43 protein-coding genes are annotated in these 49,505 nt (G+C 69.6%); 22 read left to right on the top strand and 21 right to left on the bottom strand.

Features of this window, described 5'->3' with window-relative positions; all coding sequences use genetic code 11:
* From MFF54_RS03580 to MFF54_RS03515, 14 genes are all read right to left on the bottom strand, one after another.
* On the bottom strand, positions 1–352 hold a 352-nt coding region (locus MFF54_RS03580; protein ID WP_238301268.1), incomplete at its 3' end, for a YHS domain-containing protein.
* Between the two features lie 66 nt (positions 353–418).
* Positions 419–901: a DUF305 domain-containing protein gene (locus MFF54_RS03575; protein WP_238301267.1), complete on the bottom strand. Its 483-nt coding sequence runs from the start codon at positions 899–901 to the stop codon at positions 419–421.
* A 55-nt stretch (positions 902–956) separates the two neighbouring features.
* The gene (locus MFF54_RS03570) at positions 957–1,289 is read right to left on the bottom strand and encodes a four-helix bundle copper-binding protein (protein WP_238301266.1); all 333 of its coding nucleotides are present in this window, start codon (positions 1,287–1,289) and stop codon (positions 957–959) included.
* Between the two features lie 180 nt (positions 1,290–1,469).
* A complete protein-coding gene (gene copM / locus MFF54_RS03565; RefSeq protein WP_238301265.1) occupies positions 1,470–1,868 on the bottom strand; it encodes a CopM family metallochaperone in 399 nt (132 codons plus the stop codon).
* A gap of 26 nt (positions 1,869–1,894) precedes the next feature.
* A complete protein-coding gene (locus MFF54_RS03560) occupies positions 1,895–2,260 on the bottom strand; it encodes a hypothetical protein (protein ID WP_238301264.1) in 366 nt (121 codons plus the stop codon).
* A gap of 21 nt (positions 2,261–2,281) precedes the next feature.
* Entirely contained in the window at positions 2,282–5,431 is a 3,150-nt protein-coding gene (locus tag MFF54_RS03555) for an efflux RND transporter permease subunit (protein ID WP_238301263.1), read from the bottom strand.
* A 13-nt stretch (positions 5,432–5,444) separates the two neighbouring features.
* Positions 5,445–7,184 carry an efflux RND transporter periplasmic adaptor subunit gene (locus tag MFF54_RS03550; protein WP_238301262.1) on the bottom strand — a complete coding sequence of 580 codons (1,740 nt, stop codon included), beginning with the start codon at positions 7,182–7,184 and terminating at the stop codon, positions 5,445–5,447.
* Between the two features lie 85 nt (positions 7,185–7,269).
* Positions 7,270–7,737 carry a hypothetical protein gene (locus MFF54_RS03545; RefSeq protein ID WP_238301261.1) on the bottom strand — a complete coding sequence of 156 codons (468 nt, stop codon included), beginning with the start codon at positions 7,735–7,737 and terminating at the stop codon, positions 7,270–7,272.
* Between the two features lie 92 nt (positions 7,738–7,829).
* Positions 7,830–8,042 (bottom strand): heavy-metal-associated domain-containing protein, encoded by a 213-nt coding sequence (locus MFF54_RS03540; RefSeq protein ID WP_238301260.1) that lies wholly within the window; start codon positions 8,040–8,042, stop codon positions 7,830–7,832.
* Positions 8,043–8,125: 83 nt separating this feature from the next.
* Complete coding sequence (locus MFF54_RS03535) at positions 8,126–8,602, bottom strand: DUF411 domain-containing protein (RefSeq protein WP_024830755.1); 477 nt, start codon at positions 8,600–8,602, stop codon at positions 8,126–8,128.
* Positions 8,603–8,621: 19 nt separating this feature from the next.
* Positions 8,622–11,795, bottom strand: a complete 3,174-nt coding sequence (locus tag MFF54_RS03530; protein ID WP_238301259.1) for an efflux RND transporter permease subunit — start codon at positions 11,793–11,795, stop codon at positions 8,622–8,624.
* Positions 11,792–13,273, bottom strand: coding sequence for an efflux RND transporter periplasmic adaptor subunit (locus MFF54_RS03525; RefSeq protein ID WP_238301258.1), 1,482 nt, complete (start codon positions 13,271–13,273; stop codon positions 11,792–11,794). The genes MFF54_RS03530 and MFF54_RS03525 overlap by 4 nt, the downstream gene beginning before the upstream one ends.
* On the bottom strand, positions 13,270–13,680 hold the full coding sequence (locus tag MFF54_RS03520; protein WP_238301257.1) for a FixH family protein: 411 nt from the start codon (positions 13,678–13,680) through the stop codon (positions 13,270–13,272). The genes MFF54_RS03525 and MFF54_RS03520 overlap by 4 nt, the downstream gene beginning before the upstream one ends.
* Positions 13,681–13,761: 81 nt before the next feature.
* Positions 13,762–14,172, bottom strand: a complete 411-nt coding sequence (locus MFF54_RS03515; protein ID WP_238301269.1) for a hypothetical protein — start codon at positions 14,170–14,172, stop codon at positions 13,762–13,764.
* A 40-nt stretch (positions 14,173–14,212) separates the two neighbouring features.
* Between MFF54_RS03515 and MFF54_RS03510 the strand changes: the two genes are divergently transcribed.
* The 17 genes from MFF54_RS03510 (at position 14,213) to MFF54_RS03430 (ending at position 32,129) form a co-directional block, all read left to right on the top strand.
* Complete coding sequence (locus tag MFF54_RS03510) at positions 14,213–14,587, top strand: hypothetical protein (RefSeq protein ID WP_238301256.1); 375 nt, start codon at positions 14,213–14,215, stop codon at positions 14,585–14,587.
* Between the two features lie 442 nt (positions 14,588–15,029).
* Entirely contained in the window at positions 15,030–15,815 is a 786-nt protein-coding gene (locus tag MFF54_RS03505; RefSeq protein ID WP_238301255.1) for a hypothetical protein, read from the top strand.
* A gap of 11 nt (positions 15,816–15,826) precedes the next feature.
* Complete coding sequence (locus MFF54_RS03500) at positions 15,827–16,138, top strand: hypothetical protein (protein WP_238301254.1); 312 nt, start codon at positions 15,827–15,829, stop codon at positions 16,136–16,138.
* 343 nt (positions 16,139–16,481) lie between these two features.
* A complete protein-coding gene (locus tag MFF54_RS03495) occupies positions 16,482–17,432 on the top strand; it encodes a DUF6634 family protein (RefSeq protein WP_238301253.1) in 951 nt (316 codons plus the stop codon).
* An 85-nt stretch (positions 17,433–17,517) separates the two neighbouring features.
* A complete protein-coding gene (locus MFF54_RS03490; RefSeq protein ID WP_238301252.1) occupies positions 17,518–17,970 on the top strand; it encodes a hypothetical protein in 453 nt (150 codons plus the stop codon).
* 36 nt (positions 17,971–18,006) lie between these two features.
* Positions 18,007–18,801 (top strand): metallophosphoesterase, encoded by a 795-nt coding sequence (locus MFF54_RS03485; RefSeq protein ID WP_238301251.1) that lies wholly within the window; start codon positions 18,007–18,009, stop codon positions 18,799–18,801.
* 68 nt (positions 18,802–18,869) lie between these two features.
* Positions 18,870–20,816 (top strand): AAA family ATPase, encoded by a 1,947-nt coding sequence (locus MFF54_RS03480; protein WP_238301250.1) that lies wholly within the window; start codon positions 18,870–18,872, stop codon positions 20,814–20,816.
* On the top strand, positions 20,813–21,766 hold the full coding sequence (locus MFF54_RS03475) for a metallophosphoesterase family protein (RefSeq protein WP_238301249.1): 954 nt from the start codon (positions 20,813–20,815) through the stop codon (positions 21,764–21,766). Before MFF54_RS03480 ends, MFF54_RS03475 begins: the two co-directional genes overlap by 4 nt.
* Position 21,767: 1 nt before the next feature.
* Positions 21,768–22,724, top strand: coding sequence for a 3'-5' exonuclease (locus MFF54_RS03470; RefSeq protein WP_238301248.1), 957 nt, complete (start codon positions 21,768–21,770; stop codon positions 22,722–22,724).
* Between the two features lie 218 nt (positions 22,725–22,942).
* Positions 22,943–23,461: a hypothetical protein gene (locus MFF54_RS03465; RefSeq protein WP_238301247.1), complete on the top strand. Its 519-nt coding sequence runs from the start codon at positions 22,943–22,945 to the stop codon at positions 23,459–23,461.
* Between the two features lie 474 nt (positions 23,462–23,935).
* Positions 23,936–24,130: a hypothetical protein gene (locus MFF54_RS03460; RefSeq protein WP_238301246.1), complete on the top strand. Its 195-nt coding sequence runs from the start codon at positions 23,936–23,938 to the stop codon at positions 24,128–24,130.
* 320 nt (positions 24,131–24,450) lie between these two features.
* Positions 24,451–24,798: a hypothetical protein gene (locus MFF54_RS03455; protein ID WP_238301245.1), complete on the top strand. Its 348-nt coding sequence runs from the start codon at positions 24,451–24,453 to the stop codon at positions 24,796–24,798.
* Between the two features lie 14 nt (positions 24,799–24,812).
* On the top strand, positions 24,813–25,628 hold the full coding sequence (locus MFF54_RS03450) for a hypothetical protein (RefSeq protein WP_238301244.1): 816 nt from the start codon (positions 24,813–24,815) through the stop codon (positions 25,626–25,628).
* Entirely contained in the window at positions 25,625–26,377 is a 753-nt protein-coding gene (locus MFF54_RS03445) for a hypothetical protein (RefSeq protein WP_238301243.1), read from the top strand. The genes MFF54_RS03450 and MFF54_RS03445 overlap by 4 nt, the downstream gene beginning before the upstream one ends.
* The gene (locus MFF54_RS03440; protein ID WP_238301242.1) at positions 26,374–28,782 is read left to right on the top strand and encodes a TnsB C-terminal domain-containing protein; all 2,409 of its coding nucleotides are present in this window, start codon (positions 26,374–26,376) and stop codon (positions 28,780–28,782) included. The genes MFF54_RS03445 and MFF54_RS03440 overlap by 4 nt, the downstream gene beginning before the upstream one ends.
* A complete protein-coding gene (locus tag MFF54_RS03435) occupies positions 28,775–29,791 on the top strand; it encodes a TniB family NTP-binding protein (protein WP_238301241.1) in 1,017 nt (338 codons plus the stop codon). The genes MFF54_RS03440 and MFF54_RS03435 overlap by 8 nt, the downstream gene beginning before the upstream one ends.
* Before the next feature lie 10 nt (positions 29,792–29,801).
* Positions 29,802–32,129: a TniQ family protein gene (locus MFF54_RS03430; protein WP_238301240.1), complete on the top strand. Its 2,328-nt coding sequence runs from the start codon at positions 29,802–29,804 to the stop codon at positions 32,127–32,129.
* Between the two features lie 48 nt (positions 32,130–32,177).
* Here the strand turns inward: MFF54_RS03430 and MFF54_RS03425 are convergent, their stop codons facing one another.
* The 4 genes from MFF54_RS03425 to MFF54_RS03410 all read right to left on the bottom strand — a co-directional run bounded on the left by MFF54_RS03425 (position 32,178) and on the right by MFF54_RS03410 (position 36,643).
* Entirely contained in the window at positions 32,178–33,779 is a 1,602-nt protein-coding gene (locus tag MFF54_RS03425) for a T6SS phospholipase effector Tle1-like catalytic domain-containing protein (protein WP_238301239.1), read from the bottom strand.
* Positions 33,780–33,891: 112 nt separating this feature from the next.
* Positions 33,892–34,920 carry a CBASS cGAMP-activated phospholipase gene (locus MFF54_RS03420; RefSeq protein ID WP_238301238.1) on the bottom strand — a complete coding sequence of 343 codons (1,029 nt, stop codon included), beginning with the start codon at positions 34,918–34,920 and terminating at the stop codon, positions 33,892–33,894.
* Complete coding sequence (locus MFF54_RS03415; protein WP_238301237.1) at positions 34,917–35,387, bottom strand: type II CBASS E2 protein; 471 nt, start codon at positions 35,385–35,387, stop codon at positions 34,917–34,919. The genes MFF54_RS03420 and MFF54_RS03415 overlap by 4 nt, the downstream gene beginning before the upstream one ends.
* Complete coding sequence (locus tag MFF54_RS03410) at positions 35,384–36,643, bottom strand: nucleotidyltransferase domain-containing protein (RefSeq protein WP_238301236.1); 1,260 nt, start codon at positions 36,641–36,643, stop codon at positions 35,384–35,386. Before MFF54_RS03410 ends, MFF54_RS03415 begins: the two co-directional genes overlap by 4 nt.
* Before the next feature lie 198 nt (positions 36,644–36,841).
* On the opposite strand from MFF54_RS03410, the gene MFF54_RS03405 reads away from it, so the two are divergent.
* From MFF54_RS03405 to MFF54_RS03395, 3 genes are read left to right on the top strand one after another with little or no spacing between them, the layout of a single operon-like run.
* Complete coding sequence (locus MFF54_RS03405) at positions 36,842–37,405, top strand: hypothetical protein (protein WP_238301235.1); 564 nt, start codon at positions 36,842–36,844, stop codon at positions 37,403–37,405.
* 8 nt (positions 37,406–37,413) lie between these two features.
* On the top strand, positions 37,414–37,971 hold the full coding sequence (locus MFF54_RS03400; protein WP_238301234.1) for a hypothetical protein: 558 nt from the start codon (positions 37,414–37,416) through the stop codon (positions 37,969–37,971).
* Positions 37,972–37,986: 15 nt separating this feature from the next.
* Entirely contained in the window at positions 37,987–41,409 is a 3,423-nt protein-coding gene (locus tag MFF54_RS03395) for an ATP-dependent helicase (RefSeq protein WP_238301233.1), read from the top strand.
* A gap of 254 nt (positions 41,410–41,663) precedes the next feature.
* On the opposite strand, the gene MFF54_RS03390 is transcribed toward MFF54_RS03395, so the two are convergent.
* Both MFF54_RS03390 and MFF54_RS03385 read right to left on the bottom strand, forming a co-directional pair.
* Positions 41,664–43,091, bottom strand: a complete 1,428-nt coding sequence (locus MFF54_RS03390) for a hypothetical protein (protein WP_238301232.1) — start codon at positions 43,089–43,091, stop codon at positions 41,664–41,666.
* Positions 43,057–44,091 (bottom strand): nucleoid-associated protein, encoded by a 1,035-nt coding sequence (locus tag MFF54_RS03385; protein ID WP_238301231.1) that lies wholly within the window; start codon positions 44,089–44,091, stop codon positions 43,057–43,059. Before MFF54_RS03385 ends, MFF54_RS03390 begins: the two co-directional genes overlap by 35 nt.
* A 1,111-nt stretch (positions 44,092–45,202) precedes the next feature.
* Between MFF54_RS03385 and MFF54_RS03380 the strand changes: the two genes are divergently transcribed.
* A complete protein-coding gene (locus MFF54_RS03380) occupies positions 45,203–46,195 on the top strand; it encodes a site-specific integrase (protein ID WP_238301230.1) in 993 nt (330 codons plus the stop codon).
* 1,148 nt (positions 46,196–47,343) lie between these two features.
* On the opposite strand, the gene MFF54_RS03375 is transcribed toward MFF54_RS03380, so the two are convergent.
* On the bottom strand, positions 47,344–47,580 hold the full coding sequence (locus MFF54_RS03375) for a hypothetical protein (protein ID WP_238301229.1): 237 nt from the start codon (positions 47,578–47,580) through the stop codon (positions 47,344–47,346).
* Positions 47,581–49,024: 1,444 nt separating this feature from the next.
* Here MFF54_RS03375 and MFF54_RS03370 point away from each other — a divergent pair.
* Positions 49,025–49,505 (top strand): sigma factor (locus MFF54_RS03370; protein WP_283206247.1); only part of this gene is annotated, 481 nt, incomplete at its 3' end.

The following is a 49,505-nucleotide window of genomic DNA, read 5'->3' as shown; positions in this document are numbered from 1 at the left end:
TCGGGCAGGTGTAGATCGTGCCTTCGGGCACCGGGTCGGCCTTCGTCGCGGCTTGGCCGGGGTCGACGTAGCGGACCGGGTCGGCCTCGAACTTGGTCCGGCAGCCGTTCGAGCAGAAGTAGTAGGGGTGGCCGCCGTGCTCGGCCCGGTGCTTCGTCGTATGCGGGTCGACCAGCATCCCGCAGACCGGGTCCTTCACACGGCCGGCACCCGCGTCGTTCGCCGCGATGCCGGCCTGGTCGCCGCGCGCATGGCCATGTGCATGCCCGTGCCCGTGACCGGCATGGCCGTGGCCGCCCGCGCAGGCATGGCCTCCCGGGGCGGGGTGATGTCCCTGTGGCGCGTCGCTCATGACCGCTCCTTCCGCATGGCCGAGGAGGCGCCGCCGGGCCACGAGCGACCCGACGGCGCCGGCGGCTTACTGGCGGCCTTCCTTCCGGGCGTTCTTGTCGAGCCAGGACTTGAGCTCGGCGATGCTCTTCTCCTGCTCCTGGATGGTCTTCTCGGCGATCTTCTTCGCCTCGGGATTGTCGCCGTTCCTGAGCCCGACCTGGGCCATCGCGATGGCGCCCTGGTGGTGCGGGATCATCGCGCAGATCCAGGCGACGTCGGCGTCCTTGGCCATCATCCCCTGCATCATGGGGCCGTTCATCGACATCATGGCCTGCTGCAGGCCCTTCTGGGCCTCGGTCATCTGGCCGCCCATGCCCTGCATGGCCTGGGACATGTGACCCTGCATGTCCTTCATCGAGTCCTCCTTGGCGGCCGACGCCGCCTTGCAGGCCGCGGGCAGCTCGAACGAGGGCCCCTGCATGGAGCCGTGGTCGTGGTCGGCGGCGAAGGCCGCCCCGGTGCCGGCGAGCGCCAGGGTCGCGGCGAGGGTCAGGGTGCGAACGAACAAGATTGCCTCCTCAGGTTGGTTGGCGGGGGCGGCCGGTCGAGCCGCCGCGTCGGGTTCAGGCGGCCATCTTCCGGCAGCTCTCGGCGCAGGCCCGGCACTGCGCGACGCAGTCCTGCATGTCGCCGACCTGCTCGCAGCTCCTGGCGCAAGCCTCGCAGACCTCGGCGCAGGCCCGGCAGGTGTGCTTGTGCTCGGGGGTGCCGATCAGCATGAAGTGCGCCGAGGTCCGGCACATCTCGGCACAGGCGAGCATCAGCCGGAAATGCCCCGGCTCGACGTGCTTGCCGCCGGCCGGCAGGCAGTGGTTCGAGGCCATGCCCAGGCAGGTCTGGTAGCAGCGCAGGCACTCGTCGATGCAGGATTGCATCTCGCTCGACACGTGGCTCATTCTGGTCTCCATCGCGGCTTTATCGGAAGATATGGGCACAACTAGAGATCTGATAAAGTATTAACTCGACCAGCTAGCTATAAACTTGATATCAAACTCCCCAATCCGCGAAGCGTTCAGAAATAAATACTCTGGACGATCACGGGTTTGGGAGCGCCGCCTACCTGCGCAAGGGCGACCTCACTGGGTGCCCTTCTTCTTGAGGAAGGCCTCCATCTGGGCGATCTCGACGTCCTGGGCCTTGATGATCTCCTCGGCCAGCTTCCGGATCTCGGGGTCCTTGGAGTGCTGGAGGGCGACCTTGGCCATGGCGACGGCGCCCTTGTGGTGGGGGATCATGCCGCGCACGAAGTCGACGTCGACGTCGTTCGTGTAGCGGATGTCCATGTCTCGGTGCATCTCGGCGCCGACGTCCCGGAACGCCTTGGTCGCCGGCGTGTCCGCCTTGTCCGTCGCCGTCATCGCGGCGTGGTCGTGCCCGGCATGCCCGGCATGGTCGTGGGCCTCGTGCGCCAGGGCGATGCCCGAGAGACCGAGGGCCAGGGCCGCGGCGGCGAGGGTCGAGGTCAGCGTCTTCATCGAAGGATTCTTCCTGGTGCGTGGTGTCAGTTGAACTTGCCGCTGGCGGTGGCGCCGTCGGGACCGGTGAGCTGCACGGCCCCCTTCGGGCTGTCGCCGAGGGCCGCCGCGGCCTTGCCTGTCAGGCGGTTGCCGTCGGCGGGCTCCAGGGGCACGCGGGTCGGCTTGCCGCCGACGACGAGGATGGCCGTGCCCTTGAAGCCCGCGGCCGGGACCGGCTTCTGGCCCTCGTCGGACACGAACACGTCGACGGTCTCGCCCTTGGCGACGAGCTCGACGTGGAACTTGCCCGCGTCCGCCACCCGGCCGCCGTGATGGCCGGCGGTCTCGTGGGCGTAGGCGGCGGTCGCGGCCAGGAGGGCGCCGGCCAGGGTCAGTCTCGGAAGCATCATGCTCAGGTCTCCTCTCGGGGTTCAGTAGGCCTCGGCCGGGCGCGGGCGCGCTCCGTCCGGGGATGGGTGGGCCGGCGCCTCGGCGTGGAGGGCGCGCAGACGCTCCAGGGGCTTGCGGCCGAAGCGCAGGAACAGGACGGGGGTCAGGAAGGTGTCGAGCAGCGTCGCACTGATCAGGCCGCCGAAGATCGTCACCGCCACCGGGTGCAGGATCTCCTTGCCAGGGCTCGCGGCGTCGTAGAGCAGCGGCACTAGGGCCACGCCGGCCGACAGGGCCGTCATCAGCACCGGGGTCAGCCGCTCCAGGCTGCCGCGCACCACGAGGTCGGGTCCGAACGGCACTCCCTCGCCGATGGCGAGGTTGAGGTAATGGCTGATCTTGAGGATGCCGTTACGCGCGGCGATGCCGGTCAGCGTGATGAACCCGATCATCGACGCCACCGACAGCGGCTGCCCGACCAGCCACAGCGCGGCCACCGAACCGATCAGGGCGAGCGGCACGTTGCCCATGATGATGAGGGCGAGCGCGGCCGAGCGGTAGCGGCTGTAGAGGATGGCGAAGACCAGCGCCAAGGACAGCGCCGAGAGCGCCCCGATGGTCCGGCTCGCCTCCTCCTGCGCCTGGAAGGTGCCCTCCAGGCTGGTGAAGAAGCCGGGCGGCAGCGGCTCCTTCGCCACGGCCTCGCGGATGGCCGCCACGATGGTGGCCATGTCGCTCTCGCCGTTGGTGTTGGCCTGGACGACGATGCGGCGCCGGGCGTTCTCGCGCAGGATCTGGTTCGGCCCGTCGGTCTCGCGGATGTCGGCCACCTGGCGCGCCGGAACCCAGCCCGAGGGCGTCTCCAGCAGCAGGTCGCCGAGGCCCGCGGTGGTCCGGCGGTTCTCGGACAGGCGCAGCACCACGTCGAAGCGGCGCACGCCGTCGACCACGGTCGAGACCACCCGCCCGTTCGAGAGGCGGCTGATCTGCTCGACGACGGCGGCCGGCTGCACGCCGTAGAGGGCCGCCCGGGTGTAATCGACCCGCACCTCAAGCTGCGGGATGCGGACCTGCCGCTCGACCTGCAGGTCGACGAGCCCCGGGATCGCGGCCATCCGGTCGCGCAGGGAGTTGGCGACCCGGCGCAGGGCGTCGAGGTCCTCCCCGAACACCTTGAGCGCAATCTCGGCCCGCACGCCCGAGAGCATGTGGTCGAGCCGGTGCGAGATCGGCTGGCCGACGTTGACGGCCACCGGCAGGGCCGCGAGGCGCCCGCGGATGTCGGCGACGAGGGCCTCCTTCGGACGCTTGGCGCCTTCGTCGAGCGCCACCTCGATCTCGGACGAGTGGACGCCCTCGGCGTGCTCGTCGAGCTCGGCCCGGCCGGTGCGGCGGCCGACCGCCTTCACGCCCGGGATGTCCAAGAGCAGCTTCTCGGCGATCAGCCCGACCCGGTTGCTCTCGGCCAGCGAGATCCCCGGGTTGAAGGTCATGTTGACCGTGAACGAGCCCTCGTTGAACGGCGGCAGGAAAGCCCGCGGCAGGTTCCAGGCGGCTACGCCCGCGGCCACCACCGCCGCCGCGACGGTGCCGACCAGCAGGCCCTTGTGGCGGAAGGCGACCCGCAGCAGGGCGGCGTTGCCGCGCTTGAGCAGTTTCAGGAAGCGGCTGTCGTGCTCCTCCAGGTTCTTCAAGCCCGGCAGCAGCAGGGAGGCCAGCACCGGCGTCAGGGTGATGGAGGTGAGTAGGCTCGCCAGGATCGAGATGATGTAGGCCTGCCCGAGCGGGGCGAAGAGCCGGCCCTCGATGCCCGACAGCGCGAAGAGCGGCACGAACACCAGGATGATGATGAGCGTCGCGTAGACGATGCCGGAGCGCACCTCGTTGGAGGCCTCGACCACCACCTGGAACACGCTTTTCGGGTTGCCCGCCCGCCGGTTCTCGCCGAGCCGCCGGTAGATGTTCTCGACGTCGACCACCGCGTCGTCGACGAGCTCGCCGATGGCGATGGCCAAGCCCCCGAGCGTCATGGTGTTGATGGACAGCCCGAACAGGTGGAACACCACCGCGGTCGTCAGCACCGAGACAGGGATGGCGAGCAGCGAGATGGCCGTGGTGCGCACGTTCAGCAGGAAGGCGAACAGCACCACCGCGACCACCAGCACGGCCTCGACGAGGACGCGCTCGACGTTGCGGATCGAGGTCTCGATGAAGTCGGCCTGGCGGAACAGGACCTGGTTGGCCTTGATGCCGGCCGGCAGGGTCGACGACATCTCCTTCAGGGCCGTCTCGATGCTGCGGGTCAGCCGCACGGTGTCGACGTCGGGCTGCTTCTCGACCGAGACGATGACCGAGGGCTTGGCCATGTAGCCGGCGTCGCCCCGCTTCGTCCGTGCGGCGAAGGAGACCTCAGCCACCTGGCGCAAGTGGACCGGGGTGTCGGCGACCGTCACGACCACGAGGTTGCGGAGGTCGTCGAGGCTCATGGTCCGGCCGATGTTCCGGATGAGGTACTCGCGGGAATGCTGGTCGGTGAAGCCGCCGCCGGCGTTGGTGCCGAACTGCGCCAGCGCCGTCTCAAGCTGAGCGTTTGTCACCCCGAGCGAGCGCATGGCGGCCGGGTTCGGGCTGACCCGGAACTGGCGCACCTCGCCCCCGATGGGGATGACCTGCGCCACGCCCGGAATGGTCAGGAGCCGCGGCCGGATGGTGAAGTCGGCAACCTCGCGCACCTGCATCGGGCTCGCGGTCTCGCTGGTGACCGCCACCAGCAGGATCTGGCCCATGATCGAGGAGATCGGCCCCATGACCGGGGTCACACCCCGGGGCAGCTGGTCCTGCACCAGGGCCAGCCGCTCCGCGACCTGCTGGCGGTTGCGGTAGATGTCCGTGCCCCAGTCGAACTCGACGTAGGTGATGGACAGACCCACGCCCGAGACCGAGCGCACCCGGGTCACGCCGGGCAGCCCGTTCATCCGGGTCTCGATGGGGTAGGTGACGAGCTGCTCGACCTCCTGCGGAGCGTAGCCCTCGGCCTCCGTCATGATGGTGACGGTGGGCTTGTTCAGGTCGGGGAAGACGTCGACCGGCAGCTTGGTCGCGGTGAAGGCGCCGAAGAGCACCAGCACCGTGGCCATGGCGAGGACGAGCAGGCGGTTGCGGACCGACTGGCTGACGAGGAAGGTGAACATCGGGCCGGCCTCCTCAGCGCACCTGGTCGAGGAGCTCGGCGCCCTGGGTCACGACCCGCTTGCCGGGTCCGATCCCCTCGGCGACCAGCACGCGGCCGCCGTCGAGCGGCTCGACCCGCACGGGCCGGGCCTCAAAGCGCTCGGCGGTGGTGTGCTCGTAGACGACGTCCTGCCCGTTGCCGGTGCGCACGACCGCCGCGCGCGGCAGCGCCAAGCCGGACTGCTCCGTATCGGTCCCGGCCAGCACGGTGACGAACTGGCCGACGCGCAGGCCGGAGGCGTCGCCCTGCACCGCGAACTGCACCGGGATGGCCTGGTTGCGATCCGCGAGGCCCGTGCCCTGGTAGGCGAGCTTCAGGGTGCGTCCGTCGGCGAGCCGCGCCGTGGCGTTCTGGGCCGCCGTCAGGGCGTCGAAGCTCAGCGCCTCGACCCAGAGGCGGTTCGGGTCGACGATCTGGAACACCATGGCCCCGGGGGCCGCCATCTGGCCGGCCACCGCGGTCGCCTGCGCCACCACGCCGTCGACGGGTGCTACCAGGGTCTCGGGCTGTTGCCTGATCTTGTCGAGGGCGGCGCGGCGGTCGTGCAGCCCGTTGAGCTCGGCGACCGCGTCGTCGAGCTGGGTCTGGGCGACGGCGCCGCTCGTGGCGAGCTTCCTGAAACGCTCGACCCGGCGCTCGACGATGGCGATCTGCTGGTCGAGCTCGCCCTGGCGCTGCCGCATGTCGGAGACGTCGACGGCCTGGACCGGCGGCGTCACGGTGGCCAGCACGTCGCCCTTACGCACCTTGGTGCCGAGGCGTGGGAACAGGCCGGACGGCGGGGGCGAGAGACGGCCGCCGACCGAGGACTGCACGACGCCGCTGGCGTTCGGGTCCGGGATGATGCGGCCGGGCAGCTCGACCGAGCGGTGGAAGCTGCCCTGCTCGGTCATGGTGGTGCGCAGGACCAGCAGCCGTTGCGTCGGCTTCGGCACGAAGACGGAGCCGTCGGGCAGGCGCTGCGCGAGGTCCGACGAGGCCGGCGTGGTCTGGCGCGGCTCGATCAGCGCCGCTCCCTGCACCGGTGCGCCGTGGTCCTCGTCGCCATGCGCGAAGGCGGCGGTGCCGAGCACGAGGGTGATGCCGATGGCGACCAGCGCCACCGCCGGCGCGCCACGGCGCCCGCGTGCGAGCGCCGTCACCAGCACGCCGAGCAGGAAGGCGACCGCGACAGCGGCCACCAGGGCCGGGTCCTTGGCCGTAAGCCGCTCCCGGACGTCGAGGGCGACCTCGGAGACGCGCGCCAGGGCAGCCTGAGCCGGGGCCGGCTTGGCAGGCGCCGCGGCCGCGGCGACCTTCGGATCGGGCACCGTGACCGCGAGGGTGAGCACGTCGACAGCATCGCCGGCCGTGACGGTCGCCACGAGATCGTGCCGGCCGGGCTTCGACAGCCACGGGGCCGGCAGCGCGTAGCCGCCGCCGGTCGTGGCGGTCGCGACCTTGGGACCGTCCGGCGTCTCCACCTCGATGGTCGCGCCGGGCACCGGCTCGTTCGTCCGGAAGCGGTCGAGGAACAGCGTCAGGGTCCCGTCGCGCGGGATGGCGACGAGCTCGAAGGCGTCCGAGAGCGCCTCGCCGCGCGGGGCGATGGTCTTCGAGACAGGGGGCTGGGCGGCGCCGTGGTCGTGGCCCTCGTGGGCGAGCGCCGGCCCCGCCAGGACGGCGGCAAGCAGCGCCACCGCGCGCAGGGCGGCGGCAAAACGGGTCGACATGAACAGGAATCCTCGCGTCGGGAAGTCCGGACGGCGCCGTTCGCGGGCGCACTCCGGGCGTTGCGCGCCTCAGGCGCGCCCTACTTCACGCGAGGGTTCGTGGGGGCTTGGGCAGGGCCTCGGGGCCGGGGCCCGAACGGCCGGCGACGTCGCGCGGGATCAGCGTGACGGTCCGGAACGGGACCGGCGACAGGGCGAAGGGGCCGGACAGGATGCCGGTGGCGCAGCAGGCCATCGGTCCGCAGCAGCGGGTCTTGCAGGGCCCGGGGCAGCAGCCGCCGTCCCGGGCCGCCTCGATGCGCGCCGGCTCGACGGCTGCGGCCGGGAGCGCGACCTTGAGCGAGGCGGACGCCTCGGAGCGGACCGCCGGCTTGGCGGGCGTGGTCACGACGGCCGAAGCCGGCGCAGGGGCTGCCTTCGGCTGCGCCGCGGCCATGTGATGGCCGTGGTGGGCGTGCCCCTCGTGGGCCTGGACGGCGGACGGCGCGACGTAGGCGATGATCGCGAGGATCATCGCCGCCATCAGGCGCACGATTTGCCGGTCGAGGCTCATGAGTTCTGGCTTACACCGATTCCGAAGGCGGGACTATGTCCGCCGTTGAGACGTGAATGCCTGCAGGCAGGTTTGGTTGCCATCGCGGCGTTTCAAGCCGCCGCGAGCAGGGGCTCGGCCGGGAAGCCCGCAGCGGCGATGGCCTGGGCGATCCGGTCCGCCGGGCCGGCGGCATCCGACACGGTCACGAGATTGGCTCCGAGCTCGACCTCGACCCGGGCGTTCGGCTCGATGCCTTGGACCGCGCGGGTCACCGACTTGGCGCAGCCGCCGCAACCCATCTTCTCGACCTTGAACCGATGCATGACGCACTCCCTTGGATGGCGTCACACCCAGATGGGGCTTCCCATCATGGGAAGGTCAAGGGTGATCCCTCCGGACAATTCGCTCAGGCCAACTCGCCGCCGCGGTAGCGCGCGAAGGCGCTCCGCCTCTCGGGTCCGAAAAGTGTGACCTCGTATGTGTCCGGTTCCATGCCATCGACCTCCATGCCGGGCGAGCCAACCGGCATGCCCGGCACCGCCAGCCCGGTCCCCTGCGGCTTCTCCGCCAGCAGGCGCTTGATGGCGCCGGCCGGGACATGGCCCTCGACGACGTAGCCACCAACCTGCGCCGTGTGGCAGGAGGCGAGGTCTCGCGGCACGCCGAGGCGGGCCTTCACCGGGTTCACCGGGCCCTCGGTCACCGTCACCGTGAAGCCGGCATCGCGCAGGTGGGTCACCCACTTCTCGCAGCAGCCGCAGTTCGGGTCCTTGGTCACCGCGACCGTGGGCAGCCCCTCCGCCAGGGCGCCCCGTCCGAGCGCCAGCCCCGCCGCCAGACCCGCGAGCAGGGCACGTCGAGACGGCATCGTATCGCTCTTCATCGTCATCTCCCGTTCGCTCTCACTCGGCCGCCTGCGGCAGCCTTACGTTCCCACCCGCCGTCTCGTGGGGGACCTGGTCCCACGGCGGCAACCCGCGTCCCTTCACCAGGGCGTAGACCGCCGGGATCACGACCAGGGTCAGCAAGGTCGAGGAGACCATCCCGCCGATCATCGGCACGGCGATGCGCTGCATGACCTCGGAGCCCGAGCCGGTGCTCCAGAGGATGGGCAGCAGGCCCGCCATGATGGCGACGACCGTCATCATCTTGGGCCGGACCCGCTCGACCGCGCCGACCATGATGGCCCGGCGCAGGTCCGGGCGCGCGAGCGGGCGTCCCTCGCGCTCGCACTGGGCGCGGACCTCGTCGAGGGCGTGGTCGAGGTAGACCAGCATGATCACGCCGGTCTCGGCAGCGACGCCGGCCAGGGCGATGAAGCCGACCGCCACAGCGACCGACAGGTTGAAGCCCATCCACCAGAGCAGCCACACCCCGCCGACCAGGGCAAAAGGCAGCGACAGCATCACGATGAGCGTCTCCGTCAGGCGCCGGAAGTTCAGGTAGAGCAGCAGGAACACGATCAGCAGCGTCAGCGGCACCACGACCGCGAGGCGCGCCTCCGCTCGCTCAAGGTACTCGTACTGCCCGCTCCACTGCAGGGTCGTGCCCTGGGGCAGCCGCACCGCGTCTGCCACCGCCTTGCGCGCCTCGGCGACGTAGCCGCCGAGGTCGCGCCCGGCGATGTCGACGAACAGGTAGACCGCGAGCTGCCCGTTCTCGGTGCGGATCGAGGTCGGGCCACGGCTCAGCTCGACCTTGGCCACCTCGCCGAGCGGCACCGTGCCGCCGGCGGGCAGCGGCACCTGGACCTCGGTCGCGATGGCCTTCGGGTCCGACCGGAAGGCGCGCTTGTAGCGCACGTTGACCGTGTAGCGCTCGCGGCCCTCGACGGTGTTCGTCACGGTCTGCCCACCGAGGGCCGTCGCGACAACGTCCTGCACGTCCCCGACCATCAGGCCGTAGCGCCCGAGCGCTTCGCGGTCCGGCGTGACGTCGAGGAAGTAGCCCCCGATGACCCGCTCGGCATAGGCGCTCGACGTGCCCGGCACGGCCCGCACCACCGTCTCCACCTGGCGGGCGACCCCCTCCATCGCTTTGAGGTCTGTGCCGAGCACCTTCACGCCCACGGGCGTGCGGATGCCGGTCGAGAGCATGTCGATGCGGGCGCGGATCGGCTGCGTCCAGGCATTCGACACGCCCGGGAACTGCAGGGCGGCGTCCATCTCCGCTTTGAGGCTCGCGAGCGTCACGCCCGGGCGCCACTCCGCCTTCGGCTTCAGGGTGATGACCGTCTCGAACATCTCCATCGGCGCGGGGTCGGTCGCCGTGTTGGCGCGCCCGGCCTTGCCGTAGACCGAGGCCACCTCGGGGAAGCTCTTGATGATGCGGTCCTGAGTGGCGAGGAGCTCGCCGGCCTTGGTCACCGAGATACCCGGCAGTGTGGTTGGCATGTAAAGCAGCGTGCCCTCGTCGAGCTCCGGCATAAACTCGGAGCCGAGCTGCCGTGCCGGCCAGGCGGTCGCGGCCAGCACGCCCACCGCGAGCAGGATGGTGGGAATCCGGGCCCGCAGCACGCCGGCGATGAGTGGTCGGTACAGCCAGATCAGAAGCCGGTTCAGAGGGTTGCGGTGCTCGGGCACGATGCGCCCGCGCACGAACAGCACCATCAGGGCCGGCACCAGGGTCACCGACAGCAGCGCCGCCGCCGCCATGGCGAAGGTCTTGGTGAAGGCGAGCGGCCCGAACAGCCGTCCCTCCTGGCTCTCCAGGGTGAAGATCGGCAGGAAGCTCACCGTGATCACGAGGAGCGAGAAGAATAGCGACGGCCCGACCTCCGCGGCGGCCTCGACGAGGACCTCGACCCGCGGCTTGTCCGGGGGGGCCCGCTCCAGGTGCTTGTGGGCGTTCTCGATCATGACGATGGCGGCGTCGACCATGGCGCCGACCGCGATGGCGATGCCGCCGAGCGACATGATGTTGGCGCCGATTCCGAGCGCCTTCATGCCGGCGAAGGCCATCAGGATGCCGACCGGCAGCATCAGGATGGCCACGAGCGCGCTGCGCACGTGCAGCAGAAACACGATGCAGACGAGGGAGACGACGACGCTCTCCTCGACCAGCGTGTGGCGCAGGGTGTCGATGGCCGCGTCGATGAGTTGCGAGCGGTCGTAGACCGGCAGGATCTCGGTGCCGGCCGGCAAGCCCTTCGCGACCTCGGCGAGCTTCGCCTTGACGCCCTCGATGACGTTCAGGGCGTTGGCGCCGAAGCGCTGCAGGACGATGCCGCCCGCGACCTCGCCCTCGCCGTTCATCTCGGTGATGCCGCGGCGCTCGTCCGGCCCAAGCTCGACCCGGGCGACGTCCCGGAGCCGCAGGGGCGTGCCGCCCACGGTCTTGAGCACGATGTTCTCGATATCGGCGACGCTCTTCAGGTAACCGCGCCCGCGCACCATGAACTCGAACTCGGACAGCTCAACCGTGCGCCCGCCGACGTCGGCGTTGCTCGACCGGATGGCGTCCCGGAGCTTGTTGAGGCTGATGCCCTGCGCGCGCAGCCGGTTCGGGTCCACGACGACGTTGTACTGCTTCACGAACCCGCCGACGCCCGCGACCTCGGCCACGCCCTCGGCCCGAGAGGCACCGAAGCGGATGACCCAGTCCTGCAGGGAGCGGAGCTCGGCTAGCGTCCGTTCACGCGCCACCACCACGTACTGGTAGACCCAGCCGACACCGGTCGCGTCGGGACCCAGCGTCGGCGTCACGCCGGCCGGCAGGCGGCTCGCCGCGCCGTTGAGGTACTCCAGCACGCGCGAGCGACCCCAGTACGGGTCGGTGCCGTCCTCGAAGATCACGTAGACGAAGGATACGCCGAAGAACGAGAAGCCGCGCACCACCTTCGCCTTCGGCACCGTCAGCATGGCGGTGGTCAGCGGGTAGGTGACCTGATCCTCGACGACCTGGGGCGCCTGGCCCGGGTACTCGGTGTAGACGATGGCCTGAACGTCCGAGAGGTCGGGGATGGCGTCGAGCGGCAGGGTCCGCAGCGCCAGGACGCCGGTCGCCACCGCGAACACGGTCCCGATCAGCACCAGGACGAGGTTGCGGGCCGACCAGCCGATCAGGCGGGCGATCACGGCGTGCCTCCCGCGCTCGCCGCCTGCCGGTCATCCTTGGGCGCCGTCATGCCCTGCAGCGCGGCCTTCAGGTTGCTCTCGGCGTCGATCAGGAAGTTCGCCGCCGTGACCACCCGGTCGCCGGCCGAGACGCCCTCGCGGATCTCGACGTAGCCCCGGCCGCGCAGGCCGACCTTCACCGCCTTCGGCTCGAAGCGCCCCGCGCCGCGGTCGAGCAGCACGACCTGGCGCTCGCCGGTGTCGATGACGGCGTCGTCGGGCACCGCCACCACCGGCTTGGCGTCGCCGGTCGCGATCTCGACGTCGGCGTACATGGAGGGGCGCAGCGCGCCGTCGGGGTTGGCCAGCTCGATGCGCAGCCGGGCGGTTCGGGTCTCCGCCATCAGGTGCGGGTAGATCCGCGTCACGGTCCCCGCGAAGGTCCGGTCGGGAAAGGCCCGGACCCGCACCGTCGCCCTCTGCCCCTCCGCCACCCCCGCGAGGTCGCGCTCCGGCACGTCGGCGAGCACCCAGACGCGGGTGTGGTCGACGATGCGGAACAGGACGTCGCCGGACTTGGCCTTCATCCCGTCCGAGACGTTGCGCTCGACCACGACGCCGTCCCGGGGCGCGGACCATGTGATGGAGGGTGGCACCTTATGGGTCCGCTCGATCTCGTCGATGACCTCCGGCGGGATGGCGAGGTTCTCCAGACGCCGACGGCCGCCCTCGTAGCCGATGGAGGTCAGGTACTGGGCCGCGACCGCGTTGATCTCGGGCGCGAACAGGCGCAGCAACGGCTGGCCCTTGCGGACGTGGTCGCCCGTTGTGACCGGCTCGACCTTCTCGATGAAGGCGTCCGTGCGCATGGCGATGACGGAGACGCGGCGCTCGTCCTCCCCGACGCTGCCCGGCGCCCGCACCGGCACCGACAGGACCCGGCGCTCCGCGAGCTCGGTCCGCACGCCGGTGCGCTGGACCTTGCCCGGCGAGACCTTCACGACGCCGGCCTCGTCCTCGCCCGCGTAGACGGGAATGTAGTCCATCCCCATCGAGTCCTTCTTCGGCACCGACGAGGTGTCGGCCAAGCCCATCGGGTTCCGGTAGTAGAGGACGCGCCGGGCGTCACCGCCGGGCTTGGCCGCCTCGCCCGGCTCCGCGTGGTGCCCGGCCATGTCCGCGGGCATGGCCTCGCCGTCCCCGTCGTCGAAGCGCACGTCCTCGCTGGCGCGGACGGCCCGGAACTCCCGGCCGTCCGCCGTCACCATCGGCGACGCCGAGTAGACGGGCTTCCCGTCCGGGTCCCGGTAGTAGACCACCGGTCCGGACGCGGGCTTGGACGGGGCCGGCGCCTGCGCGGCGGGCAGCAAGCGGGCGACGCCGTGCCGGGCCCGCTCGACGAACGCCGGAACGGGACCGTCCTGCTGTCCGGCCCAGTAGCCGAGGCCCCCCGCCGCGAGCGCGGCGAGGGTGCCGGCGAACCATGCCGAGCGGGTCATTTCGCGGCCTGAAGGACCAGCTTGTCCTCGACCGTGCCGGTCTCGCCCTGGACCTTGGCGGCCAGCGACAGGCGCCAGCGGCCCTGCATCGAGAGCTTGGCCTTGAAACGGTAGATGCCGGGCTCGGTCGAGGGGACCTGCTCGACCTTGGTGGCCATCTCCTCCATGGCATCGGGGGCCATGTCGAGGCGCTTGGCGAAGACCACGGCGTCGGTCACCGGCTTGCCGCTCCGCTGGTCGACGAGCCGGACGGCGATGACGGCCTCGCCGACCTTCGCCTCCTGCTGCACGAGTTCGAAGCGGTAGTCCTTGATGTCCGCCAGGGCGGGCGGGGCGAACGTCGATGCCGACAGGGCGGCGCCGAGCAGCGCGGCCGGCACGGCGCGCGCGAAGGTGTTCTTGGTCACGGGTCTCATCTCCTGAACACGATGGATGGCGAGGCGCGGACGCGCGTCACCGTGCCGGCGCGAGCGCCGGCGGCATCGGGTTCAGGCTCGGGGGGGCTCGGGTAGCGGTGGCCCGTGCAGGCTGGCGAAGGACGCCGTGTCGGGCCAAGCCGGTGCCGCACGCGTCGCGCTTGGCGCCGCGATGGCGATCGCGCTCGGCAGCAGAGAGGCGACGCTGGCGAGGCAGAGCGCCATCAACGGGCAGCCCGACTTGGCGCAGTCCGACTTGTCCGCCTTCTCCGGCGGGCAGCAGGGCATGTCGTCCATGTTCATGCCGCCCATGTCCATGCCGGCATGGTCCATGGCAGGCATCGGCTCGTGCGAGCCGCGAGCCTGAACCGTCGCGGACGCGTGCATGCCCGTGGCGGCCGCGGAGGCGGTCACCGGCGTCAAGGCGAGGCTGAGAACCGCCAGGAGCGGGAGCAGCCGCCGGAGGGCGAGCCAGAACGTCACGAATCGACGATGCCAGTTTTCCGGGACACGCGGAAGGTCGATGGCCGCCATGGTGCCCCTTCCAACGGTGGGAAGGTCAAGGGGCGGCGCGACGGCCGGGACCGGTACGGTCGATCCCGGCGATCTTCCGAGGTTGTCAGTACCCGTGATGGTGATGGTGGTGGCCCCGATCGAAGTGAACGGGACGGTCGTAACCGTGGTGATGGTGCCGCTCGTGACCATGGCGGTGACCGTAGCCATGGTGCTGGTGGTGCTCCCAGTGATGGTGGTGGTGCCGAGGACCATGGCCATACCACTGCGCCGAGGCGGCGCCGGGAACCAGGATAACCGCCGCGACGGCAAGAGCTGCGAGACGTGCTTTCATGGTGATGACCTTCCGGTTCTTGAGTGCCCCAATCTGGGCGCGGCGCCTTGAACCGGTAATGAAACCAGCGCGCGGCCTACGTTCAGCGAAACGGAAGGTGCCTGAGCGGGTCATGCCCAAGGCGATGTAGCGCGGCGACCTCGACAACCCGGACGTGCGCTTCGGCGCCGTGGCCACCCTCGCTCCGGCAAGGTTTTCCGCCGTTCGGGGCTCCTCACCATAGCCAATGCGCAGCTGTGCGGCGACGGCCCGTAAGACGTCATGGCGGCATGCGGCCCGCCGGCCATCCGCGAGCATCGCGCCATGGTCGGCGGCGTGCCGGAAAGTTTCAGGGGCGGCCTGCCGAAGAGGGAGACGGGAGGCGCGGCAACCCCGCCTTTACCAAGGGCAGTTGAAATCTCTAGTGACTATAGATTTCAGTAGCGCTCAGGTCGGCGCCTCGTCTACACTTCTACGGTGCCAAAAGGCTCGGACTACCTCACGGAGGCTTCCCGTGATTGCAGCTTTCTTCGCCGACGACCTGTCGGCCAGCCATGCCGCCCTCCTCGCAAGCACCGCCTACAACCGCCGCTCCATCGCCGACGACCCCACACCCAGTCTCGTCATTGGCGGCGAGCGGATCGTCGCGGCGGTTCCCACGATCCTCGACGCCGCGCGTAGCCAGGGGCGCGACCTCATGGTCGCGCTACCGCTCGCCCATCTCGGCGACCGGGCCATCAGATGCCGTGTCGATGCCGTCGTCGTCTCGTTCGGGGCGAAACCGTGGGCGGCCCGCGCCGCGCGCGAAGCGGTGGCCGCGGACGCGGGGCGCGACCTCGCCCCACCCTGGCTACTTCCCTGTTGCGCCAGCGCGCGTCCGGCCGGCCTGCGGGCGCTTCCTGTCTCGCTGGGCACCCTCCGTCGCTCAGAGGCCGCAACGCTGTTGGCCGGCGAGCCCTCGGCCGACCTGAGGCTCCGCGCCGTCGGCCTCGCCGCCGCGCTGCACCTCGCCGCCGAGGACCCGTACGCGGCCCGGCTCGATCCCGGCCACCTCCGCGCGCTGCTCGCGGGAGCGGAAACGGCCGCCGAGTTGAGGCTCCGGGCAAGCCTTCTTGAGCTGGCCGCCGATCTCGACGACGAACTCCCCGACCCCGTCGGGCTGCCGACGCCCCGAATCCGGGTGGAGCGACCTGTCCCGGGGCGCCGGTCGAGGCTGCTGGGCCGGCGCAGGCCCAAGACGGTCAAGCCTCAGGTTGCGCCCCGCCAGGCGGCGGGCTGCGCGTGTGCCGTTCCTGCCTGATGGGGGCCATCATGATCATCCGCACCAAGCCCACCGTTCAAGACGCGCCCACCGTTCGCGGGGCACCGGATGCCGGCCGGGGCCGGCGTGCGCGGAAGCGCTCCTCCGTCCGTGAGGCACGCGACCGGACGATGGGGAGCCTGGAGGGTCCCACGTCCGGCCGCGCGGCCCATGCCGGCGACGCTTACTCGGACTGGGACGAGGCCCCGCTTCCCCTGCTGCTCGACCCCGACTTCGACCACGCCGACGATGATGCAGCGCTCGCGGGTGCCTGGCGCCAGCGCCAAGCCATCCGGGACGAGGAGGACTGGGCCTTCTGGTGAGCGGCCTTGACGCTAGGCCTCGGGGGCGACCCGTGGCTTGGCAGTCGTCCGAAGTATCCACAGGCTCCTGTGGATATTAACCGCACTACTGGGACAGGTGTTGATTACTTGAAAACTGCATTGCATATTTGGCGGTTTTCATTGTATTATATGCTTCTTCAATCATGCATGTCTGGCGCGTCCGGCACGGCGAGCTCCTCGCCGCGCTGGCCGGGTCCGTGCCTTTTCGTGGAGGCCTCCACTGATCAGCGCCATTCTCGGATGCTCGGGGCGGACGGACGCAACGCAGGCCGCCCTGATCCTCGCCGACGCCCATGCCGTCCTCGGCCAGGCGGTGACCCTCGTGCGCGTCACCCTGCCGGGGGAGGCGCGCCTCCCCGAGCTTCGTATCCGCCAGGAAGAGGTCACTCTCGTGGAGCGGGAGGCCGAGACGCCGGCCGAGGTCGATGCGCTTGTCGCCCTGGACATCGCGGGCGCGGTCGCCGCGGATCGCCACGTGGTCTTGGACCTGCCTGCGCGGTGCCTCGGCGATGCCACCCTGCGGTCCCGCGTCGACGTGTCGGTCGTCGTCGTTGGCCCGACGCCACTCGACGAGCACATCGCGGCTCGCGCCCTGGCGGAAACCGGCCTGGACGCGGGCGCGGGCACGGCCGAGCCCCCAGGGGCGGGACCAGGCGGACCGGTTCCGCCGTGGCTGCTGGGCTGCGGGCGGAGCGGAGGCGCCCCTGCGGCGGCGGCGCTCGCGCTCGCGATGTCGCGGTTCGCGACCGCAGGTGAAGGCGGGCGCCCGCGCGTCTTGCCGGCGGTCCTGCCGTCGCTGAGCCGCCAGGAGGCGACCCGCGTCGTGGAGGGCGACCGGACCGCGAGGACCCTCGCGGCCGGCATCGCGGTCCTGGCCGCCATGCGCGTCGCCGGCCGGACGCCCCGGGCGGAAGCGGTCGATCCGCGTGCGTACGCCGCCGAACTCGGGACGGAATGCGCGGCCGCGCGTCAAGCCGACCAACGGGAGGCCGGTGACCGCCTGCACGACCTCGCTGACGAGCTCCAGGGCATCCGGGACGGCTCCAAGCCGGACGCCTGCGACCTTGTCGACGCGCCGCGCCTGGAGGAGTGGCAGCACGCGACGCGCGAGGTCCGCATCCTCGTCGGCCGGGTTTACGGGCACCCCGACATCCCGGACGGCAAGAGGATCAGGACGTCCGACCTTTACGCCTGCGGGGAAGGCTGGGCCCGGACGCTGTCGCGGTACTACCGCCTGGGCACGCCCGCGCGCGGCGGCTTCGCGTCGTTCTAAGTCCCCTCACGTCACCCCGATGCCGCCCCTGGCTGCCCGGCCCTGCGCCGGTCGGCGGAGCCATGTCCGATCAGGAGGATCGTGGATGCGAGTGACCGAGGAAGGGCCCGCGAGGCGGCCCAGGGTCGCCGAGGGCGCGGACCTGGAGAACCGGACGTTGGCCGTCTGGCGGCTATGCGATCCCGGGGAGATCGAGCCGGCGACCCTTGCCGAGGTCGAGCGGGCGGTCGTCGGCTCGGCCTTGCTCCTGCACCACAGGCGCTGGCCCGAGGCCCTGCGCGGCGATCCGACGGCGATCGTCGCCGCGGGGGTGGACGTCCTCCAGGACCACCCGACCGGCACGCCGGCGTTCGACCTCGCGATGAGCGGCCTGCTCGTCCACGCCGCCCGCGGCGACGCGACCGCCGCGCTCGTGCTCGCCCACGGCCTCGCGGCGCTCGCGCACATGCATCCCCGGGCGGAGGAGCTGCTCGACCGCGCCGACCGCTGGTCCCGCCGGTGGCCGCGCCGGCGGCCGGCGCCGCCGACGAGGGGCTGAGCCCCGCCCCGATTCCCGCCCTGCTGAACCACGGGAGTGCAAGAATTGCGGATCTGGATCTTTTCGGACCTTCATCGCGACGCTGCCGCATCCCCCTGGACGCCGGCGGCTATCCCCGATGCGGATGTCGCCGTGGTAGCGGGCGACGTCGGCGAGGGCCTCGCTGACACGGTCTCGTGGCTCGCCGCCACGATCCGTCCCGCCATGCCCGTCGTGCTCACCCCGGGCAACCACGAGTTCTACGGCGGGGCCATGGACAAGGAGCTCGCCCTCGGCCGGCGGGCGGCGGCGCGCCTGGGCATCGAGCTCCTCGACAACGATGCCGTGACGCTCGGCGGCTGCACCTTCTCGGGCTGCTCGCTGTGGACCGATTACGCCCTGGCCGGCATCGCGACGCGCGCCGCCGCGATGGACGCCGCTAGGATCGGCTTGAACGACCACCGCCGGATCGCCTGGTCGCACGATCCGCGCTGGAGGCCCTTCCGTCCCGAAGAGGCCCTCGCGCTGCACATGGCGTCGCGGCGCTTCCTTGAGCGCGCCCTGCTGGAGACGGACCCGCCCCTGACGCGGCGCGGCCCGCACGTGGTGGTCACGCATCACGCGCCGAGCCCGGGCTCGGTCGCGCCCGCCTACGCGGGCCATCGCCTCAACCCGGCCTTCGCCTCGGACCTCGGCCCGCTCATCCGCGCGGGGCGGCCGGACCTGTGGGTCCACGGACACGTCCACACGCCGTTCGATTATCGCCTCGGGTCCACGCGGGTCGTCTGCAATCCCTGCGGCTACCCAGGCGAGAACCCCCGCTTCGATCCCGGGCTCGTCATCGAGGTCTGAGCTGCCGCCCGCTGCCCGCACGACGACCCGCCGGCGATGCCCGCCGGCCTGCACGACGGGGGATTTCGATGGCTGACGATCTTCTCTACTTCCGCGACGATGCCGAGGACGACGCGTCCGTTCTCGACCGACGGGGACGGCGGGCGCCCGCCACCGAAACCCTGGCCGCCTTCACCCTGGAGGCGGCCATCCCCGCCGCGGAGCGCCGCCGCATCGCCCGCGCGGGCTCCTACGCACTCGTGCTGGAAGTACCCTCCGCCGAGTGGGTCGAGCCGATCCGGTCGGCCTGCTCGGTCCTGGGGGATTGGTCTGTCGTCTATGCCCGCACCGGCTCGTCCCGTTCCGAGGACCGACCGGATCGCGGAAGCGACGCCGTCGCCCGTCGCCTCGCGGAGGGCGGGCGGGTGCTTGGGATTTCCCAGGCCTGCGAGCGGTATCTGCCCTCGGCGCTCCTCACCGCCGCCGACGCGCGCCACCGCGTCCCAGCGCCGTCGAACGACGTGCTCGCGCGCGTGATCCGTGCCGCCACGGGCCAGCGTCCGCCCGACATGCCGCCGGCCGTCGCTGCCGGGCTGGGCATCTGGGATCTCTGCGCCGCCATCCGCGCGGGGTCGGCGCGCGCCTGCGTGGCGCGCCTTTCCGCCGCCGTCGCGGCACGTTCTGCCGTCGACCGGCAGGTAGCCGACGCGGTCCCGTTCCCCGCCCTGCGCGGCTACGGCGAGGCCCATGCCTGGGGGATGCGCCTGATTGGTGACCTGGAAGCTTGGCGGGAGGGGCGCATCGCCTCGTTCGCCGCGCTGGACCGGAACGTGGTCCTTGCATCGAATCCCGGACTAGGAAAAAGCACCTATGCTCGCTCGCTGGCCAAGTCGGCCCAACTACCTCTTATCGTCAGTTCAGTGTCTTCGTGGTTCTCGCAGTCTAACGGCTACTTGGATGGCGTAATAAAGCACATTGATACTGTGTTCGAGGAGGCTTATTCAAAGGCGCCATCAATCCTATGCTTGGAGGAGTGCGATAGTATCCCTTCCAGGTCCTCGCTGGATGGCAGGAATTCTTCATGGTGGACCCCAGTTGTGACGCACATGCTTCTCAAAATCGACGAGTGCTGCGCTCGCGAGGAGGCCGGCGTGTGCATCATCGGCGCGACGAACCATGCTGACCGGTTGGACCCGGCCTTAGTCCGCCCGGGGCGGCTGGGACGGATCATCCGCATCGCGCCGCCCTCCGCGCCGGAGCTCGCCGCCATCGTCCGGCAGCACCTGGGCGCCGACCTGCCCGACCTCGACCTGGGCGTCGTCGCCGAACTGGGGCTCGGCGCCAGCGGCGCGCAGGTCGTCGGCTGGCTTCAGGAGGCGCGCGCGCGGGCGCGGGCGGCCGGCCGGCCCCTGCAGGCCGAGGACCTGTTGGAGGTCGTCGCCCCGCCGGACACCCGTTCGTCCGGGGAAAGAATGCGAAGCGCGATACATGAATCGGGGCATGCTGTCGGCGCGGAAGTTCTGCGGATCGCACATGTCGAGCAGGTCGACCTGATCCTGCGCGCGGACGCGGCGGGCAGCACCGTCATGCGCGCGCGCCTCGGCCCCCTGCCGACCCGCGAAGACCTTGAGCGCATGGTGATCGGACTGCTGTGCGGGCGCGCCGCCGAGGTGGTGTTCCTCGGGGAGGCGAGCGCCGGGGCCGGCGGCGGCACGACCTCGGACCTCGCGCGCGCCACCGCTTTCGTCGCGGGCATTCACGCCTCGTTCGGCCTGGGGGTAGGCATCGCCTACCGCGGCCCGATGGAGGACGTCGCCGGCACCCTGGCCGACCCGACGCTGCGCGCCGCCGTCGAGGCCGATCTCGCCCGCCTCCATGCGGAGGCGGAGCGCCTCGTCTCCGAATACCAGGATGTCGTGCAGGCTGTCGCCGAGGCCCTGCTGGACCGGCGGGTGCTGGGCGGTGACGCGCTGCGAAGGCACCTCGCCGACGCCCGAGCCCGCCGGCCGAGGCAGGCGTGGGAGGGCGGCCGATGACGCGCCACGCCGATCCGCGGGCCCTGGGACGGGACGCCGTCCCGGCGCCGGGGTCCGCGGGCGGGGGGACCCCGGCGCCGCGATACCGCCTCTGGGTGATGTCGGACCTGGGCGTCGACCGTCACCCTTACGCGATGCCCGCCTGCCTCCCGGACTTCGACGTGCTCGTCGTGGCCGGCAACGTCTCCGACGATCTGGAGGCGTCCGTCGCCTGGCTGGCGCGAGGCCTGGACGGACGGCAGGGCTCGCGCCCCGTCGTGCTGGTCCCGGGCAACCGCGAGTTCTGGGGCGGCCGCGACGTCGAGGAGACCCTCGGACGGGGGCGCGAGCTCGCGGCCCGCTTCGGCATCGCGCTGCTATCGGACGATGCCCTGCGCGTCGACGACGGGCGCGGCACGGGCCTGTACCTCCTCGGCGCCACCTTGTGGACCGACTGGGCCCTTCATGGCCCGCGGAGGGCGACCTTCGCCCGCGGCCACGCACGCCACCACCTGCGCGACTGCCATCTCATCCGCCGCGCCGGTTCGCTTCCCTACCTCCCGCACGACGCCACCGGCGCGCACGCGCGTTCGCGGGCATTCTTGGAGGACGCGCTCGGCTCCATCGTCGCCCAGGCGACAGGCTTCCGGGCGTCGCCGGTCGCCCTCGTCCGTGACGCGCGCCGCGGAGACCGCGCGGTCGTCGTCACCCATCACGCCCCGTCGGTGCGCTGCCTGCCGCCGGAGGCCCTGCCCGACCTCTGCGACGAGTGGATCGCGGCCTCGCTCGCCTCCGACCTAGAGGGGGTCATGGCCGCCTGGGGAGCGCCGGCCCTCTGGATACACGGCCATGTGCCCGAGCCGGTGGACGTCGTGGTGGGGCGGACCCGGATCGTCGCCAACCCCCGGGCGTCCGGCCATCGGGCGTTCAGCCGCGCCGCCTTCGACCCAGCATTCATCGTGGAGGCCTGACATGACGACCGTCCCCCGCCAGGGCGTGCTCCCCCTCGGCGTCCCGCCGCGCCAGCTTCCCCCGGTTCGCCAGGCCCGGCGGGCGCCACCGCACGCCGGCCGCACGGCCGCGCCCGCGCGGGCCCGACCCGCGCGCATCCTCTGCCTGGACATTGAGACGACCCCTGACGCGGAGTTGGTTCCGCAGGATTGGCCCAAGGAACGGTTCCTCAAACCCGCGTGGCACTCCGTGTCCGCCATCTCGTTCGCCGAGGCCAGGATCGAGGCCGGCAACGACGGTTCCGAGCACTACGTCATCGAGTGCTGCCGCAGCGGCGGCCAGCCGGGCTGGAGCGAAGAGCGGTTGCTGCGGGGCTTCTGGGAGATGTTCTCGGAGGGGGACTTCCGGCTGGTGAGTTGGAATGGCAGGGCCTTCGACATGCCCGTGCTGATCCTTCGCGCGTTCCTGTACGGCATCCCGGCGAGCGCCTACTTCCTGCGCGGCGACCGCTGGGCGGGCTACACCCGGCGCTACGCGCCCGAGTACCACAGCGACCTCGCCGAGCTGCTCTCGTCCTACGGCAGCGCCACGCGCATGGGCCTCGACGAGATGGCGAGGGCGATGGGGTTGCCCGGCAAGGGCGAGGAGCACGGCTCCATGGTGGAGGCGCTCGCGGCGGCCGGGGAGATCGAGAGGATCCGGTCGTACTGCGAGACCGACGTTTTGAACACCGTCTCCTTGTTTTTCCGGTGGGCTCACATGTCCGGCGCCAGCACCGCCGCAGACCACGACGCCTCGATGGCGAGCCTGGTCGATTACCTCACCCGCGAACGGGATGCCCGGCCGCACCTCGGCTCCTTCCTCGACCGCTGGGCCGCCTCGCGTCGTCCCGTCCCGATGATGCTGAAGGGGGCGGGAGGCAGACCCACCCGGAAGGTCGACGACGTGCGAGGAGGCGGGACCGAAGAGCCAAGCTAGGGCGATCCGTCCGGGTGCCTCCCGGTTCGACCCGTCGCGGTCCGAGCGCCGGAGAAGCCGTGAGTTGCCGGCGCGAGCGAAAATGGCACGGAGCCCGGCCCATATCCAGGCCTACACCCTACCAGGTCCAGGCCACCACCATGCCATCACCGGAGGTTTCGCTTGACTCTCCCTGGTCGGTCGCTACAACCGCCCAATGGAGACGTCCAGGAGGAGCCATGGCGACGGCGGCCGACTCGCTGACCGAGAAGATCAAGGCTTGCGACCGTGCCGACGCGGCGCTGCAGACCGCGCTGGCCGCGATCCTGAAGTCGCGGGCTGAACTTGCGGCACTGCGCGAGGACTTAGCCGCCCTGCGTGCCAATGCTGGCGCCGGCCTGGTGCCTGATGGGACACCCGAGCGGGCGCCTTCGGAGGCGGGCGCCGTCGAGGCGGCCCAAGCCCCGCGCCTGCGGAGCCCGGTCGCTCAGATCATCGTCGATGCGCTGGCGGACGCGGGGGATGCGGGTCTTTCCGGGATGGCCCTCAACCAGATCGTCGCCGAGCGAGGCTTCACGAAGGACAGCAGCGAAAAAGCCAAGGTGTCCCTGAAGCGGGCGGGCCTTGTCCGGCACGACCGGATCGCGACGCACTGGTACGCTCTCGGGCGAGGGCCGAAACACATCCCTGGGGAAGAGCAGACCGCGAACGGTAGTTCGCCCAAGACTTCGAATGGGGCCAAGCGAGGGAGGGTTTGAGATGCCAGCGCGCAGCACCCGACGCTCGGCGCGTGAGCCGCCATGAGAAAAGGCCCGCGTTGCAAGCAACGCGAGCCCTTTAGGCCTCACCAGCCTCACCAGCCCCCGCCTCACGAAAGGTGTGGGAGCCAATCCAGGACCCGATCCGCACCGCTTACCAGGCGGTGTGAACCACAAAGAACCCGGGCCACCCCAAGTCCTTCTAGTCCTGCGACGGAGCCGGGTCGCACCGGTCCGCCAAGCAGCCAAGGTCACCCCTAGCCTATCGAGCAATCCAGGGTCGCCCCCGACTTGCCGCCGGATCGCACGGAGTACCAGTCCGCGCGCCGGAATCTGCCTGATAGCACTCCGCGGCCTAGGTCGCAAGCGGTGCGGCAGGCGGTTTCTCATCCGTCTCGGCAGGCCACGGGTCTATCCACAGCCGCGAGTGCCACCACGATGAGAATGCCACTCTCCCCTCGGCCGCACGCACGCATGGCGCGCGCCGGCCATCCCGACCAGCTGAACTTCGATTTCGGCGATCCCAGCCCTCAGGCGGTCCCGGCCGGCCGGCCCTCAGTCGACGATGTTGCCGCCGCCGCGCCTCCTCGTCGGGCGGTGCGCTGCCAAGCCCTGTGCCAAACGCGCGAGCCAGAACTCGCCGACGACCGCCAGCTGTCGCTGTTCTGAGGTGATCCGCCGCGGGTCGATCCCCCGTCGAGCCTCACTGACGGGGTGAGAGGCAAGGCGGTGCGGGCCGGCCCCGGGGGCGCGGCTCCACGCGCTCCCGTAGCGACCTCTGTCTGGGCCCCCCCCATTCCAGTCCCCGCTCATGGGACTGCATCCGGGGACCACCTGCATCGGCTGCGGTGGGGTGCGGTGTGTCGGTCGTAAGGTCTGGCACACCGCTCCCGACCGCGTCGCGTGACCTTCGACTCCGAAACGAGCCCGACAGGGCAGCACCACAAGCCGACCGGGACCCCGTCCCGGCGGGACGGGAGACTTTTGTCATGGACCGGCCAACGACATCCTGGACCCACGACGTGGATGGCGACCTCGACGGCGCCAACCATCGGCCGGGCGGCCCCGCCGCCCCCGCGCACGGCAACGAGGTCGGCCCCGCGCCGAACCCGCCGCGGCGGCGGAGCCTTCCGCGGCGCCCCGAACCGGCGCCGACGTCGTGCATCGACTGCACCGGCGCGGACGCCATCGCCGAGCAGTTCGAGACGGTTCTCAGCCTTGAGCCGCTCGACCTCCCGATCGTCGGTGACGGCACCCTCCACCGCCTCTGGATCGGCGTGACCATCGACTGCGCCACCGGCGCCGTTCTGGACGCCCACCTCGACCTCCACAGCTGAAGGGGACCGCGTCGATGCTGCTCCAGAACACCGCCACGGTTTCTGCCGTTCCGCCCGTCCACGTCAAGCCGGCCCTCCTCCGGCTCGAAAGCGTCGCCCCGTCCCCGGCCGTCCACGGCACCTCGTTCGCGGTGCCCGCCGATCTCGGGCTCGGCCCCTCGCCCCGGTCGCTCCAGCCGCACCGGTCGCCCCGCGGCTGGGTTCCCGACATCGTGCGCAGCGAGAAACTGCCCGGGGGCATGGCCGTGACCACGTCCGCCCTGGAGACCGCCGGGCTGACGATGCTCCTGTGCGACCCCGCCACGACGCTGGTCGTGCCGTACGGGCACGTCCTCAGCTACCGTGAGGTCATCCCCGGTGGGGACATGCTGGAGGGACGTCACCGCCCCGAGGCGGTCGCGCGCCGGCGCGACGGCTCCGTCGTAGCCGTCACCTTCATCCATAGCTGGGAGCGGGACGCGGCCGCGCCGGAATGGTCGCGGACGGAGGCCGCCGTACGGGCAGCCTACCGCCGCCTCGGCGTGACCTGCCGCGTCCTAACCGAGCACACGCTGTTCGCGCGCACCCAGCGTGAGAATCGGGTCCGCATGCTGCGCGAGCGGGCCGGGTGCCAGGACCCTGACGTGCCGCGCGTGCGGGAGGCCTTGGTCCGGCACGGGCTGCCGACCACCGTCGCGCGCTTCCATCGGCGGGCGCGGCCCTACCCGACGCGCCGGCTCGACCGGACTCTCGCCTGCCTCGTCGAGCTCGCGCTGGCGGGGGACGTCACGCTCGACCTCCGGAACCCGCTAGGTCCCGAGACCCGGGTCACGCAGGGAGGCCGTGCGTGATCGCCGCGGCCGCCCCTTCCGCGGACGTCCTGCGCCGCAGATCGTCCGCGCAACCCGCGAACCTCGGGCTCTTTCCCGGCGCTCCCGTCGTCCGGAAGGTGAAGAAGCGCAACTACCTGTGCGCGGTCGACGGGGACGGGGGCGATCACAAGGCCCTCGGTGACGCCCCCTTCCGCTCGCTCCTGGAGCGCGATCTGCGCACGTTGCTCGGCGCCAACCCGGACATCGCGCATTACGCGGTCGAGCCGCACGAACTCACCTACTTCATCCCGGACGGCAGGGGCGGCCAGGAGGCTCACGTCTACGTCCCCGACGTGGTGTGTCGCTACCGCGCCGGTTCGGTCGTCGTGATCGATGCCAAGGCGCGCTTCATCACGGAGCTGCCGGCCTGGACGAGACGGCAGCCTCACATCGAGGAAGCCTACCGCCTCGACCACGGCGTCGTCTTCCTGACCCTGGACGAGGTGGAGATCCGGGCCGAGCCCAGGCTCTCGAACTGTCAGATCATGGAGCGCCACCGCTACATCGTCCCGGACGCGGTTGCCCTGCTGCGCGTCCGGGATGCCCTCGTCGAGCTCGGCCTGCCGACCATCGTCGCGGCCGTGGTGCGGGCCGCCCGGCTCAACGACCGGCCGGGGGAGTGCCGCGCCTACACAGCGGTGATGAACCTCGCGCTGGCCGGGGAGATCGCGCTCGACCTTGCCCGGCCCTTCTCGTTCCAGACCGAGATCCGCGAGGTGAGCGCGTGAACGCACCCTTCCCCGTTCCCTCCGCGCATCCCAGCCCGTGGTCGGGGCCGCCCGCCGCGCAGGTCGCGCACTCGCAGGCGGTCACTCCGCGCTTCGACCTGCGCAACAAGGACGTCTTCAGCATCGCCGGGCGCGTCCACGAGTTCGAGCGTCGCCTCGACGGTCGGCTCCAGTTCCTGTGCGTCGAGGACAAGGAGCCGCTCTTCATCACCGACGAGCAGCTCGCCTTCCTGTCGGCGCGCGGCGAAGCGCGGCTCGTGGCCGGCAATTTCCAAGACGGCAAGCCGCGGGGCCCACTGCCGAGCCGCCTTAAGCTCACGAAGGAGCAGGTGGCCCAGGTTGACCGGAAGCTCGACTACGTGAACGCCTGCGCCCGGGGCTTTGTCGAGGGCGAGGCACGGCCCCGGGCGCCCTACGAGTTCCGGCGTTCGAAGCCGGCGCTCGACCCCATCATCCTGCATGTGGCGCTGATCAAGGGTGAGAAGGCGCCGCACTTCACCACGGTGCTAGGGTGGTTCGACCTCTGGATGTCGCTCGGCGACATCCATGGCAAGGCATGCCTCGTCGACCGGCACAACCACAAGGGCAACCGCCGCAAGCCCTTTGGGCACGTGGGCGAGGTGGCGCTAGAACGCGGTGTCTGGCGCTGGCTCAGCCCGGGCATGACCACGGAGATGGCCTACGCCAAGGTTGTCACCTCGGTTCAGGCCTACAAGCGCAAGCTCGCGCGGCATCTCGCGCCGGAGGAGCTCGACCTGATCGAGGTCCCCTCGCTGCGGACCTTCCAGCGTCGCTGCAAGGATGTCGACAAGTATGTTCGGGATTACTACCGCAAGGGTCCCGAATACGCGGCCAAGATGCACCGCACCTACGAGGTGCAGGCCCTGCCGGCGCGGCCCTACCAGGACGTCGAGGTCGACCACTGTACTCTCGACATCCTGCTCGTCGATGACGACAGCGACCTCGTCCTCGGCCGGCCGGACCTGATCATCTTCCGCTGTCGGAAGACTGGCATGATCGTTGGCGCCTCGCTCGGGTTTGAGGCCCCAAGCTTCGCAAGCTTCATCGCGGGGCTCCGGCACGCGATCTATCCGAAGGACATGTCGGCCTTCCCGGCGGTGAGGATGCCCTGGCCCTGCTACGGCCGGATCGAGAACCTATGGGTCGACAACGCGCTCCACTTCATCGGCAAGGACATCGAAGCCGCCGCGCGCGAGCTAAAAATGAACAAGCCGCGGTTCAAGCCGAAGTGCCCCTGGCTGAAGGGGGCTTTGGAACGCTTCTTTGGCTATCTCAACACCGGCCTCGTCCACGTACTTCCGGGCACGACGTTGTCCAACACCGTCGAGCGACGCGAGCACGATAGCGAGACTCTTGATCGCGCCAAGATCCGGCAGTCCGAGTTCCTGTCGCTCCTGATGTTCTTCATCTGCGACGTCCACAACGTCCATAAGTCCAAGGGGCTGGGCCTGCTGCGGGGCATCGGCGACATCCCGCTCCGGGTCTGGAACGAGGAGGCTGCTCGCCATCCCAGCGGCCCGCTCCCTCCCGCCGAGCTGTTCGTCGCCCTCTGCGGCGAGTGGGAGGACCGCACGATCCAGAACGACGGGATCGTCTGGGGCCACATCAAGTACGAGTGCCCGGAGCTGCTCTCGCTCATCACCAATCCGGGACACCGGAGCGCGCGGGAGGACGGTGCGGGCACGCGCTACAGGTGCGCGCGGGACCCGGCCGATCTCGGCCGGATCTACGTCGTGGACCCCTACGACCGGGACGGGCGCATCATCACTGTGCCGGCGACGAGAGCCCACCGCGCCTACGCCGAAGGGCGTCACCGGCACGTCCACGACCTGGCCGTGGCCAACGCCCGCCGCATGGTGCAGGGCGCGTTCGACTTCGACGCCCTGATGCGGGCGCTCGACCTCCTTGGCGACGCGGCGGCGGCCGCCCGGGCGAAGCCCGAGCGCAAGGCGGTCCACCGGGGCCTTGCCCGGTTCCTCGACGCCCAACGCAAGGCGCGGTTCCGGAGCGAGGTCCGGACGGGCACGCCGGCGCATCCCGCCACAACCGCGGGGCACCTCGACCCCCTGGCCATCGCGCGCCGTCCGAAGCCCGCGGCATCGGCCTTGCCGGCGCCGCCCCCCTCGCCGCGGTCGGAGCCCCCCGCGGCCGGGCACGAGCGCCCGCTGCCCCTGGTGCCCCCGCAGGATGGCGTGCCGTCGGACGCCCGCCCCGCGTCACCCCCGCCCCAGGCCCTGGAGGAACCCGGACCGGGCATGCCGCCCGCCGTCCCGGCCGCGGAGGCGCCCATCGCCGCTGCGCCGGCCAGCGAGCCGGCGGACGACCTCGATGACGAACTCGCGGCTCTCAAGGCAGCCAAGAATTGGAGAACGGACGATGAGTGAGACCAGCCAGGACAATGGGCCCCTCAGTCGCGCCGAACGCGCGGCCAAGCCGGCGGCCGAGCGGCAGCTCATCATGAAGAACCTTTTCGTGGGGCACGACCGCTTCCAGACGGCGACGGCGGCGGTGGCGCGCTTCCACATGCCTGTGAAGGACGGCCTGCCCGACTTCGGGTCCCTTTTCGTGCTCGCCGGCGATCCACGAACGGGCAAGAGCTATGCGCTGAAGCGGTACGCGCGCGGGTTTCCGGCCGACCTGACCGGAACCGAGGGGATCGTGAGGCCCGTGGTTTATGTCGACCTGCCGGTCGGCTGCAACAAGGCGGGGTTCGTGACGGCCGTTGCAGGGGCCCTGAACGCCGGTGACGTCACCCGGATGACGATCGACCCGCTCTTCGGGAACGTGCTGAACGCCTTGGTCAAGCAGAAGGTCCAGCTGCTCATCCTCGACGAGGTCCAGGAAGCCCTCACCACCGCGCGAAAGGGCGCGCTCCGGGACTGCCAGGGTCTGATCCGCAAAATCCTCAACCTCGGTACGCTCAACGTCGTCGCCGCGGGCCTCGTCGAAACCTACGAGATCATGGCTGCGGACAAGCAACTGGAGGGACGGGGCGGCTTGCCCCACCACATCATGCTGCCCTACACCTGGGACAGCAGGGAGGAGCGTGACCTCTTCCGCCTGCTCTGCGCCGAGATTGACGGCCGACTGCCCTTCAATACGAAGTCCGGCCTCGGATCGCAGTGGTTCGCCTCGCGGCTTTACTGGGTGACCGACGGCATCATCGGCCGGCTGAAGGATTTCACCTTCTCGGCCGGGTGCCGGGCGCTCAACGACGGCGCCGAGCGGGTCGAGGTCGAGCATTTCGCCGATGCCTGGGACATGATCCGGCCGGTCGGGATGACCTTCAACCCCTTCCGCGACGACATTGACCAAGCCCCGGCTCGCGTGACGCAGGCCGCCAAGCCGACGCTGCAGCCGAAGGACCCGGCGCAGGGCGCCTTCGTCAAGTGAGGGGACCGGCATGACGACCTTCACCGACCTGCGCGGTCGTTTCGAGCCGCCGCTCCCCGACTGGCGAGCCGCATACCCGGGCGAGCCCGCTCACGGGTATGTCGTGCGCCTCGGGGCCATCAACGAGGTCGGCAGCATCGCCGTCCTGTTGAACTCGCACGGGCTGAACGGACGGGACATCCAGCCCGCCGAGTGCCTGGAGTTCGCGCTCTCCTTCCCGATTGCGGGAAAGGACCACCTGATCCATGCCACCCCCGTGGTCACCCCGACGTCGGTCGTGATCATGGGCCAGGAAGTCCGGCGGCAGCATTGGCAGATCGGCCGGCGCCGCTTCTGTCCCGCATGCCTTTCCGAGAATCCCCACCATCGGGTGTGGTGGGATATGCCGGCCTATGCGCGGTGTCCGTACCATGACCTCGACGTCCTCGACCGCGACGCCTCGGGCCGTCCCGTACCGTGGTGGTCGGCCTCGTTCACCCACACCCCGTCGGGGGCGGACCTCCTCCGGTATGGCGTGCCCCGGCGCGCGGAACCGCGGCCGTCCCTGGAAGCCTACATCCTGGCGCGGATGGGCATCGCTAGCCCCCTCCCGGTCCCGCCGCTCGACGGCCTCCGCACCCTCGGCGAGGCGCTCGACCTCGTGGAGCTCGTCGGGCGCGTGTCGCTGGGGGTGACATTGCGGACACGCCCGGTCGTCGGCGTGACGAAGGGCTTCGACCTGCCGGCGGTGATGCGGGCCGGCTACGGCGTGCTGGCGAGGGGGGAGGCTGCCCTCGACGCCCTGCTCAACGACCTCGCGAACGCGCGCGCGGCCTCCGCGGCGGGCGGAAGGTCGGCTCGCTTCGGGTGGCTCGGTTCGGTCCTCCGTGAGGAGCAGGGCTCGCACGTGGAGCTTCTGGCCAGCTCCATGCGCAGGGTCGCGGTCTCGCGAGGCGACTTCTCGCCGGCGACCTGCGATGCCTGGTACGCCGGCGAGGCCGGCTGGCTGCCGGTCCCGACCCTGGCGAAGGAACTCGGCCTCACGGAGGAACGGCTTCGCCGCATCTCCGAGGCGCTCGGTATCCATGAACGGCAGTTCGGCGCGGCGCGCGAGCGCTATCGGGCCTTCAGTCCCGAGCAGGCGGACCTGGTCAGGGGGACCTTGGCGTCCTCGCTCGACCGGGACGGAGCCGCCGATGCGCTGGGCGTTTCGCGCGAGACCCTCGACGCGCTCATGGCCGCCGGCATCATCACCCACTTCATGCGCATCGGCTCGGGAAGCGACCGCGACCGGTTCCGGCCAGAGGACCTGGCCGCGTTTGCCGCGCGCCTTTTGCGGGGGTCCGAGACCGTAGCCGAGGTGCCGGACGGCCACTTGCGGCTCGCCGACCTCAAGCGGACCAGCAAGACCAACCCGGCGCGCTCGGTCGAGGCGATCCTGAAGGGATATGCGGTGGCCCGGGGGAAGACGGGGCCGACCCTGGGCGACCTCCTCGTCCCCGACCCGCGGCGGAGCCGCCGGGACGACATGCAGGCGGCACGGGCCGCCCTGCGGGCGCTTCCCGGCCTCGGCCGCTACCAGGCATCGACCATCCTCGGTTGCAGGGTCGAGACCGTCGACGGCCTCATCGACGAAGGGCACCTGCGGATGTGCGCGGGGAAGCGCGGCTGGCGTAGGATCGACGAGGCCTCGCTGGAGGCGTTTCACCGCAAGTGGGCGCCTGCGCACGTCTACGCCGACGCCGTTGGGGCGGCGCGGTCGGGCCACGAGGCCGGTACGATGCTGGAGAGGCTCGGCGTTGAAACGTTGCGGGTTGCCCAGAAGGACGGAACCGTCACGCACATGGTCGACCGCGCCAGCGCCTGGTCGGCGTTGGCGCTGTCCTGCGACCCCGACGACCCGGCGGGCGGCGGCGTGCTCGCGTTCCAGGCCGCGCTGCTCCGCGCGCTCGGGCGGCGGGGAACGTTCAAGCTCGTCGGGCGAAGCCGCGGCCTGACCCTGTCCAGCGCGTCCGGCGACCTCACGATCCGGATCGAGGTTCAACCCGAGCGGGAGGCAGTGGAGGTCGTCCTGACCCGCGGAGGGCGCCCGCCTCGGGAGGTGTCGATACAGGCCGCGGTAGGCGGCCGCTTGCATTGGCGCGAGGTGGCCGGGCGGCTGGAGGTTGCCGACATCGTCTCGGCGTCCGAGCTCTCCGCGCCGCGCGCCTGGCCAGACTTGGTGGCCCGTACGGTCGCCAGCACCGAGATGCTGCGCGCGACCTTCCCGCAAATCCGGGGAGGCACCGCGTTCGGTACCGTCAAGGCGGCGCGGCCAGCCTCCCCGGTAACGGACCGATCCGAACGGCCCACGACGTGAACCGGCCGTTCGGTCGTCCGGTGTGTCGCAGTCTAAGCAATCAGGTACCTACTCCTCAGTTGGGCGCCCCAGCCCGACGACTTCCGAAGGTTCCGGGAAGGCCGCCACCGGACCTGCGTAGAACAGCTTGAACTGGACATGGCGGGCCAGAGATGCGGGACGGTAGGGCGCGGCCCCATCGCACTGGACCACTGACGCGAGCCGGAAGCGTTCGTCAACGCTCGGGTGCACCGTGGCGTCGGGCCTGATCTCCCGGTCCTTAGCCTCCCAGGTCTTGCCCTGCGCCCAGCGCCGCACCCAGGCCGGAACCCACGAGACCGAGACGCGCGCCTCGATGGCGTCCCGCATGCCGGCCACCTCGCAGTGCTGCACCCCGGCGGCCGAGGGGTGCAGGCGCAACCGCGGGATCCGCATCACCTCGACCGGGTGGCGCGGATCGGCGACGGGCGGCATTCCATCCACCTTGAGGCCGTCGGGGACGCCGACGGCCTGTTCCAGCATCCAACGGAGCGCGATGTCGGACAGCCGGGATTCGGTCTCGTCATAGCTGCCGCCGATGTCCGAGTGATTGCCGGCGAACCAGAGCTGCCGGAACTGATCCGGCGCGCCGGGCGCCCGCGGCGGAGTGACCTCGGTCGCGCCCCACTTCACGCGGTCGAAATCCTTTCGCCGTTCGTCGATGGCGATGGCTGCGCGTGCGTAGCCGACCTGGGCGCTGAGGAGACGGTCGAAGTTCTCGCCCTTCCACTCAGCCACGTGGCTCTTCGACTTGCCTGGTACGGGCCAGTTCTCGATAGTCTTGGTTTTCGCTGCGACAACGCGCCGCCGCACCGCCCAGGTAGCCGCAACGGAAGCGGCGACGAGGATGCCCGCGGTGATCAGGTCCACCTTCCAGAAGGGGCCGTCGAACAGGTAGGAGATGCCCCCGGCCAAGGCGGAGGTCACGGTGATGGCGATGCCGATGGGAATGACGATCGCGGCCGCCAGGCCCGCCTTGATCAGGGTGCGCTTTGCGCCGGCGACACCGAGCGCGGCGACCGTGTCGAAGGTCCCAATGAAGTAGGGCTCGACGTTGGACTTGCCGCCGTCGGGATGGTCGGAGCCGTACCGCGCCCGGAACCGCCGCGAGAGCTCGTGCCGCTCCGCGTCGAAGTCTGCGCGCGGGTGGCCGGCACCGTGCTCCAGCACCGTTCCGACCGCTTCGCGCGCGATGTCCCGCGTCATCTTGCGGAAGCGCAGAAGCGGGCCGGCGGCGCCCCGCGTGGGCACCCCGCAGTACATCAGGAGGTTGGCCACGCACCGGACCGTGTAGGCCCCGCGGCTGAAGCCGATCAGGTAGATGCGGTCGCCCGGCTCGTAGTGGTCGATGAGGAAGCGGTAGCAGTCGGCGATGTTCGTGGTGATGCCGCGCCCCGAGAGGGAGGCGGCCATCTTCTGCACGAACCGCACCGGCGCCGTCAGGGCCGTGGCGCCGATGTCGGTGCCAAGCCCCGGGTCGTAGAAGGCGACCTGCTCCGCCGGGTCGATGCCGCTCTCGGGCCCGACCTTGCAGACCCGGTACATCTTGTAGACGTTGCTGACGCGCTGCTCGGGGCGGACGCCGCCGTCCTGCCCGGTGCCGTCGGAGAAGACCACGATATTCTTGGGCATCCGCCTGCCTCCGGAACGCCGGAGCCCGGGATGGGCGACGGCCGCATCGGCGTCCTGGGCAGCGATGCCGCCCGGGACGGGGTTTCAGATTTCGGGACACGCCCGGGCGGCCTCAGACGACCGGGCACGGGGCGTACGGCTCGACCTCGTCGGCCAGGAAGCTCCGCCGGATCTCGCGCCCGGCGCCCTCGACGAGGACCCGGGCCATGGCCGGCAGCTCCGCCTTCGCGCGCAGGTAATCGTCCAGCGCGATGGGGTTGGCGCTCTCCGGCGCGTCGATGCGCGTCAGCCGGTCACGACCGATGAGCAGGCCCGCCTGCCCAAGGGCGTTGTGCGACTGCGCCTTCATGGCCGCCTGGATGACGCCGCGCCACTGGATCATGCCGCCGGAGGTCTTGTTGGCGTCGACCTTGAACGCGGTCTCCCCACAGCCGAGGCTGAGCACCTGGATCTGGCCGCGGTCGATATCGAAGCAGGCGAGCGCGTCGACCACCGCGTTCATCGTCGGGTTGTTCGACCACAGGCCGCCATCGACCATCACGTAGCCGTTGTTCGACAGAGCCTCGAAGTAGGTCGGGGCGGCCGCGGTGCTCAGGGCAACCCGGACCATGCGCTCGGAGCGGTCCTTCCGGTACGCGGGGTGGTGGGGCGTCTTGAAGACGAACGGCTCGCCGTGAAACCCCTCGAAGGCGGGGATGCAGAGCCGGGTCCGGGCCTCGCCGAAGGTGGTCTCCCCGAAGATCCGCAGCAGCTCGTCTTCGAGGGGCTTGCGCTCGTAGACGTAGCGGTAGCGCTGGCGCACGAACCGGGTGAGGCGCTCGATCCGCGACGGCGGCGGGAAGATGTTGCCGCCGCGCTCGACGTAGACGTCGCGGATCTCGCGCGCCGTCAGGCCGTGGGCGAGCGCGAGGGCGATGATGCCGCCGGTCGAGGTCCCGGCGATCATGTCGAAGTGCCGGGCGACCGAGCGCCCTTCGAGGAAGCGGCCCTCAAGCTCGGCGAGCACCGCGGCCGGGAGGATGCCGCAGATGCCGCCTCCGTCGACGGAGAGGATCCGGAAGGGCCGGTCCTTGGGCCAAGGCAGGGGCTGCCTGCGGTCCTGCTGGGTGCCGTCGGAGCGGCGCGGGGGAACGTAGCTCATCGTCCGGCTTCCTTGGCGGCAGGGGGTTCGGCATGCCGACCGCCCCCGGACCACCGTCCGGTCGCGCGCCAGCCCTCGTAGCAACCGAGCCAGTCGAGGGCCCAGGGGATGGTCGTCTCGGCGAGCAGGCGGAACGGGGTCCACTCGCCGGTCTCGTGGTCGAACAGGCAGAGGACCGGGTCGCCGGCCCGATCGACGTAGACGTGGGGCAGCGGGCCCTCGCCATCCCCCGGGCGGCGTCGGAGGGCCGGTGAGATCACCCGGACCTCGGGTTGCTGCCGCAGAGGGGCGATGCGCTCGACGACGAGGGGGACCCGATACGAGACCCGCACCTCGTAGGCGAGCATGAAAGGCTTGAGCGTGCCGAGCCAGGTCGCCGTCCGTTCGGAGCGCTCGACGAGCTGGAACGACGGCCAGGAGGCCCGGATGGCCCGGTCCTGGTCGGCGATGGAGGGGAAGACGCTCACCACCGGCGCCCCCCGCGGAAGGTGTGGGCGCTCGCCCGGGCCGGCGCCGCGGCGGCCGCGCCGCCGACGCCGACCAGCGCCGGGCGGCTCGGGACGTAGAGGCCGCCCCTGGGCGTGTAGGCGTGGAGACCTGTTTGGACCGCCCGGCCGGTCCGGTCGTTGAAGCGGCGGACCGAGGTCGAGACGACGTGACTGCCGAAGCGCTCCCGCAGCCAGTCCTGGATGTCCTCCAGGCTCGAACCGTGCTGCTTGATCCATGCGAGGCCGTCGGCGAGGTCCGTGAGCTTGGCGGCGTACTCGTCCTGCTGGGCGAGGCTCTCCGGCCAGCGGTCGGTGAAGCAGTCCTCCGGGTGGACGGGGTTGACGACCTTGATGCGCTCACGCCGGGCGCTGGCCGCTCGCAAGGCGCTCGCCACCGTGCGGGCCAGGCGGATCACCATGTCGGTGAGCGGCAGGCCCGGCTGCGAGGCCTGCCCCGCGAAGCAGGAGAGCATCACGGAGGGCGGGATGCGCCCGGTGGCGCCGGCGTAGGCCACGTTGCGGTGGCGCTTGAGCAGCTGCAGGGCGACGGTCGCCACCGCCTTCACGATGATGGGCACCTGGTCGAGGATCTCATCGACCTCGGCGTCCGCCCGCACCTCCATGCCGTAGGCCTCGTGCAGCCGCTTGTTGAAGGCGGCCGCGAACCGGCGCTCCAGCGGCGTGCGCGCCCGGTACCATTCGGCGAAGCCGTAGGCGTTCATCGGCACGTGGAAGTGCTCCGACGCGGGCTTGTCCGGGTGGGCGTGGAAGATGTGGCTGACCCGTTCCGCGCCGTGTCCCAGGCGCACCGCCGGGGTCACGTCGACGTGCATCCGGTCGGCGTAGCGCACGGTCACGCACCGGGTCTGGCGCTCGACCTTCTGGCCGGTCGGGTACCCCTCCAGCGAGCGGTACAGCAGGTCGAGCACCTCGTCCGGATCGGCATGCGGATCGAGGTCCAGCGCCGCGACGATGTCGAGGTCGTACTCGTCGTCCGTGCCGCGCGTCGACGTCGTCGCGTCGATGGCCATGCTGCCCTGCGGGTAGAAGCGCAGGATGCACCCGTTCAACGGGGTGCCGGGGCGTTCCGCGAACTCGCGGATGGCCTCGTAGCGCCCCCCCGCCTTCGCGTGCAGGCCCGGCGGCAGCTGCACCGAGATGGCGATGTCGGCCATGACCGCATCGAGCGCGCTGGCGAAGGGGTCGATGTCGGGGGGCTGTCGGAAGTGGTTCATGAATTCGCTCCTTGGCTGGACGCTCGTCAAGGTTGAAAACCTCTGCGTCCGTGGCATCCTGCCGAGGTATGCCGGCCAAGCTCGCGTCTCAGAATTTGGCCGGCGCGGATTCTGAAAATCGCGGGCGGGGGGCATAGGGGATGTCGGTCGGACGTTTGGCCGGGCGGCCGGCTGCGGAGGCGAGCCGGGGGCGAACGGGTGGGCGATGACCTCAGCCCGGAGGAATTCGGGGCGGCCTACCGCGGCCTGTCGCGCGACGACCGCAAGAAACTGGTCGTCATCGCGAAGCGGTTGTGCGGTGGCACCACGCTCAACCCGGGCGACCTCCTGAACGAGGCGATCTGTCGGACCCTGCTCGGCACGAGGCAGTGCGGCCGGGAGCTGAACGTCGTCGCCTACCTCGTGGGCGTGATGCGCAGCCTCGTCTCGCACGAGCGGGAGAAGCAGAAGCGGTCGGTTGCGACCGACGACGCGGAGGAGGTCGACGCCCACATGCGCGCCCGGCTCGGCGAGAAGCCGAGGGCCGGTAGCGCGGAGGACGCCATCATCGACGCCCAGGAGAGGGCGAGGATCATCGGGGAGGTGTTCGAGATGTTCAGGGACCAGCCGGAGGAGCTCGCGGTGCTCGAAGCCCTCGGGGACGAGCTCGCCGGCAAGGCGCTGCGGGAGCGCACCGGGCTGGCACAGGGCGATCTCGACTACGTGAAGAAGCGCATCAGGAAGGCGCTCTCCCTCCGCTACCCGAAAGGATGGAGATCATGAACCGAGAGATGACCAAGGACGAGAGGTTCCTGGATGCCCTGGATGACCTTTACATCGAGGGGATCCTGGCGGCCTCTCCCGAGGAGCTCAAGGCGGAGCTGCTCGCCATCGGGGAGGACCCGGACACACTCGTCGCCATCGCGGACGCCGCTTTCGAGCGTGCCTACGCCGCCTGCGCCGCCGACGCGTGCCCTGCCTCAACCGCTGCCGCACCGGCCGCGTCGACGACCGAAGGCGGGATCGACCCCTTCGCCGTACGGGCCGAAGGAGGATTGCGCGGCGTGGCGCGCAGCTTCGGCTGCAACCTGAACTTCCTCGGGCGGCTCAAGGACCGGCTCATCCGCGTCGAGGATCTGAGCGCCGGGTTCCTGGCACGTCTGGCCGAGGCGCTCGGGACCGGCGCGGACGAGCTTGCCCGCTTCCTCGCGGGGCCCGCGCGGGTGCCCGTGGCCGCGCGGTTCAAGTCGGACGGCAAGCCGGAGGCCGTCGAGAAGCAATCGCTGGCCGAGGCCATCGAGAGTTCGGGGCTGAGCGACGAGCAGAAGCGGTACCTGGCATCGCTTTAGAAGGACATCGCCGCCGTGGACGCGTTCGAGGTTGTCAGGTCGAGGGCGGCAGAGGTCCACGCGGCGGCGGTCGAGGGGGGCGCCGATCCGCTTCGCCCCCTCGATCTCGTGGTCGCGGCCATCGATGCCCACGAGATCGATCTCAGCTGGCTACGTCCCGGCGATACCTACCTTCGCGGCGGGCGCGGCCTCTACGACCCGACCCTCCCGGCCATCGCCTGCGAGGATCGCGGGGACCCGACGGCCAAGGCGTTGCTCGCGGGGCACGAGCTGGGGCACGCCGTCCTGCACGATCCCGACGAGGTCATCGTCGACGGCGACATCGACCCGAGCCGCGCGGTGGAGGCCGCCGCCACGGGCGTGGAGAAGGTCGAGGGTTACGGCCGGCGGGAGCGCCGGGAGCTGCAGGCCGACCTGTTCGCCCGCGAGTTGGTCCTGCCGCGGGCCTTGGCGCGACGCCTCTTCCTGGAGGACGGGCACGGCGCCACCGACATCGTCCGCCTCACCGGGCTTCCTCACGCCCTCGTCGCCCAGCAGTTGGCCGATTGCCTGCTGCTGCCGGAACACCGGCCGCGCGCCGAGCCCGGTGCCGTGGCCGGACCTCCGCTCGACGACAGCCAGCGGGCCGCCGCCTTCCACGAGGGTACTCCGTTCCTCCTGCAGGCGGGACCCGGTACTGGGAAGACGCGCACGCTGGTCAGCCGCATCGAACGGCTCCTCGACCGGGGAGCGACGGCATCCGAGATCCTCGTCCTCACCTTCTCGAACAAGGCGGCGGGCGAACTCGTCGAGCGGTTGACCGCCCGCCTGCCCGAGGCGGCCGCCGCTGCCTGGATCGGCACGTTCCACGGCTTCGGCCTCGACGTCCTGCGGCAGTTCCACGACCGCGAAGGGCTGCCCGACGACCCGCGGCTCGTGGACAAGGCCGACGCCGTCGGCATGCTCGAAGATCTCGTTCCGCGGCTGCCGCTCCATCACTTCCGGAACCTGCACGACCCCACGCTCGAACTGAGCGACATCCTCGCCGCGGTGTCGCGGGCGAAGGACGAACTCACCCTTCCGGACGCGTACATGGCCCTCGCCGAGCGGATGGCGGAACGGGCCGGCGACGACGGGGAGGCCCGGCTGCGCGCCGAGAAGGCCATCGAGGTCGCGGCGGTCTACCGCGTCTACGACGCCGAGATGCGGCGGCTCGGCCGGCTCGACTTCGGCGACCTCGTCATGCGGCCGACGCTCCTGCTGGAGCGGGACCGCGACGCCCTGGACATCCTGCGCGCCAAGCACCGCCACATCCTCGTCGACGAGTACCAGGACGTGAACCGGGCGAGCGTCAGGCTGCTCAAGGCGCTGGCGGGCGAAGGCGAGCGGCTCTGGGTCGTCGGCGACTCCCGCCAATCCATCTACCGGTTCCGGGGCGCCGCCTCGGCCAACATGACGGGCTTCGAGGCCGATTTTCCCGGGCGCCGGATCGGGCGCTTGACGGTGAACTACCGCTCGTCGGCGGAGATAGTGGCGACGTTCTCGGCCTTCGCGACCGACATGGCGGCCTCGCGCGGCGTCCTTCCGCTCGACCTCACCGCCCACGCGGGTGCCTCGCACGCGCACCCCGAGACGCGCACGGTCGAACGCCCGGAGGACGAGGCCGCCGCGGTCGCCGCCCGCATCCTCGAACTTCGGCAGGTCCACGGCGTGGACTTCCGGGACCAGGCCGTCCTGTGCCGAGGCAACGCCCGCCTGGCCGCGGTCGCGGCGGCGCTCGAACGGCGCGAAGTGCCCGTGCTGTTTCTCGGCACCCTGTTCGAGCGGGACGAGATCCGCGACCTGCTCGCCGTCCTGGCGTTGCTGGTCGATCCCAAGGCCGGCACCCTGGCCCGGGTCGCGCGCATTCCGCGGTACGCGATGCCGCTCGGAGATGTCGGCCGCCTCCAGCGCGTCCTCGCGCGGTGCGAGGAGCCGATGGCATGGGCGACGGAATCGGCGGTCCCGCTCGGCGCCCCGGCGGCGACGGCGCTGGCGAACCTCCGCGCCGACCTTCAGGGCCTGGGCGCGGCCAGCCACCCCTGGGAGGCGCTCTGCCGCCAGCTGTTCGACCGCCGGTACCTGCTGCCCGATCCCCGCCCGCCGCTCCGGACCCGGGACCGGATGCGGATGGTGGCCCTCTGGCAGTTCCTCGCGTTCTGCCGCGAGCTGCCGCCGGGCCAGGGGCTCCCGATCCAACGCCTGCTGGACCGCACGAGGCGGTTGGTCCTCCTGTCCGAGGAGCGGGATCTCCGCCAGATGCCCGCGGCCGCGGCCGCGATGGACGGGGTCAGCCTAATGACCGTCCACGCCAGCAAGGGCCTGGAGTTCGAGGCCGTGCACATCCCCGGCATGGTCGGCCAGGGATTTCCGAGCGGCGGCCGGACCCCGCGCTGCCCGCCCCCGGACGGGCTCGTCGCCGGCGCCGAGGGTCTGTCGGGCTTGGACGCGGTCCGGCGCGGTCATGCCGAGGAGGAGGAATGCCTCTTCTTCGTCGCGGCGTCCCGGGCACGGCGTCATCTCACCCTCCTCGCGGCGCGCCGCAAGGCGAACGGAAGCGGGCGCCCGCTCTCGCCCTTCCTCGACAAGGTCGCCGAGGTCGTGCGGGACGTGCCCGATCCGCCGCTGCACCTGCGCGAGATGCCCGAGCCCGACCGTCACCGGATCGGCGTCGCGTGGGAGGGGCCGCCCTCCTTCACCGCCGAGCAGATCTCACTCTACGACCGGTGTCCCCGCCGCTTCTTTTTCACGCACGTGCTGGGCGCGGCCGGCGGTCGCCGCTCGACCCCCTTCGTCAGGATGCACGACGTGGTGCACGAGGTACTGCGCTGGCTCAGGGAGGACGCGCGGAATTGGGGCCTCCCGCTTGAGGCGGTGCGGGCGCGCTTCGACGCGGTCTGGTCCGAGAAGGGACCGACCGAAGGATATGCCGAGGAGCTCCGTCGGATGGGGTTCGGACTGGTGGAGGCGCTCATGCGAACCCGGGAAGGACATGTCCCCGGGCTGCGCGAGCCCGTCGCCATCGATCTCGGCGGCCTCAGCCTCGTCGTGTTGCCCGACGAGGTGCGCGGCGATGGGGCGGCCACGGTCTACCGAAGGGTGCGGACCGGCCGAAGGAGGAAGGAAGAGGAGGACGACCTCGTCTACGCCGCCTATCTCATAGCGGCCGGCCTGCGCCACGGCCCGGGTGCGCGGGTCGAGGCCATCCACCTGAGCGGGGACGGCGTGATGGACATCCCGTTGACCCCGAGGAAGCGAACGAACCGCGAGCGCAAGCTGCGACTGATCGCGGAGGGCATCCTCGCGGGCGACTTCCCCCCGGAACCCGACGAGAGGGCCTGCCCGCGGTGCCCGCACTACGTGACCTGCGGGCCCGTACCGGCGGGCATCCTCGCGGCTCACCGTCCGGATGGGGCGTAGCCGACGGCTGGACCAGGTCGTGACTACGCTGCGGACGATACCGCAGCCGACTGCGTCGGGCCCGGCTCAGGTGCCTGACATGAAAATCGTGAGCCGTGGAGGTTATTTGACCGGTAAAGTGCCGACCGCACGCCACGACGTACCCGATCAGCCGTCACCTAAGCTGCGACTCGGCGGCACCATTCGCCCGACCTTGAGGTGCCGGGCTCCGGTCCGGCTGCCGGCTCCGGGCCCGCGGGTCAGCCGCGCTTCACCTAGTGCGCCGCCGGCACCCGGGCATGAGCCGTCGCCAGCCAGCTGCGCAGCGCGTCCTGGTCGATCCACCCCGCCTCCATGGCCGCGGCGGCCAGCATGACGAAGACCACGACCCAAACCACCGCCGTCGTTCGACCTTCGGCGCGCCGGTAGGCAGCCATAGCCCCGGCGAGCGGGCCGTCGGCCAGTGCGTCGTAATCGGCGTCGTCGAGAAAGCCGTAGAGCTTCGTGCGCCACGCCGACCTGGACGCCTCGACGACGCCAAGGAACCGGCGGTTCGTCGAGACCGACACGGCGTAGGAGATGCCGACATACGCCGCCACGCCGGCGTACAGCCCGGCGAAGCCGGCCCCACCGGCACCTCCGCCTTTCGCGGCGTCGATGGCGAGCCGGACCACGAGCGCGCCGATCGCCACGGCCACGTCCCTCCACACGGCCGCGGACAGGTCGCGGGACTGCTGGAGGAGCTTCTGTACCTCGTCCGACAGCGTCTTGCGCAGATCGGACAAGGCCTTCAACGTGTCCTTGCTGCCGGCGCGTAGGTGCGCCTTGTACAGAAGCCGGGCCGAGTCCAGGGCCGGCCCGACCCGCTTCGGCAGCCCCGCCCGGAAGCTCTGCCCCGCGGTCCACTCCCGCGACAGCTCGGCAGACAGGAAGGTATGCCGCACCTCGACGTCGGTACCCTCCAGGTAAACCCAGGCCGCGGCGGCCTGCTGCGCATCGAACCCATCCGCGCCGAGACCGCCGTCCCCCAGCATGAGCTTGCGCGGCGGCTGGCCGGCGAGCATCGCCATGGGCGTGGCGCCGTCGCGGTAGAGCTCGTTCGGCAGCGACAGGGCGATCATCGTTCCGGCTGCCTCCCGCCACGCCGGGGCGGCGGGACCATCGACCCTTGCGGCTCCGGCCACGTAGGGCTCGATCCGGGGAGGCGCCATCTGTTCGGGGGATTGACTGCGGACGACCCGCCTAGGTCCGGCCTCCGGGCGGGGTTCCGGCACCGGGGCGACCGCCGGGGCGTCGACCCAAGGCTCGACGACGTGCCCGCGCGTGCGGAAGCCGTCGGCGGCCCTGATGAACGCTAGGCGCACTGCCGAAACGCGGCAGGCGCGGTCGGCATCGAGCAACAGGGATCGCCAACCCTCGGGCGTGAAAAGGTGCTCTGCTCCGTCGCGGCGCGCATAGGTCAGCGTCACGCGCACCCTGTCGCCGTCGGGTGCATCCCGCGGCGCCACGTGGTCGTCCGAGCCGTCGAGGCAGTCGAGCGTCAGCCACGGCGCGCCGGCATCGGCGACGGCCTGCCAAGCCGTCAGTGCCTCCCGCGACAGCACCCCGGCAACCGTCATCCGGCCGGCGTCCTCGTTGACGACGAAGCCCGGTGCAGACCGGCTCGCCTCAACGGCCGCGTGAACGGTTCTCGGTGTCGACATCGTCCCTCAGGACCCCCGCCGTCAGGATCTCAATCCTCTCCCGCCCGTCGGGCATCGTCGTCCGGGTCGGCCTATGCGCCTCGTCGTACAGCACCACCACGCCCTCCTGGGTCTCCATCACGCGCTTACGAGGCTTCTGCACGCGCTCCGGATCGATCTCGAACGATTCCTCCGCGACGCCGCGGTCCCGCAGTTGGCGCTCCAGGGTCCCTCGGATCGACGCACCTTCCGGCAGAACGCCGAAGAGCGCCGTCAGCAGCGGCTCGCGATCTTCCGGGTCGTAGCGCTGGCCGCCCTGCCGCAGGACGTCGTAGAGCCGGTTGACGCCGCCGGCCTGCACGTCCGCGGGCAGATCGGGCTTATGCGTCTTGTAGGCGACCTTGACGGCCTCGACGAGCTTGCCGGACAGGTCGCCCGGCTCGTTCACGCGGCGCGCGTTCAGGAAGCCCTCGAAGTATTCCGAGATGTGCGTCCGCTTGCTGCGGTCGCGGACCATCACATGGCCGCCCGACCCCGGCGCCAGGCGAACCAGGGCGATCTTCTGCATGGCTTCCGGTTTCTTCACGAACGCCTCCTGGAGCCGTTCGAGGCGAGGCTGTGCGGCACCGAGCGAGTAGCGGACCACCTCGTCGTGGTCGTACTTGACCAGCGCGTAGACCGGGTCGTCCGTGCCGACCCCGAGCTCGAACACGAGGAACGCCCCATTGCTCGTCCCGGAGCGGTGCCGGGTATGGAAGTCCCGGGCCAATGCCTGCGTCCCGGCCGTGAAGTCGCCGCCTCCCGCGATGCCGCGGAGCGCCGCCTCGACGCCGGAACCGACGCGAAACGCGAACAGGTTGCCGGTCAGGGCCGAGCGCACCCGCGCGAGGAAAAAGGCTGGCTCCTGGAGCGGGGTGATCTCCGGCAGGAGGGTCGGCTCGTCGAGGTCCTTGCCGACCACATGGAAGATCATCCGCCGGATCGACAATGCGTCCTTCTCCGCATCGGTCAGAAAAGCCATCTCGCTCCCTGTGGTCGCATCGTTCCTCTCACGACCGGTATAGCGAGGGCAGCCGGATCCCGCCCGCGGTCATTCAACCTCAGGATGGTTTTCAACCGGGACAATCGGCTCGACGTCCATATTGTTCTGTTTATGTTCTCATGATTGCCGGCGCGATGCAACCTCGCGGCACGATGACAGGCGCCGCTGCGAGAGCACTCGGGGCGGCGCCGCGATCACCCGCGTCACGGTTCGTTCGCTAGGGTGGGAGCCGAAGGCTAAGCTCTGGCAGCCACTTGGCAGGAAAAGCAGCAACCGTACGCCACCATCGACCCTATCGACCGCCACCTTCACCACGACCGGGCGCCACCATTGGCCCGACACGGTTTCGCCTTGCCCGGCGGCCGGTTCGCCGGGGAAGCCGTCATGTCGCGGGGAGTCAGAGCCGTCGCACTCACCGGGCACAACCGCCATCCCCGGACGATGCCATGAATTTGCTGCCCGGGTTATGGACCGGCCGGGGATGGCCGACAGAGAAGAGGTGGTTGTGACGCTGTCGACAGGCCTACGTCAGCTGACCCAGCTTGCCGAGCGGATGCGAGGGAAGGAGAGCCCGACGTCCCGTCGGCGCGGAGGCAAGGTCGGTGGCGTGCCGGAGGATAGGGGCGTGTGGCTGTCGGGCGCAGTTGCTGGATGCTGAAGCGGTTTTCTATCGTCCTTCAATAACTTGCACCCATATGGTTCGATCTGCCGCCTGCTGAGATCCGATTTGGCGCCAACAGAGGTTCTATCTTCGGGTTCGGCGGCTTGCTCATCGATGCGCGCCTTGATGCGGCCGGCTGAGCATCCTCATGGACCGATCTTCGAGCCGTGTGGGCCCAGCCAACCGGCAGTCGGGTGTTTGATGGCGCAGAGGCGTAAAAGTCGGCTCTTTGTTGGCGCGAAGTCGGGCTTGGAGTGCCTGGCGCTGACGCTAAAGGGTTGATATCGTTGAGGGGGTAGTCGCGCCTTATCTGACGCCCTAGAACCTAAGCCTCTGTGAGACAAAGGGTTTCACAGGCTTCGCCTCAGCAAATCACTCTCGTTTGGTCCGTCTGTCACGCTGGTGTCACAGCAGCGCAGGCCGCGACCTATGGCGACGATACGAAAGCGGGGCTCCTCCTGGCAGGCTCAGGTCAGGCGTGACGGCTTCCCGGCAATCTCCAAATCATTCAGCACCAAGGCTGATGCGCTGTCCTGGGCGAGGGACAAGGAGCGGGCGATTGAACGGGCTGAACTCCCGGTCAGCCATCGGCAGGCATCAAGCCTCACCGTGGGCGATCTCCTGAAGCGATACGAGGAGACGGTCACACCGGCCAAGCGAGGGGCACGCTTCGAGAAGTCCCGGATCAAGACCCTTCTGGCTCACTCCCTAACCAAGGCCCCACTGGCGAAGCTCTCCCCTACCCTGGTGGCGAGGTACCGGGATGATCGGCTATCTGCCGTTAGTGGCGACTCAGTAAGGCGGGAGTTGACCATCCTGCGGCACTGCCTGACCCTGGCGATGCGGGAGTGGGATGCTCCTCTCAGCGCTAATCCGGTCCTGAGCATCACCCTGCCTGAACCATCCAAGGCCCGCGACAGACGGCTTGAGCAGGACGACGGTCAGAAGCTGAGTGCCGCCATCGGTTCGGCCCATGCGTGGTACCTGCGGCCCTTGGTCGAGCTTGCCGTCGAGACCGGGATGCGGCGCGGTGAACTCCTCAGCCTGCAATGGTCCAACGTCAGCCTTGAGCGGCGCACGGCTCACCTCCCAATCACCAAGAACGGTTACGCTAGGACGGTGGCGCTTACCCCTAGGGCTCTTGCTGTCCTGAAGGGTCTCCCGAGGACCAACCCAAGGGTCTTCCCGGTCAGCGGCAATGCCGTTCGATTGGCCTGGGAACGGCTCAGGATCAGAGCAGGATTGCCAGAGCTACGCTTCCACGACCTACGGCATGAGGCGGTGAGCCGGTTCTTCGAGGCCGGCCTGAGTGTGCCTGAGGTGGCGCTGATGAGTGGGCACCGGGATACGCGGATGCTCATGCGGTACAACCATCTCAGGCCAGAAGCTGTCGCAGAGAAGCTGGCAAGAGCGTCCACATAGCCGCCAACCAATGAGCAGCCTCAGGCTTGATGTCGCACCAGCCTTGCTGAATATGCTGGTCGCCTAACAACCCTGACCCCATCCCACAACACATTATTGGCTTGAACTATGCGCAAATACCTCGTCGCCATTTACCTAGTCTGAGCTGGACCAGCAGCAGCAGACTGTTCACATGCGATCAGCTCATACAATTCGGCCATCAGCAACGTAGCGAGCGAACTGAAGCGACATGCCGGATGTGCAGGCAACAGCCAAGGAAATGACGAGTGTGCGTTCAATTTCAAACGAATCCGAAGCGCACATTCAACCTTTGAAAGCGCCGCGTCTGATTATAGGTTTCAGTGCAAGCAGTAACTCTGCCACTCAACGGACTCGATCGGTGGCACACATGCCTGAATCTTAGGCGGGACCTCCTGCGGATCATGGATGACATCCTTGGTCAGACACCCATTCAACAGGCTCTCCCGCCCATCCCTCTCACACCGGAAGAGACAACCCCCGGAACTCTTGGCCCTGACATCGGTCCTTCTGGAGTAAGACACCTTGCCTAACCCCAGTTCGCAAGACGCCTTGCTAAGTGTCTGACATCACTACGACCAAGGGTTTTTACCCCGTAAGCAGGAAGCGAGACCCGAAGAGGGGACACATTATGTATAACAATAGCAAGACAGAAAGTGATGCCATTGAGATAACTAATAATACTAATATATATTATAATAATGAGGAGTTAGACATAGAAAGTGATGCCATTGTTAAAAAACAGTACTACCTTGAAGAACTGATGTTAACTGAGGCTGAGACACGTTAGCTTAACATCACTAACCGTCTTATCGAGCATAATGATTGGTCATCTGGTAAAGCCGGGAAACTATACGTCGATAAGTCCAGCAAGAGCATGGTGGAACGTCAAAGACTCCTACCCAACCCAAGAAGAACGTTCTGTCTGTACCATGATAGCTTCACAACTTCCGAACCAGCAGGAGATTCGACCTTACACCGAACAGCTAGGCCCTGTGAACGAAGACACCTCAGCAACTCTTCCGATCTGATAGCTACGTCCCGCTCATCGTCAGACTGAATGATCTGCTCAAAGGCAGAACCTATAAAGCGAATGCGATAGCGAAACATATCTGCGAGCTACGCCGTCCTCAGTCGCTCAATATGATATCTAGCTCGTAGATCCAATTTTGCACTATCTCACGGGCAACTGCCGTATCAGCAATGACCTCAACCTTGAGAGCAGGCCGGCTATTGTCTGTTCCATTCAGAATATCGAGTTGTGTTTGCAGCTCTTCACGGTGACGCTTGAGCCACAGCACAGCCATACCAACTCGGTCGAACTCGCTCATGGTAAGCCCAAGGCGTGCAACAAGCAGGCGGTCCATACCATCATGTCACCCCGCGCTGTGGCAAGCCCAATGCTAGAACCCACGGATCACCGCCAGCACCACCAGGGTCAGCACTAGCGAGACCAGGATCGAGCCAAGGCAGCCCAAGCGGTTCGAGAAAAAGAAGAACATGCCGAAGCAATCACCCAAGACCGATCAGGTTCGCCAGGGGTGCAGCCCATTTTGCCGCAAAAATCTGAGAACCCTGCCCTATATGGGCCGTTCTGCACTTCCCCCGGGTGGGTACCCCTGGTGTCGCGTTCAAGCAGGGCTGGGACCCCGGGGTCAGGTATCGAGGGCTTAGGGCCTAGAGGATCAGCCTAGCTAAGTTGGAACGAGAGAAGCCACGATCGACAGCGCAACGCCGATGGCAAGGCCGGTCGCCAGTACGATGGCCAGGGTGGTCCAGGTGCTGTGTGGTCCTTCTGGCAGAACAGAGCGTAGGTCTCGGTGGTCATGGTCGCCCCTTCCATAAGCAGGGCAGAGCAAGGCTGAGGCCAAGCTAGCGCGGCTGTCTGTAGCGAGGGTGATAGGTGGGCTGTACGGGGGCTATTGGCTGAGGCACGGCGGAAGGACCGTCATGAGCAGCGACAATGCGGCGAGCCTCCTCAACGGTTAGGCCACAAGTGGTCATGCCCTGAAGAGTGCCCAAAGCTCGGTTGTATTCAGGAAGGTCTGGGCACCCCGGGAAGCCAAAGGCTGAGGCTGTGGTGGGCGCAATGACTGCCGCCAAGACACAAGCCGTCCGTAAGGTAGAACCGATAGCGTCACCCATGGCAGCACCCCATCCGCGCTGAACCTGCTTGATCAACTACGACGAAGCCGAGCCGTTCAGGTAGACAGGTGCTCGATTGAGGATACGGAGATTGGCGCTTGGCGGGTCCTGTGTCTTTGGCTCCGTGCCAGGGCCCGCCAGTCTTTTGGATCGTTGGCTACGGCTTGTTGGCTGGAGCCGGGTTTGTCGTGGTCGCCGGAGCGCCAGGGTTTGCCGGTGCGGTGCTAGCGGGAGGCGGCGGGGGGGCTTCAGCCTTCTTCTCGTCTTTGCAGGCCGTGAGTGCGAGCAAGCCGACAAGCGGGAGCAGATAGCGAACACGCATGAGCGTTCCTCCTGTTTGGCCCCTATGGGCGGCAAGGAACGTCATTCAGCCGCTTTTCGATCCTTCGCTGAGCGACGCCTCGTAAGCTTGCATTCACGACCTTCTGCGCGGGTCTCCCGCCCGATGACGGTCCCGAGACGCAGGCGTGTTTCGAGAAGAACATGTCGAAGCTCTCGCCGGGGTGCCAGGGCGCCATCCAGAGCTACAAGCAGGGCAGGAAGGGCTAACCGCTCAACCTCGGCCGCCGGATATTCCGATCCAACCGTCGTTGGATCGGTTTCGGCGCGCCGTTCGTTTCTAGGCCTTCGACCGGGCTTTGCCGTTGACTGAGCCTGTCGATAGGGGTGACCCGTGATGTCTCGACCCTAGTGGCAACTGGACGTGTCAGCTGGGGCCGGCGATTTGATGTACGTGAAGGCAAGGAGGAGGTGATCCGGTTAATTGGTATGGTCCCAGACGACCATAGCCGATGGACGGGGGTCCAGGATCGCGATGCCGAGGCTTTTCGGGCTGGCCTGCTCGCGGCTGTACCTACGCCTCGGCGCTTCGCCCGCTCCCTAGGATGCGACTATGCCGCCGACGACGACGTGGTGCAGGATGTGGTGCTCTGGGCATGGCGCAGCCGATCGTCGTTTCGGCCCAGCACGAACCTTGAGGCGTGGCTCTTCACGATCACCCGTAACCAGTTCTACAGCCTGACCCGCAAGCAGAGCCGAGAGGTTGAGGACGTGGACGGTGAGTTCACGAACCGGCTCGCAACCCTACCCGAGCAGATGGGTCATGTTGACCTCCATGACGTGCTGGCGGCCTTAGAGCCTCTAACAA

Origin of the sequence: Methylobacterium gregans (genome assembly GCF_022179245.1) — a bacterium.
Classification (GTDB): Bacteria; Pseudomonadota; Alphaproteobacteria; order Rhizobiales; family Beijerinckiaceae; genus Methylobacterium; species Methylobacterium gregans.
This window is presented reverse-complemented; position numbering and strand designations above follow the sequence as displayed.

Coding starts and splice junctions, on each gene's coding strand:
- MFF54_RS03570 (WP_238301266.1), bottom strand. CDS start 1,289: ATGAGCCACGTGTCGAGCGAGATGCAATCCTGCATCGACGAGTGCCTG.
- copM (WP_238301265.1), bottom strand. CDS start 1,868: ATGAAGACGCTGACCTCGACCCTCGCCGCCGCGGCCCTGGCCCTCGGT.
- MFF54_RS03560 (WP_238301264.1), bottom strand. CDS start 2,260: ATGATGCTTCCGAGACTGACCCTGGCCGGCGCCCTCCTGGCCGCGACC.
- MFF54_RS03555 (WP_238301263.1), bottom strand. CDS start 5,431: ATGTTCACCTTCCTCGTCAGCCAGTCGGTCCGCAACCGCCTGCTCGTC.
- MFF54_RS03550 (WP_238301262.1), bottom strand. CDS start 7,184: ATGTCGACCCGTTTTGCCGCCGCCCTGCGCGCGGTGGCGCTGCTTGCC.
- MFF54_RS03545 (WP_238301261.1), bottom strand. CDS start 7,737: ATGAGCCTCGACCGGCAAATCGTGCGCCTGATGGCGGCGATGATCCTC.
- MFF54_RS03540 (WP_238301260.1), bottom strand. CDS start 8,042: ATGCATCGGTTCAAGGTCGAGAAGATGGGTTGCGGCGGCTGCGCCAAG.
- MFF54_RS03535 (WP_024830755.1), bottom strand. CDS start 8,602: ATGAAGAGCGATACGATGCCGTCTCGACGTGCCCTGCTCGCGGGTCTG.
- MFF54_RS03525 (WP_238301258.1), bottom strand. CDS start 13,273: ATGACCCGCTCGGCATGGTTCGCCGGCACCCTCGCCGCGCTCGCGGCG.
- MFF54_RS03510 (WP_238301256.1), top strand. CDS start 14,213: ATGGCCGCCATGGTGCCCCTTCCAACGGTGGGAAGGTCAAGGGGCGGC.
- MFF54_RS03500 (WP_238301254.1), top strand. CDS start 15,827: ATGATCATCCGCACCAAGCCCACCGTTCAAGACGCGCCCACCGTTCGC.
- MFF54_RS03490 (WP_238301252.1), top strand. CDS start 17,518: ATGCGAGTGACCGAGGAAGGGCCCGCGAGGCGGCCCAGGGTCGCCGAG.
- MFF54_RS03480 (WP_238301250.1), top strand. CDS start 18,870: ATGGCTGACGATCTTCTCTACTTCCGCGACGATGCCGAGGACGACGCG.
- MFF54_RS03475 (WP_238301249.1), top strand. CDS start 20,813: ATGACGCGCCACGCCGATCCGCGGGCCCTGGGACGGGACGCCGTCCCG.
- MFF54_RS03470 (WP_238301248.1), top strand. CDS start 21,768: ATGACGACCGTCCCCCGCCAGGGCGTGCTCCCCCTCGGCGTCCCGCCG.
- MFF54_RS03465 (WP_238301247.1), top strand. CDS start 22,943: ATGGCGACGGCGGCCGACTCGCTGACCGAGAAGATCAAGGCTTGCGAC.
- MFF54_RS03460 (WP_238301246.1), top strand. CDS start 23,936: ATGGCGCGCGCCGGCCATCCCGACCAGCTGAACTTCGATTTCGGCGAT.
- MFF54_RS03455 (WP_238301245.1), top strand. CDS start 24,451: ATGGACCGGCCAACGACATCCTGGACCCACGACGTGGATGGCGACCTC.
- MFF54_RS03450 (WP_238301244.1), top strand. CDS start 24,813: ATGCTGCTCCAGAACACCGCCACGGTTTCTGCCGTTCCGCCCGTCCAC.
- MFF54_RS03435 (WP_238301241.1), top strand. CDS start 28,775: ATGAGTGAGACCAGCCAGGACAATGGGCCCCTCAGTCGCGCCGAACGC.
- MFF54_RS03430 (WP_238301240.1), top strand. CDS start 29,802: ATGACGACCTTCACCGACCTGCGCGGTCGTTTCGAGCCGCCGCTCCCC.
- MFF54_RS03425 (WP_238301239.1), bottom strand. CDS start 33,779: ATGCCCAAGAATATCGTGGTCTTCTCCGACGGCACCGGGCAGGACGGC.
- MFF54_RS03420 (WP_238301238.1), bottom strand. CDS start 34,920: ATGAGCTACGTTCCCCCGCGCCGCTCCGACGGCACCCAGCAGGACCGC.
- MFF54_RS03410 (WP_238301236.1), bottom strand. CDS start 36,643: ATGAACCACTTCCGACAGCCCCCCGACATCGACCCCTTCGCCAGCGCG.
- MFF54_RS03400 (WP_238301234.1), top strand. CDS start 37,414: ATGACCAAGGACGAGAGGTTCCTGGATGCCCTGGATGACCTTTACATC.
- MFF54_RS03390 (WP_238301232.1), bottom strand. CDS start 43,091: ATGTCGACACCGAGAACCGTTCACGCGGCCGTTGAGGCGAGCCGGTCT.
- MFF54_RS03385 (WP_238301231.1), bottom strand. CDS start 44,091: ATGGCTTTTCTGACCGATGCGGAGAAGGACGCATTGTCGATCCGGCGG.
- MFF54_RS03380 (WP_238301230.1), top strand. CDS start 45,203: ATGGCGACGATACGAAAGCGGGGCTCCTCCTGGCAGGCTCAGGTCAGG.
- MFF54_RS03375 (WP_238301229.1), bottom strand. CDS start 47,580: ATGGACCGCCTGCTTGTTGCACGCCTTGGGCTTACCATGAGCGAGTTC.